Below are 57,671 nucleotides of genomic sequence, written 5' to 3' on the forward strand. Positions count from 1 at the left end.
CTTTAACGAAAGGTTTAACATATTGAGGTGGGATTAATCGAACGTCATGACCGTGCTCCATACAGAGGCGGCCTAACCAATGCGCACCACCACAGGCTTCAAATGCAATCAGACACGGCGGTAGTTGAGCGATAAAAGTTATGAGTTTTTGACGAGAAAGTTTCTTTTTACAGACTTGTTGATCGTGGGAGTCACAACCGATTAAATGAAAAGAAGACTTGCCTAAATCGATTCCAAGGACTTTGATATACATGAGATGGTTCTCCTTGTTGGTTTCGTCACCTTTCCAGCATAGCTGGTTAAAAGCGAGGGGAACCATCTCATTAAACCGCTGGATTAGCAGCGGTTTTTTAGTGTATCGATCGACCATATAAAGCGCTTAGCCAAGAAATAGCTTATAAGCCGGGTTGTTGGTTTCTTCCCAGAAGTTATAGCCGATCTCATGCAAAAACTCTTTTACCTGATCTCGTTCTGCTTCCGGCACTTGCATGCCGACCAGTACGCGTCCATAGGCAGCGCCGTGGTTGCGGTAGTGGAACATGGAGATGTTCCAGCGGCCACCTAATGTACTAAGAAACTTCATCAGGGCGCCGGGGCGCTCAGGAAATTCAAAGCGGTACACGACTTCATTAGAAACGCTCTCAGGCGCATGCCCACCTACCATATAGCGCACATGCAGTTTTGCGGTTTCGTCATCCGTGAGATCAACTACCTCTTCCAGATGTTCACGCAGCTCTTCGAGCAGCTCTTCTTTGCCGTCATTGTTCGGCTTAATTTGAATACCGGCAAAAACGACCGCTAATGTGTCATCACTGTAACGGTAGTTGAATTCCGTGATATTGCGCTTACCCAGTGCCGTAATAAACTTCTTAAAGCTACCGGGTTTTTCAGGAATTTTCGCAGCAATGATGGCTTCACGTTTTTCACCCAGTTCTGAGCGTTCTGCGATATGACGTAAACGATCAAAGTTAACGTTCGCGCCTGAATCAATCGCGATCAGTGTTTTTGCTTCACACTTTTCACGCTCAACATATTTTTTTAGTCCGGCAACCCCTAGCGCACCCGCAGGTTCGCAGATAGAACGGGTATCATCGTATATATCTTTGATTGCAGCGCAGATCTCATCAGTGGTAACAGTGATGACTTCATCAACATAATCACGACAAATTTCGAACGTGTTTTTTCCAATTTGAGCGACAGCAACGCCGTCTGCGAAAATACCGACCTGCGATAAAGTAACGCGTTTATTCGCTTTGATTGCCGCGGCTAAGCAGGCAGAGTCTTCAGACTCTACGCCAATAATTTTAGTTTCTGGTCGAAGGTACTTCACGTACGCTGCGATACCTGCAATTAATCCGCCGCCGCCTACCGGAACAAAGATGGCATCAATCGGGCCGGATTCCTGGCGCAGGATCTCCATCGCGACGGTGCCTTGGCCGGCAATGACATCAGGATCGTCAAAGGGGTGTACATAAGTCATCCCTTTTTCGGCAACCAATTTCTGCGCATGAGCAGACGCTTCGTCAAAAGTATCACCATGCAAAACAACTTTACCCCCTAGCCGGCGTACATTACTCACCTTCAGCTCGGGTGTTGTCTTGGGCATGACAATGGTCGCTTTCACACCGAGGTGTCTCGCTGCCATCGCCAGCCCTTGGGCGTGGTTACCCGCCGACGCTGCAATCACACCGTTGGCACGCTCTTTTGCTGTGAGTTGACGCATTTTGTTATAAGCGCCACGGATTTTGAATGAAAATACCGGTTGCAGATCTTCACGTTTCAGTAAAACCCGGTTATTCAGGCGTTCCGTTAGTCCTCTGGCTTCATCCAGCGGGGTTTCGACCGCGACGTCATAGACACGCGCTTCGAGAATTCTTTTGATGTATCGGTGAGCCATAATGAAAGTACAATCAATAGAGTAGAGGCGAATGGCTTGTTTATCAGTCAATCCTGAATGATTTCACAAGAAGAGCGGGAAATCCTACAAGTTGTAGCCCTTTTCGTCTACAAGCGAAGGCCAATGCTGCGTATAATTTACACAAATTCTTCATAAATGAGATGTGAAACAGCATGACACAAGATGAAATGAAGTTAGCCGTAGCCCAGGCGGCTGTTGAATATATTCGCCCACGCTTAGGACGTGAAACAATTGTCGGCGTAGGCACGGGCTCTACAGCAAACTTTTTCATCGATGAATTGGCAAAAGTGAAGCACATGTTTGATGGTGCCGTTGCCAGTTCGCAAGCCACAGCGGATCGCTTAAAAGGGCATGGTATTACCGTGTTTGATCTGAATGCAATTAATGAACTGGAAGTCTATGTGGATGGCGCCGACGAATTTGATGCACGCTTAAATGTTGTCAAAGGGGGTGGTGGTGCATTAACCCGTGAAAAGATTGTTGCCGCCGTTGCTAAAGAGTTCGTCTGTATTGTTGACTCGACTAAACAGGTCGATGTGCTCGGTGACTTCCCGTTACCGGTAGAAGTGATTCCAATGGCGCGTTCCTATGTGGCGCGTGAGTTGGTGAAGCTGGATGGTATGCCGGTGTATCGTCAGGGTTTTGTGACGGACAATGGTAACGAAATTCTGGATGTTCATGATCTGTCGATTGTTGACCCTAAAGGACTGGAAGGTATCCTGAATAATATCGTTGGCGTGGTAACTAATGGATTATTTGCGCAGCGCGGTGCTGATGTGATTTTGATGGGTACACCTGACGGCGTACAAAACATCAAATAAGCATAAGGTGCTATTAGTTAAGGTTAGGTAGTTAAGGTTAGATAGTTAAGTGTAGATAGTTCAATAGTTGGTAAAAGCATAGTAAAAAAAATGCCGCTAAATGAAAGCGGCATTTTTATACGTTTAATAAACGCCTCATAGAGAACAGTTTATTAATAATTAGCGGTTTACCACTGTACGACTTTTGTCAGGGCAATGCTGACAGGCATTGTGACCCATGCTAACGCAATCAGATTAATTACAATCCAGCTATAACCGGAAGCGTCACGAAACTTCTCATCATGATGAGCCATTATATTTACCCTAATAAATTAAAAATTGGCATAACACTGTATGTTTTAGTGGCCGAATAATAGCAGGAAACGTTACTTTTTTATAGCTTTTTAGAATAACCATGGTGTTTGTAATGACATCATGAAAAAGTCTGCCAACCTTGTTTTTTTAAGTTCTGTATTTATCATTCGGCTTTGAAAGCTCTATTCGTTTTCTTTTCGTCAGCTTCCTCTTGCTATTAACTTTGCCCGCACTGCTTATGAATTCTTCTATGAATAAAAGGATTGATAGTTAATGACGAATTCAGCTCAACATCAGGGAAAACAGTGTAAGCTTTTTTGTATGTCATCCAGCCCACCTGTCGTCTATCCTTGTTGATAGTGTGAGTGAGTGATCCAGATGCTTTTTTGATCTAATGAGGGACGTTATGCGAGTCATTTTATCGATGTTGGTGGTAATCGCTTTAGGGCTATACTCCCTACCTTACCTGATTCGGGATCAGGTAGTGATCTGGCTTAAAGGGCAGGGCGCTGAACATGTTTCTTTTGAAAAAGTCGACATACACTGGCTTAGCGGAAGCGTGGAGCTGATAGAACTCAAAGCAGACTCTGAGGGTGTGCCGCCGATGCGGGTGGGGCACTTGAAAGTGACGCTCGATTACCCTTCGTTATTCGAGAAGCGAATTCTGATCAATGAGGTTATTCTTTCTGATGTGGCCAGTGGCCTCTATCAACAAGGGGATGATCTGTGGCTTGGACCGGTTAACCTATCTCAATTCAATACGACAGAGCCGTCTGTTAAAGAGCCTGAGAGCCCCCCTTCAGAATGGCGGGTCGGTATAGCCAATGTGCGTTTACATCACATTAACTGGGCATTGAATCTTCCGCAGCATCAGCAGCAGATCGTCATTGATAATGCGGGTTTGAATTCGCTTTACCAATGGGATGAAACAGCATCAACTCAAGTCACGCTCAATGGATTACTCAACGGCTCAAAAATAGAGCTGAATTCAGCCGCGGTTCCTTTGCCTGAACAGAAAACATCGACGATTAAGTTAGTGCTGGATCGGTTTCCATTAGAGAGTGTCGCTAAAGCCTGGGTGCCGCAGTTGAAAGGGTTTCTGACCACCAATCTTGAACTGAAGCTCGATCTTACCGGTGGCAGTGGGCAGTTGTTACATTCGGGCAGCTTCAGTCTTGATGAGTTTTCATGGAAGGATAAGCAAATCAATGTCTCGGATAAGCACCTTGAGTGGTCCGGCAAAGGCGCTGTTAAGCTGGCCGAAAGTTCGTTGCAGAATGTTTCTCTAGAGGGGGCGATTCAGAGCAGTGGGTTAAAGCTGGAGCAAGGTAAACAGCTTGCTTTGTTGATGTCGCAATTTAGCTGGCAAGGAGGTGTTGATCTTGGCTTTGATGGGTCGGCGTTGAGTAGCATTAAAGGGCCGCAAAAGCTCAGCATTAAAAATCTGGACTTTAGTCAAGCGGATCAACGCATCAGCGCTGCCAGCGTGTCGCAGCAAGGTCCGTTAAATTTATCCTTTACAGAAAACTTGCCGAAACAGCTGAATAGTCAGTTGATGCTTAATATCGATACGCTGGGGCTGAAAAACCCTCAGATCGATCTGGCAGCCGCGCAACTCTCTTTAGTATCACCATTGAAAATTTCCTGGAAGGGCGCAGAGTTGGCAGGCATTACGGCAGCTCCGGCTATTACTTTACAAAAGCTGCAGCTATCACAAGACGGACGCCTTGCAGTGGCATTGGACTCCGCCGATATGGCGGCTGTGCTGGCTAATATGTCAGTGAGCCAGCCTGTCATTGAAAAAGTCCGTCTGAAGACCTCCGCGCTGAGTGTGTCGACCTTAAAAGAGCCGCTGCAGTTGCTTGAACTAGGTTCGATCGGACTGGTTAACGGGCTTTACTCAACGAAAAAGATCAGTGCAGCACAGTTAACCTTCACGGGGCTTAAAGCGAATTATAAACAAGGCCAGCAGCCGATGAGTACGATCGGTGAATTGCAGCTTAAAGGGCTGTTATTAACGGATCTAAATCGTTTAGTGGTCGATGATGTCCGTATAAAAGATACACAAACCTACGTATCGGTTACGAATAAGCAGGGTATTAAAGAGATTGAGCGGCTGACGCTTGCGCTGGCAACACTGGGAGAAGGTACGCCGGGGCAGGGAAAAGAAAATAACGCAAAAACTACGACTACAACTACAACTACGACAAAGGCAGAAAACCAGGAAGCAGCCTTTAGCGTACGTGTGGGGCAGTTGTTGATGACGAGTAAAAACATCATCAATATCGAAGATTATAGCGTTAAGCCGGCCTTTAAATCGGTTCTGGATATTCAGGAACTGACCGTTGAAAAAGTGGATAGCGCTAAAGCAGAATTAAGTCCGTTCAAGCTGCAGGCCACAATTAACACTCATGCAAAATTAACGGCTTCCGGAAAAATGAATTTGCTGGGCGGCACCAGGAATGGTAACTGGAAGCTGGATATTAAAAATGCAGAACTGCCGGTGGTGAGTCCTTACGCCGGAAAATATGTTGGTTATTTTTTACAAAGTGGACAGATGGATTTCAGTAGCAGCGGGACGCTTAAGGAGGGTGTGCTGGCCGGAAAAAACCGTATTAAACTGAATCGTCTTGAAGTGCAGCCTGCACAGACACAGGCCACGGATGAGTTTAACAGTAAGCTCAGTATGCCATTAGGCACCGCTATCTCGGTACTGCAGGATAGTGACGATAATATCAAGTTGGATCTGCCGGTTGAAGGCTCGCTGGATGACCCTCAGTTTGGCTATCAGGATATTGTTAATCGTTTGGCCACTAAAGGGCTGAAGAAAGCCGCTTTTAGTTTCCTGACGAAAGCGCTGCAACCCTATGGCGCATTGATTTCGATCGCTAGCACCGCGATTGATGCGAATAAATCGGGTGCGTTTATTACATTAGCGCCGGTAAATTTCACGGCGGGTACGAGTACTGTTGCAGCGGATATGAGTGGCTATCTGGGCAAAATTGCTGAGATGATGAGCTCGCGTAAAGCCTTGCGTCTGAATATCTGCGGCAATGCAGTGAAGGATGATCGCATTGCCTTATCAGCGCTGCTTGAAAAAGAGAATAAGGCAAAAGCCAAGCCCCTGCCGCCAGCAGAGCTGGAAGTGCTTATGTTGGAGCGCTTACAAGGACTGGCCGTTGCCCGTGGCGCGCAGGTGACCAGTTTGCTGTTAGAAAAGGGAGTGGCGAAAGACCGTCTATTCTCCTGTTTCCCGGTTCCGAACCTTAAGAGTGACGAGTTGAAACCGGGTGTGGTGTTGGCACTGTAAGCCGCGTGTCCCCCTGTGTATGCTGTGCAGGCTTTACAGCAGGGGGGATGGTAACTATTCTCCGCCTTTGAGTAATCGGTAGCTGCTGGGCAGAGACAGTGCCCGGCGTGTCAGCAACCCTGTTAGTGTAAATAGCAGGGTTGCCAGCAGCGGCAGCGTCAGCCAGAGGAACAGATGGAATTGAGGCTCAAGCTTTAGCAGGCTTTGATAGACCAGATAAAGCAGCGTTTCACTCATCATGCTGGCCAGCAAGCCGCAGCTTAACCCCATCAAAAGATATTCAAGTAGGTCGAGTTGGCGTGTTTGCTTCCCGGAAGCACCCAGTGTACGTAGCAGCGCGACTTCAAAGCGGCGTTGCAGCAAGTCTTGCTGCAAGGTTGTAATCACCAGAATTAAGCCGCTTAACAGCGTTAATAATAAAATCAGCGAAGCACTGTCGCTGAGCTTGTTAATCAGATCCTGTGCTTGCAGTATCAGCTGTTCTACATCGATGAGTGTCAATGAAGGAAACTCATTCAGCAGCGCTGAAGTCGCCCCTTTATGTTCAGCATCAATTTTAAAGCTGGTGATGTAGGTTGTCGGTAGATGGTCAATAGCGCCGGGTGAAAAAATCACATAAAAGTTCGGTCGTAAGGAGCCCCACTCGACGCCTCTGATACTGGTAATTTCTCCGCTGAACAGGTCGCTACCGACGCGAAATCCCAGCTCATCACCCAGCTTAAGTGATAACTCGTCTGCCATCGATTGTTCAATAGAGATGGCGTTATCGGCGCTGCTCCATGCTCCCTGATTTAAGGTGTTGTGTGGCGGGATTTGGTTGCCCCATGTCAGATTCAGCTCGCGATTGAGTGTATTGTGACGGCGTTGCTGGGGTGTAAAAGCTTGTGCCGGCTTTTCTCCGTTCAGGGATTCAATACGCCCTCTGATGATCGGATACAGCGTAGAAGGGATTTTCTGCTCATCCAGCCATTGAGTAACCGAGGCTTTCTGCCACGGTTGGATGTTGATAATAAATTGGTTTGGCGTGTCGTCTGGTAGTTGTCCTTGCCATTCGCTGAGCATGTCCTGGCGGGCAAAGAACAGCACCGTCATCAAGGTCAGCAGCAGCGACAATACACCCCCTTGCAGGCGGTGCCAGTGGCGTTGTTGTCTAATGCGCAGTGTCAGTAAAGGAAATAAGCGGATTCTGCCTTTTAGGCCGAGGTTGATTCGATAGATCAGGAACTGTACGCCCCAGCCTGCGATCATTCCTGCCACTAACAGACCGATAGTCAGTAGTGCTGCAAATAGGACAGATTCAACAAACAAGGCAATTAATAAAAACAGCACGATAGGGGTTAGCCAGTAAAGTAATTTATGCGTGCTGGCTTGTTCATTGCCTTGGCGTATCAGGGCCAAAACGGATGTCTGTCCCAGCGGTAATAAGGTGGCCAGCCCTGCGACCATCAAAATCGCACCTGCCAATAATGGACTGCTGACTAAAGACAGCATACTCAGAGCAGGCAGTGGCTGAGGTAGCAGCGAGCCGAGCTTCCATAGGATAATCTGGTGTAACCCTAAGCCTGCCAGAGTGCCGGGAATAGCGGCCAGCAGCCAACCAAGGAAGAGTTGAATGCTGAATAATTGAAATAGCTGCTTGCGCGATAAGCCCAGACTCATTAACAGGGCTGTGCGACTCTGCTGATCTGCACTGAAGCGCCTCAGGCTTAGATAGATAGCGAAAGAACCCAGTAGCAGAGCGAACAAGGCGCTGAGTTTAAGATACTGTCCGGCGTTGCCTACCGCGTTGCGTCTCACTGGCTGGTCGCCTTTTGCGGTATAGAGGCGCTGGCCCTTCTCCAGTGTAGATGTAAAGGTTCGTTCTGCAGTCTTTATCTGCTCGGGTGTGCCCGCAAACAGCTGGCGAAACTCAGCCTGGCTGCCAGGAGCTAATACGCGGGTTGCTGCCAGATCAGCGTCACGCATCAGAATGTGAGGATTAAAACTGCGAAACCCTCTGCCTCTGTCCGGGCTGCTAATCAGTACGCTTTCTACGCGGAATTTACTGTAACCAATATTAACAAAATCGCCGATCTTAATGTTCAGGCGGGTCAGTACTGATGCTTCGACCCAGACTGAATTACGACTGGGTAGTGAGGCATTTTGCGGCGGTTCGGTGATCACTTTACCGCGTAACGGGTACGGATCACGGACGGCTCGAATGGAGCTGAGCAGCATTGCGTTTTCTGTTTCGACCATGCTGGTAAATTGCGTTACCGAGGTGGAAGTAAGGCCGAGTGCGTTTGCCTGGCTTAATCTTTCAATAGGCAGTGCGCGCTGGCTACTGATGATCAGGTCTGCTCCCAGAATCTCGGCGCTGCGGTTAACCAGGCTTTTTTGTAAGCGATCGCCGGTCAGGCTCAATAAGGTGATTAGGCTGGTCATCAAAAATACAGAGATCAGCAGCGCTCTGCCGTCGGGTCGGCGCCCTTGAGTTTTTAATTGGCGTAACGCCAGCATTGAGATCATTAGCGAACGCCCTCGATCAGGAGTCCCTGCTCCAACCGGAACTGCCGGTCACAGCGTGAAGCCAGTGCCGCATCGTGTGTAATCAGTACCAGTGTGGTGTCTTGTTGCGCATTAAGTTCGAATAGCTGCGTGATAATGTTTTCACCGGTTTCAGTGTCCAGGTTGCCGGTCGGTTCATCGGCAAATAAAATTGTCGGATGCGTCACAAAGGCGCGGGCAATAGCAACGCGTTGTTGTTCACCGCCAGACAACTGGGCGGGATAATGCCCTTGGCGATCAGACAAGCCAACCTGGTCCAGTAAGCTTGCCGCTTTTTCGGTCGCCTGCTTATCACCCCGAATGTCCAGTGGCAGTTGTGTATTCTCCAGCGCCGTTAACTCCGGTAATAGGTGGAATGACTGGAAAATAAAGCTCAGATTTTTTGCGCGCCATGCGGAACCGTCAGTGTCAGATAATGTGCTTATATCAGTTCCCAGTAGTTTTACCGATCCCGTGGACGGGGCGTCGAGTCCGGCCAGTAAGCTTAACAGGGTTGATTTACCGGCACCCGATTGGCCTATAATTGCAACACTCTCTCCGCGTTGGATGGCGAGCGATAAATCGTTAAATAAACGGATCACACCGGCTTGAGTTACGAAGGTTTTTGCGAGATGGTGTGCTTCAATGGCAAAAGAGGTGTTTAAGGAGATGTTATCAGGCATGGCGATCATCCGTTTATTAGTACTAGTGTCCGTTATTGTCAGTAGCAGTGTCTCTGCCAGAACCCTGTTGGTTCTGGGAGATAGTTTGTCTGCTGCTTATGGTATTAGCCCTGAGCAGGGCTGGGTTGCACTACTCGAGACAAGGCTGCAACAAGAGTATGCCGATATTCGTGTGGTTAATGCCAGTATCAGTGGTGAAACAACACAGGGAGGCATAACCCGATTGCCCGCTCTCATAAAGAGACATCAGCCTGACTGGATAGTTCTGGCATTAGCCGCTAATGATGGTTTACGCGGTATGCCATTGGGGATAATTGAACGTAATATCACCACCTTGATAGAGCTTTCGGAAGACGCTGAAGCGAAACCTTTACTCGTAGGGATTCGCTTACCGCCCAACTATGGTGTTTCTTATACTGAGCGCTTTTATACGCTTTTTGAAACGCTGGCACAGCAGTATCAGATCAGTCGGGTACCTTTTTTGCTGGACGGCGTAGCTTTACAGGAAACCCTGATGCAGTCGGATGGTTTACACCCCAATGCCAAGGCGCAGCCGTTGTTGTTAGAGAATGTATGGCCCTTTTTACAGCCACTGCTGGGTGACTAGCGGGTGGGCAGTTGTTAGGATGAAACTTGTTGTGAAATGATAAAGGTGAGCTATGGATTGGTATCTTAATGTTATCCGAAAATACACAGTATTCTCAGGACGTGCATCACGGGAAGAGTATTGGTATTTCATGCTGATAAATATTCTGTTCACCATTGTTGTGGGGTTTATCGATCGTTCGATGGGCTGGGGGCATGCTTCCGGCGCAGGAATGTTGAGTGGGCTTTACTCTCTGTTTATTTTCTTACCGAGTCTGGCGGTGAGTATACGGCGTTTGCATGACACCAGCCGCTCTGGCTGGTGGGCGCTGATTGTACTGGTGCCATTGTTGGGTTGGATAGTGCTGTTGGTGATGATGGCATTGCCCAGTCATACCGATAATGAATACGGCCCTCGTAGCACGCATGTATAATCCATCAAGGTTCAAGTGCTTTACGCTGTTGGCTGCTGTTGCTGTGCTTCAGGGGTGCAGCACGATGAATCAATCTGAGTGTCTTCATGCTGATTGGCATTTAATCGGCCAGGCCGATGCATCAAAAGGTGTGCACTCCTCTGTTCTGGATGAGTATCGCAATGATTGTGCAGAATATGCGGTGGTGCCGTCGCGACAAGATTATCATCTGGGTTATCAGCAAGGGTTGAAGCAGTTTTGTACTCGCACCAGCGGCTTCTTTTATGGGAAAAAAGGCAGTAAGTATCGGGGGATTTGTCCGGCAGCGCTCGAAGCTGAATTTCTCGAAGGATATGTCCCGGGTTACGAGTTATTTATGATTAGCGATGTGATGACACGGTTAAGGATCAGCGTGACTGATGCTGAACGGGATATTCGCAAAATCAGAAAGCTTATTAGTGCCAAAGAGCAGTTGTTGATCAGTGATAAAAGCACCCCGGCTGATCGTCAGCGCTTATTGGGCGAAATAAAAAGGCATCATCGGGATATCTTCTGGTTACGCCAGGATGCCGATGATTCGCGTTTCAGGCTGATGCGGCAAAAATCAGAATACGATCATAAGTTACGCACGCTACCCTATTAACTGCAATCTTAGCGGCAATCGTAATGGATGAGTGATCCAGTCCGGTAAACAGGAAAACTAACAGGAAACCCGGGATGAAATTAGCATCATTTATAGTAAAAAAACGTTCTTGTTTCGGCTTAGTTGAAGAGGATCGTGTTTATGATTTATCCACTCAGTATCCTGATAAGCCTGACCTGAAAGCTTTATTGGCAGATTTGCCGGATATCCGCGCTATAACAAGCAAACTGTCAGATGCGGCTTCTTATCAGCTTGATGAGGTGCAGCTGTTGCCGGTGATACCGAATCCTGAAAAGATCATCTGTGTTGGGCTTAACTACGAAAGCCATCGCATCGAAACCGGCATGCCAGAAATGCAGCATCCCGTATTGTTTACCCGCTTTGCATCTACACAGGTAGCGCATGGTAAACCGATTGTGCGCCCCCATGTTTCTGAAAAGCTTGATTTTGAAGGCGAACTGGCGGTAATTATTGGGCGGGGTGGTCGTCATATCAGCCGTGAGAATTCATTCCAGCATGTCGCTGGCTATGCATGCTATAACGATGCGAGTATTCGTGATTGGCAGATGCATACCGGGCAATTCACTCCGGGTAAAAATTTCGATAATACAGGTGCTTTTGGACCCTGGATGGTCACGTCCGATGAGATTGCCGACTTAGCATCACAAACAGTCACAACGCGTTTAAACGGCGAGCAGGTTCAGCACGCAGCTTTCTCTGATTTGATTTTTGATATACCTGCATTGATCGAATATATATCTACTTTTTGCACGCTGGTGGCGGGTGATGTCATCGTCACAGGCACCCCCGGTGGTGTCGGCGTGAAACGTAAACCACGCCTTTATATGAAGCAGGGAGATGTGATTGAAGTCGAGATCAGTGGGGTTGGGGTGTTGAGAAACCCGATAATTAAAGAATCGTAGGATGATATTTATATGAAACGGGCTTGGATAGATAGGGTTTTTATGGGGTGTATGATCAATGTCTGGTGAAACGAATCTGGAAAAACTATTAGCGTCGATGGCTCCAAGCTTATCTGCTACCGAGTATGTTTTTGCTTTAGTGGCTGAAGCGGATTACCAACAGATAGCACTATTGCAGCCCATCGGTACTTTTCATGAAAAAGAAGGTATGACGGTTATTCTGACAAAAGAAAAGGCAGATGAATGCAATATTGTTTATTCGGCTGTATTCAAGTGCATCACGTTAGATGTTCATTCAAGCCTTGAAGCTGTTGGATTAACCGCGGCCGTTGCTACTCAATTAACCGCGTCTAATATTAGCGCAAATGTCATCGCTGCCTATTACCATGATCATATTTTTATTAAGTCACAAGATGCTGATAAGGCATTGTCAGCACTTAATGCGTTGGTAAAGAATGGTCTTTAGAGGTGTGCAATTGTAAGTCGATATTTACATCGCTGATTCGGACGGTGCAGATCAATAAAAAAGGCCATTGAATGTGAATTCAATGGCCTTTTTTGCATCTGTTTAATCGATGCTTTTATCTGGCTAAAACTTACGCACCAAAGTTCTGGTTTGCGAAGTCCCAGTTTACCAGCGCCCAGTAACCTTTCAGGTAGTCAGGACGAACGTTGCGGTAATCGATGTAGTAAGCGTGTTCCCACAGGTCGCATGTCAGGATAGCGCGCTGACGGTTAGTCATTGGCGTACCCGCGTTACTGGTGTTAACGATCTCCAGAGAGAAATCGTCGTTTTTAACCAACCACGTCCAGCTTGAACCGAAGTTGTTAACGGCTTTATCGTTAAATTCTGCCTGGAATTCTGCGAAAGAACCCCATTTAGACTTGATCGCATCAGCGATTGGGCCACTAGGTTCGCCGCCGCCGTTTGGAGAAAGGCTGTTCCAGTAGAACGTGTGGTTCCATATTTGAGCAGCATTATTGAAAACACCGCCTGCTGGTGCAGAGAGGATAATCTCTTCCAGAGATTTGCCTTCAAACTCAGTACCAGGAACCAAACCGTTCAGTTTAGTAACATAGGTGTTGTGGTGCTTACCGTGGTGGAAATCCAGCGTTTCAGCAGAGATGTGTGGTTCCAGGGCATCTTTAGCAAAAGGCAGTGCAGGTAGTTCAAAGCTCATTCTATTCACCTTCTTGTCGACACGTTCAGCATATCACTGTAGTTATGGACATCTATTGTTATGGACATAGGCCGGATGGCCCACGACGTATTTGTAGCTAGATGATATCACCCTTGGATTGTCTTTTCATGACACAATTTGTGTGTGATTAGGTGGGTTTGCGACTAAAGTTGGCTGCAATTTGCCGAGTCGCACCATAGAATAGCCAGCCTTCAGGTAAACTGAAGTCCCAGTCACTAAAATAAGAACAGAATTTATCATGTCTAAAGCACTACTTTGGATCTCAGCAGTATTGTTGGCGGTCTACGTGATTAAAACAGAGTATCTGGCTTCAAAAACCTATGAGCCATTTGTAGCAGGGTGTGTTGCTGCAGGTACAGCTACACAGGCTCAGTGTGAGTGTTTATCTGATTACATTCATAAACGTTATAGCGACTTGGATGTACAGGCTATTATGGATGGCCGATTGGGCGGTGAGCTACCGCGTAGCAAGGTTGAACAGGATATCCGTCAAGGATCACAGCTGTGTGCGAATCCTTAACGTTTTTCTGAGAGGAAAAACCCGCTATTGGCCTTCAACAGCAAGGAAGTGGCGGGTCATATACAGAGCCGCAATCGCCCGCCCTTCTGTAAATTCATCTTGCAGAACCAGCTCGTCAAGCCGGGCTAGCGGCCAGCGAATAACCTCCATGGGTTCCGGCTCGTCTCCCTCAAGCTTACAGGGATAAAGGTCGCGGGCAATGATGACGGTAATACGGTGGCCCATGTAGTTGGGCGCCGCCGTCATCTTTTTTAATGTATGTAAGCGATTAGCACCAAATCCCGCTTCCTCTTTTAATTCGCGGTCTGCCGCAATATGAGGTGTTTCACCCGGATCGATCAATCCTTTGGGCAGGGTTAGGGTGTAATCTTCGATGCCTCCTGCATATTCTCTGATTAGAATCACATGCTCTTGTGCATCCACTGCAACGATCATGACAGCACCGTTACCGCGCGATGCTAGTCGCTCATATGTTCTTTCAACACCGTTACTGAAGCGCAGTTTCAGCTCTTCTACCTGAAAAAGACGGCTGCGTGCGGTGGGAGTGACCTTCAAAACCTCGGGTTTCACGGGCATACTGGTGTCCATTCTGATGGATTGATATAAAAGGCATTAACGTGATTGTACCTGCTACGCTGGATTGGTCCAATATTGATACTGTGTTGTTAGATATGGATGGCACATTACTGGATCTGCATTTTGATTCTTACTTTTGGCTGGAGCATCTGCCAACCCGTTACGCGGATATTCATCAAATGGACGCGCAGGCCGCACGAGACTGGTTGCACACGCGTATTATGCAGGAGCAGGGCACACTGAATTGGTACTGTTTGGATTACTGGTCGCGTGAATTGAACGTTGACATTGTCGCTTTAAAAAAAGAAGTGGCAGACCGTATCGCTTTCAGACCGCATGTGCAGGATTTTCTACAAAAAGTCCGGGAGGCATCATTGCGGGCTGTGATTGTGACAAACGCACATCGGGGCAGTCTTGCGTTGAAACTGGATAAAACTGATTTGGCAGATAGAGTCGATGCCATCGTTTGCTCCCACGATTTTGGTTTGCCTAAAGAAGATCCGGCATTCTGGGCGAAACTGCAGAAAGTTGAACCTTTTAACCCGCGAAGGACTCTGTTGATAGATGATAGTTTGTCGGTACTGGCATCGGCGCAAGCCTACGGTATCCGTTACCTGCTAGCGATATCTCAGCCTGACAGTCAGCACCCGGCACGTGAGATTGATGAATTTGCTGCAGTTGAACACTTTAATGAACTTGAGCCCGGAGGTTTAAAGGATGACTGATCAAGCGAAAATTCGTCTGGATAAGTGGTTGTGGGCGGCTCGTTTTTATAAAACCAGAGCGATTGCAAAGCAGATGGTTGAAGGTGGCAAGGTGCACTATGAAGGGCAGCGGGCAAAGTGCAGCAAAATAGTGGAATTAGGTGCCTCGTTGCAGATCCGCCAGGGCTTTGATCAGCGGGTTGTGATTGTTAAAGCTTTGTCCGAACAGCGTCGCGGTGCGGTTGAAGCGCAGCTGTTGTATGAAGAAACAGCGGAGAGTATCGAGCGACGGGAAAAAGAGACGTTACAACGTAAAGCGATGAAGGGCGCTGAATTGAGCCCCGGGCATAAACCTGATAAGCGCAGCCGTCGCCAGCTATTGGAAGTGAAAGAGTTGCAAAGAGGCTGACTGTCAGGAATCTTAAAAGGTTTGTGATAAAATAGCGGGTAATAATTTCTGTTTATAAGTGAGAAGCTGGCGATATGAGTAACCCTGATCAAATTCAGCGTATTTTATTCGATGATCTCGATATTCGAGGTGTGTTGGTTGGGTTGGATAAAACCTATCAGGATATTTTGGCGCTGCATGAGTACCCACCTGCCATTCGCAATGCGTTGGGTGAAATGCTGGCGGCGGTTGCTCTGCTGAGTACGACGCTGAAGTTTGAAGGGCGTCTGTTGTTACAAGCACAGGGCAGCGGAAATGTCAGTGCCTTGATGGCGGAAGTGAATAACAAACGTCAGTGCAGAGGCATCGCACGATATGAAGGCGAGATCGATGATAATGCCAGCATTATTGATCTGATTGGCGATGGCCATCTGGTGATTACGATCGAGCCGGAAGCCGGGCAGCGTTATCAAGGGATTGTGCCTTTGGAGAAAACAACCCTGGGTGATTGTTTAACCGATTATTTCATCCGGTCTGAGCAGTTGCCAACTCAAATTCATCTGGTGGCGGATGAAAACCGGGCGGCGGGATTTTTGTTGCAGGTCATGCCTGCAGCCGGTACGGCAGAAAATGATTGGGGCCACATCGAGCAGATCGGAGCAACGCTGAAAGCGGAGGAGTTGCTGACATTAGATAATGAGACATTACTCTTTCGTCTATTTCATCAAGAGCAGTGTCGCCTTTATGAACCCGATTCTGTTGAGTTCAAATGTGATTGCTCGCGAGAGCGCAGTGCCAATACCTTGCTGTTTATGACTCAGGATGAGCTTCTTGAAATCATTGAAAAACAAGGTCTTATTGATGTAGGTTGTCAGTTTTGTCATGCGCATTATACGTTTGACGAGACAGATATACGTGCCATGTTTTCAGATTCGGCGCATGTGCCTAAATCAGATCAGATTCATTGAAAAGGCAGGGATGGATGTCGAACGGCGTAACTGATGTTTTGCGCATGGCATAAATCACTGCTTTTTGTAATAATACGCATCCCCAAATAATTACTCACTGTCGATTACACGCAGAATAAAGGGGTTTTTTGCTTTTTAGGTAACGTTTTTTGGCGCTGAGCCAAGGGAATCCAGTAATGACCAAAGAAACTCAGAATACCGTACACTTTAATCTGACCCGTGCTGAGCTCGTGGAACAGGCAATCAGCCGTGGCGAAGGTACGTTGGCAGATACCGGCGCTCTGGTTGTCACTACCGGTAAGCGCACAGGGCGTTCTCCAATGGATCGCTTTATCGTAGAAGAGCCAAGCACCGCAGACGCGATTGACTGGGGTAATATCAATCGTCCATTCGATGCTGAAAAATTTGACGCTTTATGGAATCGCGTTGAAGAATATATGGCCGACAAAGAACATTTCGTTTCACATGTTCATGTAGGGTCTGATCCAAGCCAGTACCTGGCTGTGAAAATGTCGACAGAAACAGCGTGGCAGAACCTTTTTGGTCAGAACCTGTTTATTCGTCCAAACGAATACAATCCTAAATCCAAAGAAGAATGGCAGATCATCAATGCTGCTAACTTTGAATGTGTACCTGAGCGTGATGGCACCAACAGCGAAGGCTGTGTCATTCTTAACTTTGCTAAGCGTAAAGTTTTGCTGGCGGGTATGCGCTATGCGGGTGAAATGAAGAAAGCAATGTTCTCTGTACAGAACTTCCTGCTTCCTGAAAAAGATGTTCTGCCGATGCATTGTTCAGCGAACATTGGCGAAGATGGCAATACAACGTTGTTTTTCGGTCTATCCGGTACGGGTAAAACTACCTTGTCTGCAGATCCGACATGTTACCTGATTGGTGATGATGAGCACGGCTGGGGCAAGGGTGTTGTATTCAACCTGGAAGGTGGTTGCTATGCGAAAACAATTAACCTAAGTCAGAAAAACGAACCGATCATCTGGGATGCTATCCGTTTTGGTGCGATCGTTGAAAACGTAACCCTGGATGCGAACCGCAAAGCTGATTACGATGATACGACGCTGACTGAAAATGGTCGTTGTGCTTACCCGTTAGAGCATGTTGAAAAACGCTCTGCGACTAATATGGGTGGCGAGCCTAAAGCAGTTGTCTTCCTGACATGTGACCTGACGGGTGTATTGCCTCCCGTGTCTATTTTGACAAAAGAAGCCGCGGCTTATCACTTCTTGTCTGGATATACAGCATTAGTAGGATCTACTGAAATGGGTTCTGGTGGGGGTATTAAATCAACTTTCTCTACCTGTTTTGGTGCACCTTTCTTCCCGCGTCCTGCGCGTGAATATGCTGAATTGTTGATGAAGCGTGTTGAAGAGTTCGGCTCGCAGGTTTATCTGGTTAATACTGGTTGGACAGGCGGTTCTTACGGTACCGGTCAGCGTTTCAGCATTCCTACGACACGTGGTGTTATTGCTGCAATCCAGAACGGATCTTTGAAAGGTATCGAGACTCAGCAACTGCCGGGGATCAACCTGACTGTTCCTACGTCAGTGCCGGGTGTTGATTCAGGATTGTTGAATCCTCGTGATACCTGGGCAGATAAATCAGCTTATGATGCAGCGGCACGTGATTTGATTGGTCAGTTTGTTAACAACTTCACTAAGTTTGAAGGTGTTTCTGCTGATATTATTGCGGCAGGTCCGACAGCGTAACGGATAACTGATACAAAAAAGCCTCTGCTTACTGTGTAAGCAGAGGCTTTTTGGTTTTTGCGTGATGTGAATACGAAAGGCGGGTCTGCCTTCAGCGAATGCTGAGCTTGATATCGGCGTTCTTCAGATAGTCGATTTCCTGCTCAAGATCTGATTGCGTCAATGGATGGTTAGCTAAAGCGCCGTCAGCAAAAGAGAGAGAAAGTTTTTTACCATCTGCTTTTAATGTGACGAGCGGAATGCTTACGCCGCTGCGGCTACGGTGCAGAATAGCAGATAGTCTGAGTAGTATGCATAAGCGTTTATAAGCTTGTTTGCGGTTATCTGGCAGTTGTTTAAAGTCATCTTTAGGAAACTTGCGTCGGCTTCCGCGTACTAAAAATGAGAGCAGTTGCTGTTCGGGGTTAGTGAAGCCGGCAAGGTCGGAGTGGCGTAACAGATAGGCGCTATGCTTATGAAACTGATTGTGCGCGATGGTTAAACCGATTTCATGTGTACGAGCGGCCCAGCTAAGCATCTCCTGATAAGAGTGAGCATTCAGCTCCCAGCTGCTTTTTACTTGTGACAGAGCATTAAGGGCGGTGTGTTCAATGCGCTGCGCGTGGGATTCGTCAACGTGATAGCGCTTCATAAGTGCCGATATGGAGCGCTCTCTGATATCTTCATGGCGTAAGCGCCCCGCCATGTCATAGAGCAACCCTTCACGAAGAGCGCCATCAGAAAAAGTCATCTCTTCTATTTCAAGTGAATGGAAAAGCGCGATAAGAATGGCTAAACCTGCCGGTAAAATGGCGGTTCTTTCTGCTTTTACGCCGTCAATCTCAAGTTCTGAAAGTTTCTCGAATGACAGAATTTTCTGTTTCAGTTGTTCCAGCGCCGGGCGGGTGATGCTCTCCTCGCTAAAACCGCTGGCGATACAGGCATTTTTGATTGCCTTTATAGTGCCTGAGGAGCCTACACTGCTGGTCCATCCCAGTTTTTTAAAACGCTCGCGGATAGACAGTAGCTCACGCATAGCCGCGTGCTCTGCATGTTTGAAGTTCTTTTCAGTGATGCAGCCATCGCTGAAAAAACGGTGTGTATAACTGACGCAGCCCATGTGCAGGCTTTCCATCTCGAGGGGTTCAAAATGCTCGCCAATAATACACTCTGTACTGCCACCGCCAATATCGATTACCAGCCGTGAGCCAGTCGTATTCGCCAGAGTGTGGGATACGCCTAAATAAATCAGACGCGCTTCTTCACGGCCCGCAATTATTTCGATGGGTACGCCGAGTATCTTTTCGGCTTGCTGGGTAAAAATGTAGCTATTTGAGGATTCACGCAAAGCGCTGGTGGCTACAACTTTTACAGCATCACGTGGCAGATCACTCAGCAGCTGGGAGAAACGACTTAAGCAGGCCAAGCCGCGCTCCATGGCTTCGAAAGAAAGTCGCTTATGGGAGTCTATATCTGCTGCCAGCTGGACTTTTTCTGACATGATATCGACAGTCGATAACTCTCCTTGAGAGAGGCGAGCGACAACAACGTGAAAACTATTGGAGCCCAGGTCAATGGCGGCGAGTAGTGAATCGTCAGATACCTGATCTGCAGGGTGCTCTGTGTTCGACATTTAAGCGATCTTCTCTATTATCAATAGCAGCGTGAAAAATCACAAGAGTAGCAGAAGAGGGCGGTTTATACAGTGAATTGCGACAATGAATGGATGAAGAGAGTTCACATTTAATTCTTTCTGGTGGTATCATCAGGCTTTGTTTTGCAAGCACTCAGCGTTTCTGGTGCGTTTGGAGAGGTTAAATGAGCGAAAATATCGTTAATGTTAGTGATGCATCATTTGAAGAAGATGTCCTGAAAGCAGACAGTCCGGTTTTGGTCGACTATTGGGCAGAATGGTGTGGTCCATGTAAAATGATCGCGCCTGTGTTGGAAGAGATCGCTAAGGAGTACGACGGTCGTCTCAAAATTTGTAAATTGAATATTGATGAGAACAGCGAAACTCCACCTAAATTTGGTATCCGTGGTATTCCCACATTGATGCTTTTTAAAGGCGGTAACGTTGAAGCGACTAAAGTAGGGGCGCTGTCTAAATCCCAGTTATCTGCTTTTATCGACGCAAACCTGTAAGTTTGAGAAAAACGGAGAAGAAATAGCGGTTTTAATCATTATCTTCTCCGTTTTACTAGACACCCGCGATACAACCTTCTATATTTGTCCTGTCTGGCGCTCCTGATCAATCTTTGAGCGTTTCAGTTTTTGCATTTACTCTTTCGTATCTATCCCCTTTTTTTAATTTTCTTCCTACTCAGTTACTCACCTCAAAATATATGAATCTTACCGAATTAAAAACTAAAAGCGTTCCTGACCTTCTTGATATCGCAAAGGAAATGGGCCTCGACAACCTAGCCCGCTCTCGTAAACAAGATGTAATCTTTGCCATCCTGAAAAAACACTCTAAAAGCGGTGAAGATATTCACGGTGATGGCGTGCTGGAAATTCTCCAGGACGGCTTCGGTTTCTTGCGCTCTGCCGACTGCTCATATCTGGCCGGACCCGACGATATTTATGTTTCGCCGAGTCAGATCAGACGTTTTAATCTACGTACCGGTGATACGATTTCCGGTAAAATTCGCCCACCAAAAGACAGTGAGCGCTATTTTGCGCTGCTCAAAGTTAATGAAATTAACTTCGACCGTCCGGAAAATGCGAAAAACAAAATTCTATTTGAAAACCTTACGCCTTTATTTGCGCAAAAGCGTTTGCGCATGGAGCTGGGCAACGGCAGTACAGAAGATATTACTGCACGTATACTCGACCTGGTTAGCCCGATGGGTAAGGGCCAGCGTGCCCTGGTTGTTTCTCCGCCAAAAGCGGGTAAAACTTTGATGCTGCAGAATATTGCTAACAGCATCACTCGTAACAACCCCGAATGTCATTTGATCGTACTCTTGATCGATGAGCGTCCTGAGGAAGTAACTGAAATGCAGCGTACTGTGCGCGGCGAAGTCGTTGCTTCTACCTTTGATGAGCCGCCAGCACGCCACGTACAGGTAGCTGAGATGGTGATCGAGAAAGCGAAGCGTCTGACTGAGCACAAGAAGGATGTGGTCATTCTGCTTGATTCGATTACGCGTTTAGCGCGCGCTTACAATACGGTGATTCCTTCTTCCGGTAAAGTGTTAACCGGTGGTGTGGATGCACATGCACTGGAACGTCCTAAGCGCTTCTTTGGTGCTGCGCGTAACATCGAAGAGGGTGGTAGTTTAACGATTATAGCAACGGCGCTGGTCGATACCGGTTCGAAGATGGATGAAGTTATCTTTGAAGAGTTTAAAGGTACCGGTAACTCTGAAGTGCACCTTGACCGGAAAACAGCAGAGAAGCGTATCTATCCTGCTATTAACATCCGTCGTTCAGGTACACGTCGCGAAGACTTGCTAACGACTGAAGATGAATTGCAACGTATGTGGATTCTTCGTAAGTTGCTGGATTCTATGGATGACTCTGCGGCAACTGAGTTTGTTATCGATAAGCTGAAAGACTTCAAGACAAATGATGAGTTCTTCCAGTCGATGCGTCGAAAGTAGATTGATATATAAAGAAAAGGGTGAGCTTGTGCTTGCCCTTTTTTATGAGCAGCGTTGTAGGTTATGCTGTAAATAACCTTGTCACTGCTTGTATAACAAGAGCGCTAACTGATGTCGAATCTTAAATATAAAGACCTGCGAGATTTTATTGCTGTTCTGGAATCCAGAGGCGAACTTAAGCGAATCAGGCAAGAGATAGATCCGAATCTTGAAATGACCGAAATTTGCGACCGTACATTAAGAGCAGGTGGTCCGGCGCTGTTGTTTGAGAACCCCAAAGGTTACCACTACCCGGTATTAGCTAATTTGTTTGGTACGCCCGAGCGAGTGGCGTTGGGTATGGGCGAGGAGAGCGTTACTGCACTGCGTGAAGTGGGTAAGGTGCTTGCTATGCTCAAAGAACCCGAGCCACCTAAAGGGATGAAGGATGCCTGGGATAAGCTGCCGATTTTCAAACAAGTTCTGAATATGGGGCCTAAAGTTGTTAAAAAAGCAGCTTGTCAGACCCATGTCATCGAAGGTGATAAGGTTGACTTAAGCACCTTGCCTATTCAAACATGCTGGCCCGGTGATGCGGGGCCATTGATTACCTGGCCATTAGTTATTACCCGTGGCCCGAATAAAGAGCGGCAGAATCTGGGCATTTATCGCCAACAGGTGATAGGAAAAAATAAGCTTATCATGCGTTGGTTGGCGCATCGTGGCGGCGCACTTGATTTTCGTGAATGGCAGGAGAAGCATCCGGGTAAAAATTTCCCTGTGGCTGTTGCGCTAGGTGCTGATCCTGCGACAATTTTAGGTGCGGTTACGCCGGTCCCTGATACCCTATCTGAATATGCTTTTGCGGGCCTGTTGCGTGGTGGTAAAACAGAGGTGACCTCCTGTATTGGTAGTGATCTTCAAGTGCCTGCCAGTGCCGAATTTATTCTTGAAGGTTATATCGCGCCGGATGAGATGGCTCAGGAAGGGCCTTTTGGCGACCATACCGGCTATTACAATGAAGTAGATAGTTTTCCGGTCTTCACGGTGGAGCGTATCACCCATCGGGATACGCCTATTTACCACAGTACTTACACCGGCCGTCCACCAGATGAGCCTGCCATCTTAGGTGTCGCACTTAACGAAGTGTTTGTGCCTATTTTGCAGAAGCAGTTTCCTGAAATAGTTGATTTTTACCTGCCACCGGAAGGGTGTTCTTACCGCATGGCGGTGGTGACGATGAAAAAACAGTATCCCGGGCATGCAAAGCGGGTAATGTTGGGCGTCTGGTCGTTTTTGCGTCAGTTTATGTATACAAAGTTTGTTATTGTTTGCGATGATGATGTTAACGCGAGAGACTGGAATGACGTGATCTGGGCGATCACCACCCGCATGGATCCATCCCGCGATACTCTGTTGATCGACAATACGCCGATAGATTATCTGGACTTTGCCTCTCCGGTCTCAGGCTTGGGTTCTAAAATGGGTATGGATGCGACGAATAAATGGCCCGGTGAAACTACCCGGGAATGGGGCGAGCCTATCCAGATGTCTGATGATGTCAAACAGCGTGTTGATCAGCTCTGGGATGAGTTGGGGATTTTCAGTAATGACAGTACGTCCGGTTAATATCAGCAAGTGTTATCAGATATGTTTGAATGATCGGCTACAGCTATTAGAATGTAACCCCGACGAAACGCTACTTCAGGTTATCGAGCGTTATGGTTATCGTATGCCTAGAAGTTGTCAGAACGGTGTTTGCCAAATATGTGAATACCAGCTGCTATCGGGTGAAGTGTGGCAGCGATATCCGGAAAAACATTTGTTGGCCGGGCCTGACTCGTCAGAAAATAATACACAAACCCCAGTGCTTGGCCTGGCATGTACGTCAGTAGTCATGAAGGATTGTAGGGTTAATATTAAAGGGCTAAAGGGTCCTGGAGAACAAGATTTGAAACGTCTGAAGTGTGATATTGCGAAGGTAGAGAAGATCAGCAAGGATGTCTATCGTGTATCGTTGGTACTACCGGCGACAGCGTCTCAGTCGGTGACCTATTTTGCGGGTCAGTATCTTGACATTGTTATGCCGGATGGCGAGCAAGCCTCGTTTTCGATTGGCAGTGCACCTGAAGCGGCGCGCAACCTTGAGTTGCATGTCAGGCATGCGCCTGGAAGTAAACTATCCAGCGCTATTTTAGCCTTCTTGCAAACCAGCAAAAGTGTTGAGGTTGAGCTGCCAAAGGGAGACTGTTATCTGCAAGCCGAGAAGCTGCAGGCTGATCAGCCCATTATATTGGCCGCCGCGAGTACGGGTTTCTCTCAGGTCAAAAGCATCATGGAGCATCTGCTCGCCAGTGGTGTGAAAAATCCGATACACCTTTATTGGGGGGCGCGCGTCGCTGCTGATCTATATCTGCCGGAGTTGCCTAAGCAGTGGGCGGCAGAAAACGATAATGTTACTTATCATCCGGTTGTCAGTGAGCCGGGCGACAGCTGTGGTTGGACAGGTCGGGTAGATTTATTGCCAGATGCGATTGGACAGGATTTTGATTCGTTGGAAAATGTGAGTGTTTATACCAGTGGATCGCCTGCGATGGTGTATGCCCTTTTGGATGCGCTTGAAGCTAAGGGGCTGAAAGAGGCACAGATGCATTCCGATGTATTTTCTTATGCGCCTCGTCCGGTAAAGTAGCTACTGATTTATGTTTTGTGCTTCCCAAAAGCCGGTCATCTGACCGGCTTTTATGTATCTATAGTATTGTAAAAGTGTTTGTAGAAGGTCTTCGCTACGATGAACTTTTGCATCTAAGTGTCTGTCAAAGGTTATGCTTCTGACTTATTGATCTTATTTATTATCAGAAGGCTTTTTTCAGTAAAAGCCGCCAGATGATTTCCGTTCCCTCGAAAAAATAAAAAAGGACTTAATATGCGTATTTTCTTAATAGCTATTCTCTCAATTCTTGCGCTTTCTGCACCGGTATTTGCTGATAATGGCCTTGTCAGTGTGAAGAGCGCCCATGATGTAAAAGAAACAGCCGACCGTCTTGAAGCGGTGTTGGCAAAAAAGGGTATGACAATTTTCGCGCGTATTGACCATGCTGCGGGGGCTGAAAAAGCTGAGATGCAGCTACGCCCAACCGAGTTAGTTATTTTTGGTAATCCTAAGGTGGGTACGCCACTGATGTTATGTGATCAATATGCCGCGATTGACCTTCCACAAAAAGCCTTGATTCATGAAGATGCACAAGGGCAAGTCTGGTTTAGCTATAACAGCCCTGCATACCTGGCTGAGCGCCATCAATTAGAAGAATGCTCAACTGTGCTTATGAAAGCAGAGAATGCGCTGAGCAACTTTGCGGCCGCTGCAACACAGCCCTAGGCAGCATGCCGTCGGACTTAACGACCGCCCGCCTGCAAGATAAGAAGGGAAGTCTGTTTTGCAGGCAAAAAAACCGGAACAGTGTTCCGGTTTTTTTGGGTCTAAGAGGTGTCTAAAGAGCGTTTAGGTAGAAGGAAAGAGGGCAGTTAGCTTAGCTGTTGCTGCTTTCTTTCTCTTTTTCTTTGTTCGGCTCTTCAGGAGCTAGCATTGGCAGAGGCGTTAAGTCATTCCCCATCAATGCTAGTCCGTCCTGCATAACGCTGAGTGAGCGCTTGTTGTCACCTAAATGTTGCAGCAAGCGCGTTAGCTCGTTGTATGTTTCCGGACGTTTCTCAAGGGCTAAACTTTCTTCCATATAGTCGACTGCTTTGCCCCATTGCTCATTGCGCATGGCTAATCGGCCCAGTGTGAGCTTGAGTGCCGCGCTATCGGGGTTCTTTTTCAGCCAGCCTTTAGCAACTTCCAGCTGTTTATGCGCATCTTCACCCTTAACGCGACCATACAGATTAACCAGATCTTCATCCCATTCGCGCTTAATCTGATCGCGTAGGAAGCTTTCGGCTTTCTCTTCTGATCCGGCAGTAATCAGCTGTTCAATATAGCGCTGAATCATCGCTTTATCATGGGCCAGAGATGAAGGCAGGCTTTTCCATTCTTTAGTGAGCGCTTGCAGACGGGTATCGTTATCCGCTTCTGCCGGTAGCTTGGCGAGTGTGCTGCCGAGCAGTTCGGAGTAACAGGTTTGTTCCAGTGCCGCAATCTCCTCTTCTTTCAGTACTTTATGTTTGCGAAGTTCTGGGATTAGATTGGTGAGACCGTGCCAGTCTTGCAATTTTACGTAGACGTCTTTAAGTAAGCGCATCACATACGTGTGTTTTGGTGCGAGCCGGCGCAGGCGGAGCAGCGCAGTCAGGCAGGGCTCCAGTTGTCCGCGTTCAAGCTGGATCTGTACCTGTGTAATACTGATAGCGACTTCTGCCTGAGGGACGCTGTTACGCGCCTTTTGCAGCAGTTCGTCGGCGGCCGCATCTTCACGTTGTTCATGTGCCGCACGAGCGGCCGCAAGATAGTTGATCAAAGGTTGATCTGAGCTATCCGCTGCTTGGGTGAGCAGGCGTTGAGCTTGCCACCATTTGCCTTCGGAGAGTGCCAGTAGGCCTTTCAGGGTTTTCCCATGCGCTTGGCGGGCTCCACGGCGCTCACGCCATTCGCGGAACTTCTCGGTTGGCAGGCGAGCTTTAAAGAAAATATTAACGGCTATATGTAATGCTATAAACCCGATAGAGAGAATCACCAGCAGAACCCATAAGCTGGTTTCCATGGTGCTTTCATCATAGGAGATTAATACATAACCGGGATCTTTGACCATTTTTTCGCCGATCCAGGCTCCCGACGCCAGTATAACCAGAAGCAGCAGAAATAATCTTTTCATCAGGCTGCTCCTTCTTCCTTAAGTTTGGTAACTTGTTTCAAATAGGTTTTCAGTGCATTCAGTGAGCCACTGATATTTGGCATCTCAGGTGATATTTTCAGCGCTTTCAGTTCAGTGATGCCGCGCAGTAAAGCTTGGGTTGTGGCGTCTTTTTCTTCAAAGTAAGTGCTTGTCCAATCTTCAGCTTTAGCAAGACTGCGGTCAAATGCGATCTGATTTTTCTGTAGTAATGCCAATTGAGCCTGCTCCAGCATCAGATGCAAATTCTGCTGTAAATAGTAGTTCTGCTCTGGTGATAGTAGTGGTTCAATGGGTTCGTCACGGTGCTGCACAACCACCAGTTTTTCGACTTTATCAACCGCTTTAGCCCAGGATTCTTTTAACCCGCTGCTCCAGGTTTCGCTCATGGTTTCTGGCGTTATTTCTTCGATCAGAGAGGGTAGCTTGTTTTTGTCTGTCAGTGGGACTAAACGTAAGTTGCTGATCTGTTCAGTCAATGCCGCCAGTTTGAGATAGGAACCTTCAAGATCATAAGTCGGTACAGACTCAAGGGCGGCAATATCTGATGCGAGGGTTTTACGCACCGCATAGATGGAAACATCTTCAGTTTCTTTAAGAATTTTGTCAGCCGATTTCAGCAATGACAAAGCACCGGAAGACGTGTTCTCCATCAGAATACGTTGGTTGGCCAGTCTGAGTAGGTACTCGACCTCTGCTAATAGCCAGTCTTTGCGTGTGTTAGTCTGTTTGGCTGTCACTTGTTGAATGCTTTCTGTCAGCCGTGTTTGTAACTCTTCAATCCCCTGCTGTTCTTTTGAAGATTGGGACTGTAGTAACGTCAGGTTCTGATTAACAGAAGAAACCTGAGAAGTGACCAGTGATTTTGTATCGGTTAGCTGAGAGTTGACATCGGCAACGGCCTTACTGACCTCCTGTTTCAGGTTGTCAATGCTAGCGCTGTCGTTTTGCTGGTTCTGTATTGAGTACCAATATTGGTAGCCCGTGCCGCCTAACGCAATAATAGAGATTATCAGTGCTAGTTTTCCAGGCCAGGTAGCGCCTTGTTTTTCTTCGGCGGGCGGGGCAGGAGGAGCCGGTTCTTCTTTTGCAGGCTCGGGTGTCAATTCGGGCGTTTCGCGTTGCTCGTTGACAGCATTACTTTTGCCGATATTTGAGTTTTTTTCGATATTTGATTGATCGATCGTATCTGCACTGCTATCAACAGTCTTAGCGTTCTTTTGCTTTTCTGTCTCTTGCTCCATCGGGGCGGTTTTCGACTCAATGACTGCGTCTACGGTTGTTTGTGTTTTTTTCTCGGTGTGTTTCATGCGTTGGTTTCCGAGTCGTGAGCTGAATTTAGCGCTGCTACCATGGATAGATCATCCGGTCCTTGCGCAACCTTTATTCGCGTAAATCCTAAGTATCTGGCCTGATCAGCTATTCGTTCACTGGGCACTACAAGGTTAAGCTGATGTAGTGAATCGCTGCTGAACTGTTTTTGGCCACCTGCTGCAACTGTAACAAAATTTCTAAGAGCCTCGCCACTGGTAATCAGGATAGATGATAAAGCAGAGTTATAAATAGTACTTTTGATAAGGATATCATCATATTCGGGGCATTTTCGTTCGTAGAGAGTGGCGTATTCTACGTCTGCGCCGCGCTCCGATAAGGTTTCAGCGAGCGTGTTACGTCCGCTGGACCCTCTGAGAATAAGAATTTTTTTACCTTTTACATCATGCAGATCGGGTAGCGTCAGCATGGCTTCTGAATTAAAACCACTGGTTGAGTGGCATGCAGGGATATCTTGCTGATTAAGTATGTGGGCTGTTTTCTGGCCAATGGCATACCACTGGATGCCGTCAGGCACTTGTGGCCAAAACTGATCGATCCAGTCTAATGCGAGATGAGCGGCATTAGGGCTGATGCAGACGATGATGGCGTATTGATCCAGATTCATCATCTGATTTCTCAGCAGCGCATAGCCGGGATCTGCTTCCGTTATCGGGCATATTTCAAGTGCCGGCAGATGAACGGCTACCGCTCCGCATTCACCCAGCAGGCTGATTTGTTGTGCGGCCTGATGTGCGGGGCGTGTAACGAGAACGCACTGGCCCTGTAAGTTCGGTAGATCAGCCTTTGTTGGTTGCATAGACTTCGCTCAGAATTTCATCCGCACCGGCCGCTAACAGACGTTCAGCTACCGCTATGCCGATTTGCTCAGCTTGATCCGGATGTCCGCGCATCTCATCGCGCAGCACCGTCGTGCCATCAGGTCGAGCGACTAAGCCGCGTAGATATACTTCATCTTGGGCTTCGTTAAGGATTGCGTGACAGGCTATGGGGACCTGGCAGCCGCCTTCAAGGCGTTTGTTCAACGCGCGCTCAGCCAGAACGCACCATGCCGTTGCCTGGTGGTGCAATGGGGCAAGCAAGGCAATCGTTTCCGCATCATCGAGACGACACTCTATACCTACGGCGCCTTGTCCGCCCGCGGGTAGGCAGATGTCGTCGGGTAACTCGCTACGGATACGCTCTGGCAACCCGAGGCGGATCAGGCCCGCAGTTGCCAGAATAATGGCATCATATTGGCCATCATCCAGTTTGCTAAGACGCGTTTGTACATTGCCGCGCAGGTCCTGAATTTCAAGATCCGGGCGTTGTTCTTTCAGTAGGGATTGGCGTCGTAGAGATGAGGTTCCCACGATGGCCCCTTGCGGAAGATCAGAAAGGGAGTTGAATTTGTTAGAAACAAACGCATCGGTTGGCTTTTCGCGAGGGCAGATAACCGCCAGCCCAAGCCCCTGAGGAAACTCCATCGGTACGTCTTTCATGGAGTGGACCGCGATATCGGCACGGTTTTCCAGCATGGCGACTTCAAGTTCTTTAACAAAGAGTCCTTTCCCACCTACTTTTGCCAGAGGTGTGTCGAGAATTTTGTCGCCACGTGTTGTCATGCCCAACAGTTCTACCTGAATGCCCGGGTGGTGTTTCTCTAACTCAGCTTTTACGTATTCAGCTTGCCAAAGTGCGAGGAGGCTTTTTCGGGTCGCGATGCGCACAACTTTTTTATGCATAGTCCTGTCCTGAGGTGAAAACGACAATGGGCCTTATTCAGGCGAATGCAGCGATTGTAACAGATCATTTAGATTCTGGGTCTTGCATATATCAACAGAACACGCATCGGGAGTCAAAACTGCTATAATCCCCCGCAAATTATGACCAGAACGGTCTGTAAAGTTTCAATAGTGAGGTCCTGAATATGAGCAGCAAAACCAACCAGCAGTGGGGTGGTCGTTTCAATGAGCCAACGGATGCGTTTGTCGCGCGTTTCACAGCGTCAGTTGAGTTTGATCAACGTATGTATCGACAGGACATTCAAGGTTCGGTTGCTCATGCCACCATGTTGACCGAAGCCGGTGTATTGACGGTTGCAGAGCGTGACATGATTATTCAGGGCCTGGCAGACATCCGGGCTGATATTGAAGCAGGTCGTTTTGAGTGGTCTATCGCTTTGGAAGATGTTCATATGAACATCGAAGCAGCGCTGACTGAAAAAATCGGCATTACCGGTAAAAAATTACATACCGGACGCTCTCGTAATGACCAGGTGGCCACTGATATTCGTTTGTATCTGCGTGATGAAATTGACCTGATTCTGCTTGAGATTACTCGTTTGCAGCAAGGATTGCTGGGCTTGGCGGAGCAGGAAGCCGATACCATCATGCCAGGTTTTACCCATTTGCAAACAGCGCAGCCGGTAACGTTTGGCCATCATTTAATGGCGTGGTTCGAAATGCTTAGTCGTGATTATGATCGTTTTCTCGATACCCGAAAACGCGTCAATATTATGCCTCTGGGTGCTGCCGCCCTGGCAGGTACCACCTATCCGATTCAGCGTGATATTACCTGTAAATTACTGGGCTTTGATACGCCGGCTGAAAACTCGTTGGATGCTGTATCTGATCGTGATTTTGCTATTGAATTTTGTGCAGCGTCGAGCATTTTATTAATGCATATGACACGTATGTCTGAGGAGTTGGTGCTGTGGACTTCAGCGCAGTTTAATTTTATTAATCTGCCAGACCGTTTCTGCACCGGTTCCTCTATTATGCCGCAGAAGAAAAATCCGGATGTGCCTGAGCTGGTGCGAGGTAAAAGCGGACGAGTTTATGGGCACCTGTTCAGCCTGCTTACTTTGATGAAGTCTCAGCCGTTGGCTTACAACAAGGATAATCAGGAAGACAAAGAGCCATTGTTCGATACCATCGATACCGTGAAAGGTTGCCTGCGTGCTTATGCCGATATGGTACCAGCATTAGAGTCACGCAAAGAGTATATGCGTGAAGCCGCGTTACGTGGTTTTTCTACGGCAACAGACCTGGCTGATTACTTGGTTAGAAAAGGCATGCCTTTCCGTGATGCCCATGAAGTGGTCGGCAAGTCAGTTGCCTATGGTATTGAAACCGGCAAAGACCTGGGTGAGATGTCATTGGCAGAGCTGCAGAAATTCTCAGATACCATTGGCGATGATATTTTTGACGTACTAACGCTGGAAGGCTCGGTTGCAGCGCGTAACCATATTGGTGGCACTGCGCCTGATCAGGTAAGAGCCGCTGTTAAACGTGGTCAGGAAAAACTGACGCAGAGAGGGTAGTCGCTTCCTTTAGCGACAACCGGGTGGTTATAAGCAGATAGTCATAAGCGGATAGTTGTCGCGGAGCAGGTGTTGCTTTTCTCTTCGCTACTTGTGTAAAGCCTGAATTCACGTTGCCAGCATTTTGTTATGCTAACAATTCCGGATTCAGGCTTTATTGTATGGATCGTGACAATGTTGCAATCGCGCTTATAGGTTTTTGAACGGGTCGCGGCGCTGGCAGTAGGCGGTGTTAGTCGCCTGGCTTTATGCCAATGGCTGTTGTTCTGCTCCCTGTCCTTCAATGATACGGGAAGATGAATTTAGCGCTTTTACTGCAGGCTTCTAATTTAGAGTAATGTCGACCATCAGGTCACTGGCAATGGCTTCAATTGCGCTTTGTAAGTCATCAAGGTCTATGTTATCCGGCGCTAGCAAGTGAGCTTCGGCTTTAAAGAGTAATTCGGCTGACATCGAGCCAGAAACCAGTTCTGTCGTCAGGTTTTCGACGTTAATATGGCGTTTGGCCAAGGCTTGAGATATTTCGCGCACTATGCCTGGTTTGTCGTGGCCAATCAGTTCGAGTGTAAAGGCCTGCAGGGTGCTCGGGCGCTCTTGTTCATCGGCCGTCTCGGCAATGATTTTGAGTCCGGACTTTTGCAGTGCCTGTAAAGCGTCTGTTAAATCGGATGCTTTTTCCTCCGGTACGCTGATAACCAGGATCCCGGCAAACTTGCCACCCAAACGCGACAGAGCAGATTCCAGCCAGTTACCATCATGTTCTGCAATGGTGTTAGACAAGTGTTCTACGAGTCCGGGTTTGTCTGGTCCGATGATGGTTAAAATTAGCGATGTCATATAGTGAGTTCCTTCTTATAAGGTATTATCGAGAAGCTACGACTAAAAATAATGAAAGTAAAGGGTAGTAGACAAATATGCTCTCAGTACTCAGTGCATTATGGCCTGTGTTTGCGCTCGTTCTTCTGGGTTTTGCTGGTCGTAAGATGGCGTTTCCAGGAGATGGGTTTTGGCAGCCAGCAGAAAAACTAACTTACTTCGTGTTATTTCCGGTGTTGCTGGTTAATAAACTGGGTTCATCCGATATGACAGGGGTTTCGGTTTTTAAAATAGCCATTGCTGTTGGTATGTTATTGTTGATCGGTACGCTGTCGTGCTTTTTGTTACGCCATTGGCTGGTATTTTCCGCTGCAGGCTTTACCTCGTTTTATCAGGGCTCAGTCCGGTTTAATACGTATGTCGCTTTGGCCGCTGCTGCCGCACTCTTTGGAGGGCAGGCTGTTGCGATATCGGCGGTTATTATCGCGATTATGATTCCGCTGATAAATCTGCTGTGCGTTATTGTTTTTTCTACTCAGTTATCCCGTTCACAAGGTGTTCGGGCGCTGTTATCCACTTTGCTGAAAAATCCGTTAATCCTCAGTTGTCTGTTAGGCATCGCTTTAAATATTAGCGGCTTAGGTGTGCCTCAGATGGTTTCCTCTGTTGCCGGGCTGTTGGGGAGCATGGCATTACCTTTGGGATTATTAGCCGTAGGGGCAGGCCTGAATGTTCACGCTTTAAGGGCAGTTCAGTCTGCTGTATGGGTTTCTTCGTTGATCAAGTTGCTGATATTTCCATTTATTATGTATGTTATCTGCACCGTGATGGAACTTTCTCCATTGATGACAGGTCTGTTGTTGGTCTTCTCGGCTGTGCCAACGGCTCCGTCAGCTTATATTCTGGCAAGGCAGTTGGGAGGAGATGCCGAGATGATGGCGGCCATCATCACCGGGCAGGTATTACTATCAATGATCACGTTACCTTTTATGCTCGGCATACTCATTTAATATGATGATAACGTTAAAAAGTTGCCAAATTCCGTAAAAATCCGATAATTCAGGCAAATAATTGAGTATTTTTTGAGTTTTTCCGGAACATATGTGTATTTGTCGCTATAATACTAATTAAGCATTTGGTTATTTATGCATCTAAGGAATAGTGTGCGTTGTATTTGCCGAACCTATGAAATTAAACGCAATTATAAACAGAAGATACAGTGAGATATGAAGAAAGGTCCTGATTTAGTCATGGTTATTGTTACTGCTTTTGTTGTTGGTTCAGTTCTGACGGGTATGTTTTCTCATACTGATTTTCAGTTCGCATCGATGGTGGAGCAGGTTTTTAGTCGCCAGGGTTGATCTGTTTTGCTCAACCCTGTCTCAGGCTTGGGCATTACAGTTTGCATAGACATCATAGTTTGCATAGAGAAGGTTAATAACACCTGGCATCAGTGATAATACAGGAAAGCGGCACATCCCAGCTTTCTATCGGTAGTTCTTTTACTTTTTGAAGATCATGCGCGAGCCCGATTAATCGTGGCCGCTGTGCATTGTATTGTCTGATAAAGCTAAACGTCCTGTCATAATAGCCTCCTCCCATGCCGAGTCTTCCTCCTTGCTCATCAAATGCGACCAATGGCAATAGCACAACATCCAGCATTTTTGCCGGTCGAATGAAGCGGTAAGGTGATTTAGGCTCCAGAATACCGTAAATATTACGAGTCATCGGGGTTCGGCGGGTGTATCGGACAAACCATAGTCGGTTATGTGACAGCGGATGAAGTACCGGCAAGTAGACATTTTTTTTCATTTTCCAGCACCACTGCACGATGGGCGTCGGATCGAGCTCTCCATCATTAGGCAGATAAATCGCCAGATGTTTGGATTTATGAATACCAGGGAGCTTTTTAATGACTGTCAGAAGCTTGTGAGCAGCAGTCGCTTGTTGCTGCAGGGATAAAGCGCGTCGCTTTTGACGCATAGATTGCCGAAGTGTACTGCGAGCGTCCATGTAAGCGATTAAGACTCCTTATTTAAGGCTCCTAATTATGAGACTCCCCAAGATGCCGTTACTGGTTGTGGCCCTGAACCCGAAGGTTCAAGGAGGAGATCTCCGAAGTGTATAAGGCTTTCCGAAGACGGACATGCACACAACACTTGCTAGAAAAATCCATACTGGTAATTATCGGCTCGAGGGACGTAACCAATTGACGAACACCTCAGGGAGCCAGATCATTATAACGCGTTTGGCGCTAAAGTCAGCTCTTGTATTTTATTTAAAACATGCTAAGAGCGTTCGTTAACTAATTGAAATATATTAATTTAATCTAATATTTCTATTCGTTAAGGCCTGTTTTTTCAGTGATTGCTAACGAGCTATCAATTTTTTTGTTGAGTTTTTGAATGCGCTCGTCAAACTTTCCCTGATGTTCGGCCTTGCTCTTAAGCAGTTCGTGAGACAGGTTCAATGCGGTCATTACGGCGACGCGCTCCAGCCCTAAGACTTTGCCGGCATCACGTATCTCGCGCATTTTTTTGTCAAGATACTCAGCTGAAGTAAAAAGTTCATTCTCGGCTCCTTCGGGGCAGCCGACCAGATATTCTTTATCCATTATTCTAATGGCGACTTTGTGGCCTGGATCATTACTCATGAGCTTTGCTCCAGTGTTTTCATGCGCTGAATCATTTTTTCAACCTGTACACGTGTTTGATCATTTACCTGGAGAAGGCGCGCTTTTTCTTGCCGGGCCTGTAGTCCGGTTGCCAGTAGGTGCTGGTTTTCCAGCTCGAGCTGTGTGCAACGGGCGAGTAGTTGGTCAATTTTTTGTTCAAGTGCGATAAAGTATTGGTTTGTCATTCGGGAATCCAACATAAAGTCTAGAGTGGACTATAAACAGGCTGCACTAGAGGGTCAATCGGGTCTGCATAGCTCTGTATAGATTACAATGCTAGGATATTCAAATATATTGAATTGTGTGTCTGTAAAAACGTTAAAAAGAGAAGAGTAAACAATGCTGGAAGTGAATGAAGAGTTGATAGGTTTTGATGCGATTGCGAATCTGCTCGTAACAGAAAATGTTTTTATTGTTTCTCCCTCTGAGTTACATGGTTTATTAGCGGGGCAGCTGGCATCCGGTGCGAGGATGACACCCGATATCTGGTTGAGCACAGTGTCTGAATTGCTTGAAATTGACAGTTTAACTCAGGAAGGCAGCAAGGTCGGGCTTATCGGACTTTATCAGCAAACGCTAGGGCAACTGGAAAGCTTTGGTCTTGAGCTGGCGATGTTGCTACCAGAGGACGACGCAACGTTAGAACAGCGTGTCGAATCATTAGGGCGCTGGTGCCAGGGCTTTATGACGGGATTTGGTTATCAGGGCAAGCAAACTGACCGGTCATTGTCTGATGAGGCGAAAGATGTACTACGTGATTTATCAGAAATTTCGCAAGTCGCGAATGAAGTGGACGACGGTGAAGACAGTGAAGCCGATTTCATGCAGCTGGAAGAGTATGTTCGTATGGCGGTATTGATGTTGTTTGCCGAATGCAATCAGTCGAGTGAAACCGTCAGCGCTGCTGATGCTCCCAAAATGCACTAATGGACAGTACTAACATGAAACAGCCATGTATCAGTCAGCGTGAATTTGCTGAGCGGCGCGAACGTCTCGCTGCCCAGTTACCTGTAAATAGTATGGTTGTTGTGCCGTCAGCTGGATTGCAGCATCGCAATAGTGATGTTGAGTCCCCCTTTAGGCAGGACAGTGATTTCTATTACCTGAGCGGATTTGATGAGCCTGATGCACTGATTCTTATATCCAAAGGTAAGTCAGTCGTTGCCTATACGCTATTTTGTCAGCCACGAGATCCGCAGATGGAGATCTGGAATGGATATCGTGCCGGGCCTGAGGGTGTGCTGGTGGACTATCTTGCTGATCAGTCGTTTTCTATTGAGGAGGCTGATGAGCGTCTGCCAGAATTATTAGACGGCGTCGAATCGGTTTATTTCTGCATGGGCACTCATTACCAGACCGAAGTCCGGGTTGAGGGCTGGCTGAAATCGATGCGTAAGAAGCGCCGTCAGGGTTTAAGTGTGCCGTCGCGATTGATCGAGCTGAGTCCGCTGTTGCATGAAATGCGCTTGTTTAAATCGGCGCAAGAGATTGAGGTGATGCGCACAGCGGGTGAAATATCAGCGCAAGGGCATGTGCGTGCCATGCAGATGTGCCGTCCTGGCTTGATGGAGTATCAGCTGGAAGCGGAAATCATGTATCACTTTATGCAGCATGGATGTCGTTTGCCGGCTTATTCCAGCATCGTTGGGGGGGGTAAAAATGCCTGTGTGCTGCATTATATTTCGAATAACGAGGTGCTTCGTGACGGTGATTTAGTGCTCATTGATGCCGGTTGTGAAATGGACTACTACGCCGGGGATATTACGCGTACTTTTCCGGTCAACGGACATTTTTCAGATGCGCAGCGAGCCTTGTATGAGTTAGTGTTAAAGGCTCAGTTAGCCTGTTTGGCTGAGATAAAACCCGGTATTCCCTGGGAGCAGACGCATGATATTTCGGTGAGTGTTATCACTGAAGGTTTAGTCGATCTGGGCATTCTTAAAGGAAAACCGCAGGATTTAATCGATTGCGGCGCTTACAAAGCCTTCTATATGCATCGTCTGGGTCATTGGTTGGGTATGGATGTGCATGATGTCGGTGATTACAAGATTGAGGGTGAATGGCGGTTGCTACAGCCGGGCATGGTGATGACGGTTGAACCGGGTATCTATATTGCACCTGATAATGAAAGCGTTGATGCATGCTGGCGGGGTATCGGTATTCGTATTGAAGATGATGTTTTGATTACCGCACAGGGGTGTGAGGTGTTGACGGCGTCAGTACCTAAGACAGTGGCAGAGATTGAGGCGTTGATGGCTGTGGCGAGACACCCATGAAGACACACTACGATATCGTTATTATTGGTGGAGGCATGGTCGGAGCAAGTCTGGCCGCTGCGTTATTGCCGATTGCCAAAGAGCTTGATCTTCAGGTTGCTGTGGTTGAATCGATGCCTATGCCGACAGATGATCTGAGTCACTATCAGCCTAGTTATGATGCTCGCGCGACGGCGTTGTCTTATGGCTCTCGCAAACTTTACGAACAGATTGATGTCTGGCAGGCGATTGCCGCACATGTCTCTCCTATTCAACGTATCCATGTGTCCGACAAAGGTCATTTTGGGGCGACACGCCTGAATGCTGAAGAGGAGCATGTGCCTGCACTTGGCTATGTGGTAGAAAACCATTGGCTGGGACGGGCGTTATTACATCATATACAAACACACCCGGATGCTGATCAGATACGGTATTGCTGCCCGGCGGAGGTTGTCAGTGTTACTCCTGTAGAAAAAGGGATGCAGTTATCTATTCGATTGGGAAGTGAAACCATACAGGTGTCAGCTGACTTGGTCGTAATGGCGGATGGTGGCCGATCAGATCTGCGAGAAAAGCTGGGTATTAGTTATCAGCAAGTGGTTTATCAGCAGCATGCGGTGGTCGCTAATATCAGCCCTGATCGTCCCCATCAGGAGATTGCTTATGAACGCTTTACCGATACCGGGCCGTTAGCGTTACTTCCTTTACAGGATCAGCAGGATATGGCGCGCTGTGGTTTGGTCTGGACAGTCCCTGATGCTGAGCTGGATAGCGTTATGGCGCTGGATGACGCCACGTTTATTGCTCGCGTTCAGGAGCGTTTCGGCTATCGTGCCGGGCTGTTTATTCATGTCGGTGAGCGCTTTAGTTATCCGCTGAAATTGGTACTTGCGGATGAGCAGGTGCGTCCTGGGTTGGCCGTGCTGGGTAATGCCGCACATGCGCTGCATCCCATTGCCGGGCAGGGGTATAACCTTGCGTTACGCGGTGTGGTTGAACTGGCTCAGTTCATTATCGATGCACGGCGTGGCGGAGTGTCTGTTGGTGATGCTGAAATGTTGCAGGCTTATCATCAGTCGCGTGTGGCCGATCAGCAGAGAACCATCGGCTTAAGTGATAAAACGATGAAGCTTTTCTCTAATCGTAATCCTATGCTGGCATTAGGACGTGATCTGGGTTTGCAGCTAATGGATATCTGTCCGCCTGCTAAAACACTGTTTGCGCGTGGAGCGATGGGGCTGGATGTGCCAGCGCCACGCCTGAAATAAGGTAAAAGAATGACATTACACACAGCGGATATCGTTATTGTCGGTGCAGGCATGGTCGGTTTAACGGCGGCGTTGGCGTTGTCTGAATCAGGGCTGAAAATAGTGCTGCTGGAAAATCGTGATGTTAATCCGGCGACGGCGGCTGATGAGGTTGCTGCACAACAACCGAAGGGTTATGACCCTCGAGTCAGTGCGCTAACCTGTGCTTCTCAGCAATTACTCACGCATGTCGGCGCTTGGCCTTACATGCAGCAACTGAGGATTAGCCCTTATACGGATATGGATGTTTGGGATGGCGAAGGGAGTGGCCATATTCACTTTTCGTCGCGTGATCTGCATGAGCTGGCGTTGGGGCATATTGTTGAAAACCGTGTCAGCGTTGCCTCCTTATATCAGGCAGCGAGTCATGTGGATAACCTGACATTGCTAGGCGGAGCCGCTGTCACTCAATTGTCGGAGCCTGAAAGTACCGGCGATACTTCTTACCGTCTTCTCAGCTGTGCAGACGGAACACAATGGCGCGCCAAACTGGTGGTTGCAGCCGATGGTGCCCTGTCAAAAATTCGCCAGCTGGCGGCTATTCCTATGTGGGAATGGGATTATGGGCACCATGCGATCGTCACCACGGTTCGTACCGAGCAACGCCATGAGTCGACAGCATGGCAGCGATTTACAGAAGATGGTCCTTTGGCGTTTTTACCACTGGATGATCCGCATTGCTGCTCGATTGTCTGGTCGACTTCGCCGGACCATGCGGCATCATTAATGGAGTTAGATGACGACGCGTTTTGTGCCGCTTTAACACGTGAGTTTGAAAGTCGTTTGGGTGATGTTCTGTGGGCTGATCAGCGCTATGTTTTCCCGCTACGCCAGCGTCATGCTCAGTATTATGTGCAGCCAGGCCTGGCGGTCATTGGTGATGCGGCGCATACCATACATCCACTGGCCGGGCAGGGCGTTAATCTGGGGTTGATGGATGCCGCTGCCTTAGCTGAGCAGGTTCTGATCGCGGTTGAGCGCGGCGAGGATATCAGTAGTGAAGCTGTGCTGAAGCGTTTTCAACGCCAACGTCAAGGTGCTAATCTGCAGATGTCAGCCGGCATGGAGGCTTTCAAGCAGCTGTTTGGTCATCAACAACCGGTGCTTAAGTTGATCCGCAATATCGGTATGAATACGTTAGATAAGCTTTCACCGTTGAAGCAGCACATCGTTATGCAGGCGATGGGCTTAAGTGGTGATGTCCCATTGATGGCGAAAAGGCCGCTGGATCACAGTGAACCTCTGTAAGCAGGGCATATGTCACAAGGTGATCTATAAGGCATAAGTAGTAGGGCTGGCATTTGAGTGCGATCAGAGATTGATCTGTCTTTAAAATCACTATAAATTGACAACCCCTTTTTTCAGCATCCGGCTATTGGGTAGTACTGTGTGTATTAGCTGAGATGCGATAACAATAAGAGTTTTTATAACGATGGCTAGTAAAACCGCTTTATACGATCAGCATTTGGCCATGGGTGCAAAAGTCGTCGACTTTGGTGGCTGGGATATGCCTTTAAATTATGGTTCTCAGATCGAAGAGCATAATAAAGTACGCACATCCGCTGGTATGTTTGATGTGTCGCATATGACGATTGTGGATGTTACCGGTGCAGATGCCGCTGAGTATCTGCGTTATTTGCTGGCGAATGATGTCGCGCGCCTTGAAGTTAAAGGGAAAGCGCTTTACAGCGGCATGCTTAATGAAGACGGTAAGGTGATTGATGACCTTATTGTCTATCGTATGACAGACCCGGGTGTTTCGGGCGAATGGTTTCGTGTTGTTGTTAATTGCGCTACCCGGGAAAAAGACTTGCGCTGGATGGCTGAACAGGCGGCGCGTTTTGATGTTGCTTTGACAGAGCAGCCTGAGCTGTCGATGGTCGCCATTCAGGGGCCGGAAGCCATTGTAAAAGTAAAATCTGTTCTTAATGAATCACGCGGTCGCCTGATCGATAGTCTGAGTGTCTTCCAGGGGCAGGAGTCCGAAGGTTGGTTTATCGCCAAAACCGGCTATACCGGTGAAGATGGCTTAGAAATCATAGTTCCTGAAGATGAAGTGGCTGATTTCTGGCGGGCGCTGGCTGAAGCAGGCGTTGCGCCGTGTGGTTTGGGTGCGCGGGATACCTTGAGGCTCGAAGCAGGTATGAATTTATACGGTGCGGATATGGATGAAAGCGTTTCGCCTTTGGTATCTGCCATGGGCTGGACGATTGCCTGGGAGCCGGAAAGCCGTAAATTCTGTGGACGTGCAGCACTGGAAGCAGAGAAGGCCGCGGGTGTCACTCAGAAACTGGTAGGCCTGGTGATGGATACGCGCGGGGTATTGCGCGGTCAGCAGAAAGTGATCGTAGAAGGTGTTGGTGAAGGAGAGATAACCAGTGGTACATTCTCGCCTACACTGAATGTCTCCATCGCTCTGGCTCGTGTTCCAGCAGGAACAGGCGATCAGGCAGTGGTTGATCTGCGTGGGAAACAGGTACCCGTTGCAGTCGTACGCCCGCCGTTTGTGCGCAATGGCAAAAAAGTTTTTTCTTAACCCCTAGCATTAGGAATCGGCAACATGAGTGATATTCGTAATGAACTTAAATATGTAGCTAGTCATGAATGGATTCGTGATGAAGGTGATGGAACTGTCACTATCGGCATCACGGATCATGCACAAGAGCTTTTAGGTGATGTTGTTTTCGTAGAACTACCTGAGGTGGGTTCTGACGTTGCAACAGGAGATGATGCAGGTGTTGTTGAGTCTGTTAAAGCCGCATCTGATGTTTATGTGCCTGTTTCTGGGGAAATAGTTGAGGTCAATAATCAGCTGGAAGACTCCCCTGAGCTAGTGAACAGTGACCCATATGGCGATGGCTGGTTTTTTCGCATCAAGTTGTCAGATGCCAGTGAGCTGGATGATTTGCTGGATGCCGAAGCATACGGTGAGTTATGTGAGGATGAATCCTGATCGATTCATCGCCAGCATGCGTGTAAACTACACTGCTTGATAATTCACTGTCCCGGCACTTGGCCGGGACAGTCATTTTTACTGTTTACAGAGAGTGCCATGTCTTTAAATACGCTTATTCTCAATCAAGGTGCAGAGCGCCGTTTACGTGCCGGCCATGTATGGATTTATAGCAACGAGGTCGATAATAAGCGCACGCCTATCAAGTCCTTCCAGTTAGGTGAGCAAGTGCTGGTTGAGGCGAGTAATGGTAAATCGCTAGGGGTCGCTTATGTGAACCCTAACACCTTGATTTGTGGACGTCTGTTGTGCCGTGATACCAAACTTAGATTGGATCGCTCTTTACTGGTGCATCGTATCAATATTGCATTGTCATTGCGTGAGGCGTGCTTTGATAAGCCTTGCTATCGTTTAGTCTTCGGTGACAGTGATGGTTTGCCCGGATTGGTGATTGACCGTTATTTTGATATTTTTGTGGTACAAATTTCTACGGCAGGCATGGAAGCTGTTGTTGATGAGATTATGTCAGCGCTGAATAAAATATTCACGCCGCAGGCTATCGTGCTGCGTTGCGATGGTAAAATGCGCACTACCGAAGGTTTAGAGAGTTATATCGAAGTGGCGCAGGGTGAAGTGCCTGAGTTGTGCCCGTTTGAGGAAAACGGTGTGCCGCTGTTGGCTCCTGTTTTAACGGGGCAAAAAACCGGCTGGTTTTATGATCATCGTAACAACCGTGCAGCGATGCAAAAGCATGTTAAAGGTAAGCGTGTCCTGGATCTGTTCAGTTATGTCGGCGGTTGGGGTGTACAAGCATTAGCCGCAGGAGCGACAGAAGTGATGTGTGTAGATGCTTCAGAAACGGCGTTGGATGTCGCATTAGAAAATGCCCGCCTGAATAATGCGGAAGATCGCTTTGTCGCGCTTCAGGGAGATGCTTTTGATGCGTGTAAGGAGTTGATTCAAGAGCAGGAAAAATTTGATGTGGTGATTGTCGACCCTCCGGCGTTTATTCAGCGTCGTAAAGATATCAAAAATGGCGAGCGTGCTTACGCGCGTATCAATAATCTGGCGATGCGTTTGCTTGACCGTAATGGTGTGTTAGTGAGTGCTTCATGTTCCATGCATCTGGAGCGTGCGAGACTGATCGATATTATTCGTGCCAATGCACGTGAGCTGGATCGTACGGCGCAAATTTTTGATCAGGGGCATCAAGGGGCGGATCACCCTGTGCATCCGGCTATACCTGAAACTGATTATCTGAAATCATTCTGTGTCAGGGTGTTGCCTAGCAGCTAGCCTACTTAGCGGGTAAATATAGAGGAACAGGAAATGCATTATCGCACACTGGGAAATAGTGATCTTAAGGTTAGCCGGATCTGTCTGGGCAGCATGACCTTCGGGAATCAGAACAGCGAGTCAGAGGCGCATCAGCAGCTTGATTATGCGCTTTCTCAGGGTGTGAATTTTCTTGATCTGGCTGAAATATATCCAGTGCCAACGTCGGCTGACACGCAAGGCCGGACAGAGGAATTTGTTGGCCATTGGATGAAACAGCGAAATAATCGTCATCAGATGGTTATCGCGACGAAGGTATCCGGGCCGGCTGAGATGGTGAAGTACCTGCGTCCGGATATCTGTTTTGATCGTCATAATATCCGCACCGCCGTTGAAGCAAGTTTGCAGCGTTTGCAGACCGATTATATCGATCTTTATCAGTTACACTGGCCTGACCGGAAAACTAATTTTTTTGGGCAGTTAGGTTATCAGCACGATGCATCCAAAGATGGCACACCCATTCTGGAAACCCTGCAAGTACTGAAGGAGCTGGTGGACGAAGGGAAAATTCGTCATATCGGGTTGTCCAATGAATCGCCTTGGGGCGTCATGACCTTTCTTAAATATGCTGAAATGTATCAGCTACCGCGTGTCATCAGTGTACAGAACCCATATAGTTTACTGAATCGCAGCGATGAAATCGGTTTAACAGAAGTGTTGCAGCGAGAACGGCTGGACCTGTTGGCATATTCGCCGTTGGGTTTTGGTGTGTTGTCCGGTAAGTACCTGAATGATCAACGCCCTCCCGGAGCACGCTTAACGCTGTTCCCAAGTTATGCCCGCTACATTACGCCTAATGGTATCAGGGCAACGCAAGCATATGTGGATCTGGCCAGAGAGTATGCTCTGGATCCTGCTCAGATGGCGTTGGCTTATGTCAACAGCCGTGCATTTGTAGGTGCTACGATTATTGGCGCGACAACGCTGTTTCAACTGCAGGTGAATATTGCTTCTGAAGATCTTATGCTTTGTGATGAAGTGCTTCTTGCGATTGAGGCTATCCATGAAAATAATCCGAATCCTAGTCCGTAATCCTGAAAAGGATTGTGTACGTTTTAAACTAGTAAAGCAGGATTTTAAATAATAAGTGCAACATTTATAGCGAAAACTTGGCTATAGTTAAACAAGACTGTCTATATTCTATTAAGCATTGTGTTGCGGCTCGACTCGGTTACTATCTACTATGCTCGGTACCAAATAATAAGAAAAGGACTTTAAAATGCATAATCTACTTCAGCGGGCAGTCATTTGGCTTATGTTTGCTTTTTCGGTGCCGGTGCTCGCTGCGGATTGGGTGTATGTGGTACATCCCGGAGACACTCTCTGGGATTTTAGTATTAAAAACCTGAAGAACAGCGAGCACTGGAAAGATCTTCAGAAAATCAATTCGATTGAAAACCCTCAAAAACTGCAGCCGGGAACACGTATTCGTGTGCCGTTGGCATGGGTAAAACAAACAGCTGTTGATGCTGAGGTTGTGGCTTTGCATGGCGAGGCGTTGTTAACGCGAGCCGATAAAAGTGTGCATAAAGTTAAGATAGGTGACCATATTCGTTTAGGCGATCAGTTAGATGTAGAGCTCGCCAGTACACTGTCCGTGAAGTTCGCAGATGGTAGTGTCGCCACTGTGCATGAAAGTAGCCGGGTACAATTTAATCATTTGAGTCAATATAGTGATTCAGGGATGGTGGATACGCGCTTTCGTTTAGAGAAGGGGAGGGTAGATACGCATGCTATACCTGCGAAAGGTGCCGGATCGAGGTTCGAAATTCAAACGCCTTCAGCTATCACTGCCGTCAGAGGAACAGAGTTCAGAACCAGTGTGGTTGATTCCGACCAGATATCCAGAGTGGAAGTGCTCAAGGGTAAAGTCGCGGTAAAAGGGCAGTCAACCTCACGTGCCATACCCGCCGGTTACGGTACGCGAGTTGAACCTCGTAAAGCACCCATAGCACCCGTAAAACTGCTGCCAGCTCCGGTGTTAGAAGATATTCCTGCTGTTGTCCGGGAGGTGGGCTGGTCACTTCGTTGGAAACATAACCTAAAGGCAAAGTCCTACAGAATTGAATTGTCTGAAAATGCTGCTTTTGATCAATTGCTGTGGAGCCGGGTGACCGAAAATCGACAGTCGATTTTACCTGATGTAGTGGATGGGACTTATTATGTGCGTGTTCGGGGTATCGACCCGCTGGGCATTGAAGGACTCTCTAGCGTCGCTAAACTTGTACTTGATCTTCATCCCAGCCCTCCTTTTTTGATGGAGCCGGCTAATGAAGAAGTGTTCCGGAGTAAGGTACCCGTGCTTCGCTGGACTAAATCGATGGAAGCTGATGCCTATCGCCTTCAGGTATCAGGCGCGGAGGATTTTTCCGGGACGTTATTAATAGATAAAAATACTGGTTCGCAAGTATCTTATTCAGCAGAAGAGATTGTTGATATTGGTACATATTATTGGCGGGTTGCCAGTATCTCTGCTTCGCAAGAGCAGGGGCCTTTTAGTACAGTGCTTCAATTGAAGAAAGCTCCCGTACCCCAGGCACCGGAATTATCAGTATCGTCTGAGGAAAAACAAATAACTGTGTTGTTAGCGGGTGAATCAGGGCAACAGTATCAGGTACAGGTGTCTGAGTTCGCTCGGTTTAATCCGCTGTTGCTTGATCGCATAGTGGGGCCATCAGAGTTTTCTTTCGATAAATCGAACGATGTGCAATATTTTCGGGTGCGAACGATTGAGTCTGATGGCTTTGCAGGCCCGTGGAGCGCGACTCAGCAGATTTACCCAGCGCAGAATAATCGCTGGCTACACATAATAGGAATAGGCATTTTGGGAATATTGTTTTTCTGATGGACAGCTTCAAGGTGCGGGGCATTACGATCAATGCACTCTTGTGTATGGTCTGTTTGCTGGTGCCTTTATTACTCTTAAATAATACCTATATTGCCCGTTGGAATTGGATTATTTACGATTCCATGCATACGTTGTTAGTACATGACGCTTCTGAACAAGTAGTCATTGTGGCTGTTGACGATAATAGTTTGCAGCAGCTCGGGCGTTGGCCCTGGTCAAGAGAGGTGCACACGCGTTTTTTGCAACAGGTGCACGCATTGGGCGTAAAAGCGGTCGGCTTTGATATACTTTTCCCTGAGCATGAAACGGATCAGGTAGACCAGGCGTTTGCCGATGAAATCAGGAAAGTGGGCAGCGTGGTTTTGGCGGTGGCGCCAGAGGTGAATACTCAGGGTGAGATAACATCTGAATCCTTACCTATTCCTATATTAGCCGCCGCCGCTGACAGGCTGGGTCATGTTGATTATGAACTGGAAATTGATGGTATTTGCCGCGCTGTTTATCTGTATGCGGGTCTTGGAAGTGCGCATTGGCCCGCTTTTTCTTATGCGGTTTATCTGACTGCTTTTCAAAAACAGCCCGAGGCCAAAAAGCTATCGGCGTTGGGTGCAGGGTGGGTGAGGGAGCAGCCGTTATATATCCCGTTTCAGTCGAAGCCTGATGCCATTAGCCAAGTATCATTTGAAGATGTGTTGCATGGGCGGGTAGATTCTATTATCAAGAACAAAATATTGCTGGTGGGCGCGACGGCGGCGGGGCTCGGTGACCAGTTATCTACTCCGGTATCCGGTGAGCATCGGCGCATGCCGGGTGTGGAAGTGAATGCGCACCTGCTTGAGTCTCTGATACAGCAGCGCTCGCTGGAGTATGCATCTGTTGCTGTTCAGGTCATCTATACCCTGTCGGTGACAATACTGTTTGCTTTCAGCTTGTATTTCTTTGGACTTTCGCGGGCGCCGGTGTTGTTTTTTGCCAGTATAGTGCTGACGCTTGTCATAACCTTTATCAGCTTACAGTTTCTTCGCCTGTGGATGCCGCCCTTTACTGCCTTGCTGGGTGCGGTGGTGACTTATTTTGCATGGGGATGGCGCTCACAAACGATTGTTCAGGGTGAGTTGCTTCATTTAAATCGAACCTTGCTCCATCAGGGGGGGCATGATCCAATCTCTTCCTTGCCAAATCGTACTATCCTTGAAAAGACCCTCAATCAAAGCATGATTAATGCAAAGCTGACCGGTTGTCTGGTGAGTGTTTATATTATCAATACGGGGTCGTTGCGTGCGATCAATGATCAATTGGGCTTTAAGGCAGGCGATGAGTTATTGGATAAGGTTGCCCAGCGAATACAGCATGTGCTGGGAGATGGCGCGGTTGTTGCAAAAATTAATGGTGAGTTTGCGGTCGTACAAGACGCCGCCCATGAGTTAAGAATTCAACATGTTGGCGGGCGGCTGTTACAGGTGCTGCAGCAACCTTTCGAGTGGGGTAATAAAGATTATTATCTGCCGCCTAGTATTGGTGTTAGTGTGTTTCCTGCAGATGGATTAACCAGTGATACGCTTATTAATCATGCATTTACGGCGATGCATCGGGCTAAAGCTGATCGAAAGCGTGGTTTATTATTTTTCTCCCAGCAAATGAAACAGGATCAGGTGCAGCGCTCAGAGTTGGAAAGCGACCTGCGCAATGCACTGGTGAATGCAGAGTTTGAAGTTTACTACCAGCCGAAAGTATCTGCGACAGATCGAACCATCATTGGAGCAGAAGCCTTGTTGCGTTGGCATCATCCTGTGCGGGGTATGATAGCGCCGACGGAATTTATTCCGCTGGCAGAAAAGCAAGGCATCATCGTTGAAATTGGGGCATGGGTGCTGCGTCAGGCCTGTCAACAAGCTCAAATCTGGCATGATGCGGGATACCCCTTCTTTCAGATCGCGGTGAATGTGTCTGCCGTTCAGCTGACCGAAAGTGACTTCTCTGCTGTGCTCTCTAAGACACTTGATGAAACAGGGTTGAATGCACAGTCCCTGGAAATTGAGGTGACAGAGACATCGTTGATGACGGATGTTGAGTTAACTATTAGTATACTGGAGCAGATTAAAATGATTGGAGTGGGGATTGCCGTGGATGATTTTGGTACCGGTTACTCCTCACTCAATTACTTGAACATGTTTCCGGTTGATTATCTGAAGATAGACCGTACATTCGTTAAAGATTTAGGTACCAGCAGTGATAGTAAAGACATCACATTGAGCATTATTAATATGGCACATCGTTTACATCTGCAGGTTGTTGCTGAGGGGGTTGAAACCGAGGTCCAGGCGACGTTTATGCAAGAAAATGCCTGTGAATACCTGCAGGGGTATCTCTTTGGCAAGCCAGTACCCGCAGATGAGTTTACTGTTCTGCTATCTCACAAGTGAGTTTTCCGGACTTTGCTGCACGCTCATATCACGGCACACTTATTTCGCTGTACTATCATTTTACTATCACTCAAATAGAAAGATCTTATTAGGTATCCTGGCGTGTCTCGGGTAATACTGGTGACTCTTCTCCTCCAGAGGACGCCGTCATGTTAAAAATTGAAGATGTAATGCTGAACAACCCGCCGCTACTCTTTTGTGAGCAGGGGCTTTCCGTTGCCGTCGATATGATCCTTAATAGTGGTTATATTGGCTTGCCAGTGGTTGATGCAGAAAAACACTTAATTGGTTTTTTGTCAGAGCAGGACTGCATTAAAGTGCTGGTTAGTGACAGTTACCATTGTGATTCTCATACGCTGGTTAAGGATATTATGCGGGAGAACCCGCTCTGGGTATCACCTCACCTGTCAGTATTAGAATTTGCCCAGAGTCTGGGAAAAGGTAAGCCGAAAATTTTCCCGGTAGTTGAAGACAACCACGTTGTCGGGTTGGTCACGCGAGCGCAGGTAATGAAATCACTCAGCCAGTCATTACAATCGTGTCGGGTGACCTGATATTTTGAGCCTTTGTTAAATAGTTTGAGCTTGTGTTAAATAGTTTGCACTGGCTGAGAGAATAGTTTTGTTAGCGTAGGCTAATAATCGGCCAGCCTTTCTGCTTGGCGGTGAGTGTCAGAGTGTCATCGGCATCGACGGCCACAGGATTGTCGACCAGTTCAAGTAAGGGCAAGTCATTGCAGGAATCGCTGTAAAAAGAGCTGCCCTGTAAGCTGTGATTGGTTTCTTTAAGCCAGTGATGTAAGCGTGTTACCTTGCCTGATTGGAAGCAGGGCGTACCGGCCACTTTACCGGTATAGCGGCCATTAATGATCTCGGGGTCGGTAGCGAGAATGGCATCGACACCTAACCTGGCCGCGATAGGACCTGTGACGAAATGGTTGGTTGCAGTAATGATCAACAAGAAGTCACCCTGATCCCGGTGTTTCTGAAGCAGTGCCAGTGATTTAGTTAAGATCATAGGTTCAACCTTAACGTGCATGAATTGCGCATGTAATTCCGAGAGCCGGTCTACGGATAGTTCTGCTAAAGGGCGAAGGGCAAATTCCAGAAACTCGTGGATATCCAATGTGCCTTGCTGATATTGCACAAAAAAATAGTCGTTTTTCTGGCTATATTCTGTTGCGTCTACAATGCCCTGTTCGCATAGAAACTCTCCCCACGCGTGATCACTGTCGCCATTCAGTAATGTGTTATCAAGATCAAAGATTGCCAGACTCATATATCGTTCTCCCTATCATTATGGCGGCAAGCATAGAGTGATATCTGTCTGCTTTCAAATTTTCTGCTTTTCTGTTCTGCCCGACAAGCTATTTGCGGATTGCAGGAAGTATGGAACAATAGGGTAAAAAGTATTGATAGGATTTTAAAAAGTGATTGATTCAGACGGGTTTAGACCGAATGTAGGTATCATTCTGGCAAACCCACTGGGTCAGGTGCTTTGGGCGCGTCGTATCGGACAGGATGCCTGGCAGTTTCCACAAGGGGGGATTAACCCTGATGAAACGCCTGAACAGGCCATGTACCGTGAATTAAGAGAGGAGATAGGCCTCGGCGCGAATGATGTAGAAGTGGTCGCGGTTACCCGTGGCTGGCTTCGCTATCGATTACCCAGGCGCATGATCCGCAGGCACTCGCACCCCATTTGTGTGGGTCAGAAGCAGAAGTGGTTTTTGCTCAGAATGCTGAGCCATGATGATGCTGTAGTGATTGATCGTACCGACTCTCCGGAATTTGACGGATGGCAGTGGGTCAGTTATTGGTATCCCTTGGGTCAGGTTATTTCTTTTAAACGAGAGGTATATAGAAAAGCGATGAAGGAGTTATCGCCCAAGCTGTCACGAGTTGTAATGCAACGACAACGTTAAGCTCATTAAGGAAAAGAGATATGCTGGAATTACTGCGTAAGATTGTTCAAGAGGTTAGCAGAGCGCCTGATGTGGATGCTGTGCTGGGTCTTATCGTGCGCGGAATTCAGCGAGGCATGACGACGGATGTCTGCTCCGTCTTTTTGTTTGATACACCCACGCAACGTTTCGTTTTGCGTGCATCGCAGGGCCTCAATCGTAAATCGATTGGACGGGTATCCCTCTCCTCTTCCGAGGGTATTGTGGGTCTGGTTGCTCAGCGTGCTGAGCCGATCAATCTTGAAGATGCAGAAGTGCACCCGGCATTTTGTTTTTTGAAAGAGACAGGTGAAGAGCGTTTTCATGCGTTTTTGGGTGTGCCCATTATGCATCAAAAGCAAGTGCTGGGTGTGCTCGTTGTGCAGCAGCAGGAGTGTCGGCGATACGATGAAAGTGAAGAGGCCTTTATGGTCACGATCTCCGCACAACTGGCCGGTGTCATTGCGCATGCGCAAGCGACCGGCACCATCAATAAAATTGCCTGGCAAAGTAAGAAGCGGATAGATCATCGCTTTGAAGGTATTCCCGGAGCCCCTGGTGTTGCCATTGGCAGAGTGGTGGTGGTAGCACCGCTCTCGGATATTGATGCCGTGCCTGATAAAGTGGCTGACGATATAGCGCTGGAAATTGCTAACTTTGAAACAGCGCTGGAGCGGGTGCGGGCTGATATACGCAAAGTCAGTGCAAAGCTTGCTAAACGTTTACGTCATGATGAGCAGGCATTGTTCGATGTCTATCTGAAAATGCTGGATGATAATGCGTTGGCCGGTGAAGTTGTAGAACGGATCAAGCTCGGAAACTGGGCTCAAGGTGCATTGAGCTGGGTTATTACAACGAATGCACAGCAGTTTGCCATGATGAATGATGCCTACCTGAGGGAAAGGGCAACGGATATCCGGGACTTAGGGCGGCGTGTGCTTGCTTATCTGCAGGAGGATAGTGGTGCGCAGAGTATTGAGCTGCCAGAAAACGGGATTCTGGTTGCCGATGAGCTTTCACCGGCTATTTTAGGCGAAGTTTCAGCGGAAAAGCTTGCCGGTCTGGTATCGGTGAAGGGTTCAGGAAACTCACATGCGGCTATTCTGGCACGCTCGATGGGCATTCCAACGGTTATGGGTATGCTTGATCTCCCTTATCGTCAGTTGGACGGACGCGAAGTGATTCTGGATGGTTATTCCGGGCGTTTGTATATTGACCCTTCAGATGACTTGTTAGCCGCGTATCGGGAGATATTACGCGAGCAGGAGGAGGTGGCAGCTGAACTGGCGACTCTACGAGACCTGCCTGCTAAAACGGTTGATGGCAGCCGGATACCGCTTTGGGTTAATACCGGATTGCTTGCAGATGTGACCCGTTCTTTGGAGCGGGGAGCAGAGGGGATTGGCCTGTACCGTACCGAAATTCCTTTTATGGTGCGTGAATTTTTCCCCAGTGAGCATGAGCAGATGCAGATTTATCGTCGCCAGTTGGAGGCGTTTGCTCCCTTGCCTGTGACGATGCGCACGCTGGATATCGGCGGAGATAAGTCGCTTCCTTATTTTCCGATAAAAGAAGAAAACCCATTTCTTGGCTGGCGCGGGATTCGGGTAACACTGGATCATCCTGAGATTTTCATGGTTCAGCTCAGAGCGATGCTGCGGGCTAATGAAGGCTTGGGTAATCTGCGTATTATGCTGCCGATGGTGACGAGTGTTAATGAAGTTGATGAAGCCAATAACCTGCTGGATCGTGCGTTGCATGAATTGCAGGAAGAGGGCTATGTCGTCGAGCGGCCTTTAGTCGGCGTTATGATTGAGGTGCCCGCGGCTGTTTATCAGTTACGACGCTTTGCCAAACGCGTTGATTTTATATCAGTTGGGTCTAATGATTTGACCCAGTATCTGCTGGCGGTGGATAGGAATAACCCACGAGTCGCCGGTCTGTACGTGCCCTATCATCCGGCCGTACTGAAAGTGTTGGACTTGATCGCACGTGAGGCGCGTAAAGAAAAGCTGCCGGTGTCGATTTGTGGCGAAATGGCGGCGGAGCCAGGTGGCGCTTTGTTATTGATGGCGATGGGCTACGATGCGCTTTCAATGAATGCAACAAACTTACCCAGAGTGAAGTCTACTATCCGACGCGTCTCGATGGTTCAGGCAAAAGTACTGCTGGATAAAGTGATGCGCATGGATGATGCGGATAAAATTCAGGCTTTAATGATAGAAACTATGGATTCTATGGGGTTGGGCCAACTGGGTGCTCCGGTCGTACCGGAGTAACCAGTTTTGCAGTCACGGCCTGAACGATAGTTATAAATTAAGGCTCTAAACTACATTTCTAAATTAAGGTTCTAAACTACGGCTCAGCTTGCTTACCCTATTAAGGGCGTTGTGAGTGTGAAATGCTGCTGCCCACTTTTGCCTGATTGGTCAAACCTGAACTCCACCAACTGAATAACACCTTCTGTGTCCTGTAATAAAACAGTGGTAGCGCGTGTGCCATAGCCCTCGATGTTGATAAAGCAGGAAGAGAGTTGCTTCTCCCGTTCGTAGCTGATGCCGGTATCAGGCAGGTCTCTATCTTCTGCAGCTTGCGTCGAACTTAATACTCTGGCAAGCGTGTCAATACTGAGACCGCTGCGCAGCAGTGCCTGTAAATGCTGTTTTGCCTGTAACACTTTGGGCCAGCGGGTATCCAGATGAGCGTTGCTTAACGCATAAACGCCGGGTTGGAGACGGCGTGACTCTGCTCCTTTGTTGGAGCCGTAATATAAGCCGCTGTCGTCTCCAAGTAATAAGTTGTACCCACCAAACTGTGAGCCACTCGTTTGTAATTCCTCCAAATAAGCTTCTGCGCTGATCTCTTGGGTTAAAAAATGGCGTGTCAGGTGACCTCTCGATTTTAGCCCCGTATCTTTGTTGCCGCCTTCTCTGAAATTAGTAACAGCGGTGAATTTTCCTGCTTTATTAATACCTAGCCAGGTGCCGTGCTGTTCAAGATCGATACCGGCAAGTATATCGTTATGGTCTTTCCAGTAGTCCATATTCAGTGTCGGGCGGGCATAAAATTCGTCACGGTTAGCGACCATGATGAACGGGTATTCAGGATGTTGGTTGTAAGCAAAGGTGATCAGGCACACAGCTATCTCTTTCTCTTGTATTTCGGGTGCTTAGATAGAACGAATTCGATAAACTAGCACATTATCATGAAATACAGACGGATTAGAACCGATGTTGCTGACTCTCTTGCTATATCTGGTACTTGGCGCTGCGGCGGGCATTGTGGCGGGCTTATTTGGTATTGGTGGTGGTTTATTGATTGTGCCGGTGCTTATTTTTAGTTTCGGTTTGCAGGGAATGTCCGCAGAAGTGCTGACACATGCGGCCGTAGCGACCTCGTTGGCAACGATTGTTGTCACGTCAATCAGTTCAGTGCGGGCCCATAACAAGCGGGGTGCCGTACGCTGGAAGATGCTCAGGCCTTTGGCTATCGGCATTGTTGTCGGGGCGTTTTTGGGTGTTTTTACAGCAGATATGATGAAAGGCGAGCATCTGCAGATCGCTATCGGTATTTTTGCTCTGGTGGTTGCTATTCAGATGGCTTTCGGTTTGAAGCCCAAAGCCGGGCAAGAGGCGCCGTCAGATAAAGGCTTAGCAGGGGCCGGGAGTGTGATTGGTTGGGCGTCGGCGATCTTTGGAATCGGCGGTGGCACATTGACCGTACCTTATCTGACCTGGAAGCAGGTTAGCATGCAGGAAGCTGTCGCCACGTCGGCTGCATGTGGGTTGCCGATTGCCTGTATGGGGGCGTTAACCAATATTTATACGGGCTGGGGTGAAGCCGGGTTGGCCGAGTGGAGTCTGGGTTATATTTATCTTCCCGCCTTTATTGGGATAGTCGTCAGTAGTTCGCTGTGTGCAAAAATAGGCGTGAAATGGGCACATAGTCTATCTGGTGATCTACTGAGAAAGATTTTTGCAGGCTTCCTGACGTTGGTGGCAGCGCGATTTTTGTTAGCTAATTTATTCTAAGGAAGTCTATGTGGGTTCATGATATTGATCCGATTGCGCTGGATCTGGGTTTTATTCAGGTTCATTGGTATGGTCTGATGTATTTAGTTGGTTTTGGCGCTGCATTTTGGCTGGGGGGCTATAGAGCCAGACAAGCCGGATCCGGATGGACAGAGGAGCAGGTTTCCGATTTGATTTTCTGGGGAGCCATGGGGGTGGTGTTGGGCGGCCGCATGGGCTATGTGCTTTTCTATAATTTTGATCAGTTTTTAGCAGATCCGCTCTGGTTATTTGCTGTGTGGGAAGGCGGAATGTCTTTTCATGGTGGCTTGCTGGGTGTGTTGGTGATGATCTGGTTGTTTGGCAAAAAACACGCTAAAAGCTTTATGCAGATGGGTGACTTTGTCGCGCCATTAGTGCCGATTGGTCTGGGGGCCGGGCGCATTGGGAATTTTATCGGAGGAGAGTTATGGGGGCGCGCCGCTGATGTGCCTTGGGCGGTGGTTTTTCCGCGGACGGCTGATGGCGTTGCTCGTCACCCTTCGCAGCTCTATGAGGCCTTTTTGGAAGGCGTAGTGATGTTTGTGGTTCTATGGTGGTTTTCGTCTAAACCGCGTCCCCGAATGGCTGTATCAGCATTGTTTTTGATTATGTACGGCGTATTCCGTTCCTTTGTAGAGTTCTTTCGTGAGCCGGATGCGCATATCGGCTATATCGCATTTGGTTGGCTGACAAAGGGACAGCTATTATCCTTGCCTATGGTTGTCGTCGGTGTATTGATGTTGTTATGGGCTTATAAAACAACAAAAGTTCGTTAATCACACTGCTGCTTCAGATAGAAACGTCAACGTCCTGATCTGAAATGTGACCTAAACGGGTTGTTAGGTTATCGGCTATTAGTCAAAAAACGACTGGAAGGACCACCAAAGACCACCTTAGGTGGTCTTTGGCTCGGATTCAGGACAGGTGATGAACCGGTTCCATACCATATACGGGTGTTGCTATCTTTTCCATACGCGCCTTGATTTGCAGCGATAAATATTGTGAGTAGTGACGTGATTGATGCAGGTTTCCACCGTGAAACCATAAGGCATCCTGGTGTGTCGGTTTCCACATGTTTCTCAACTCTCCTTCCCACGGTCCAGGATCTTTTGTGGTGTCAGATCCCATTCCCCAGCATTTGCCGACTTTATCGGCGACCTCTTGGGAGATAATTTTGGCTGCCCAGCCATTCATTGAGCCATATCCGGTGGCGTACACAATGAGATCGGCTGGTAGCTCAGAACCATCGGTCAGGGTAACGGAATGAGGATTAATGTGTTTAATAGACACGCCCGCTTTGAGTTTGATTTCCCCTTCAGCGACTAAGTCTGACGCGCCAACATCAATATAGTATCCAGAACCACGACGTAAGTACTTCATGAAAAGTCCTGAGCCGTCTTCACCAAAATCGAGTAAGAATCCAGCATCGCGTAATCGTTGATAAAACTCTGCGTCGTGTTCTGCAACCTGTTGATAAGCAGGAATATGAAATTGTGGCATGATTTGGAAAGGCACAGAAGCAAACGTTAAATCGGCGTTATAGGTCGTCATGCCATTTTCTACAGCTTCTTCTGAGTATAGGCCGCCTAAAACGAGCTCCATTAACGTATCAGATTTGATGATGTGGGTAGATGAGCGCTGAATCATAGTGACATCGGCGTCGTTTTCCCAGAGTGCGCAGCAAATGTCATGAGCAGAATTATTGCCTCCTAAAACAACACACTTTTTATTCTTGTAGGCTTCGCCGCCGGGGTGTTTGCTGGAGTGATGCTGTTCACCTTTAAATGTATCCATACCCGGAATGTCGGGAATATTGGGGATGCCTGACATACCGGTTGCGATAACCAGTTGCTTAGGTTTAAGCGTCAGTTGTTCGCCATTGCGGTTAACCTGGACGGTCCATTCTTGTTTTTCGTCATCATATTGAGCATGAGTACATTGAGTTGAACCCCAATAGTTGAGCTCCATCACTTTGGTGTACATTTCTAACCAGTCGCCGACTTTGTCTTTAGGTGTGAATACAGGCCAGTTTTCCGGGAAGGGAATGTAGGGCATGTGGTCATACCAGATAGGGTCATGTAACGACAGCGACTTGTAGCGATTGCGCCAGGTATCTCCAGGTTTTGGTAATGCGTCAATGATGATCGTCGGGACGTCTAACTGACGTAAACGAGCACCCAAACCTATTCCTCCCTGACCACCGCCGATAATCAGACAATAGGGCTGCACGCTATTGCCGAGTTCGGCTTCTTCTTGCTGACGCTTTTCCAGCCATGTTTTACGGTTTTTATTAGCACCGTGCTCCGCACCTTTAGGGCGAAGCTTGTTCCGTTTTTCAGGGTAATCTTTTAGTTCGAGCATGGTTGTAAGAAAAGTCCATGCTTTGCCTTCGCGCAGGCGAACGTGGCCGCGTCCTCTTGCTACTGCTGTTTCAAAGGTAACCCAGGCTTCTATGACACCATCGTCATTCTCTGTGGCGTCTTGCTCAAGTTTCCAGTTATGTGGGCGGGCATTACCCATTGTTGCATCAATCATATTTTTGATTGCACTGCGGCCTTCGAGAGTTTTGATATTCCATGTGAATGCGATCAAATCTCGCCAGAAGCCTTGCTCTTCAAAAAGGTTTGCTGCATTGCCGGGATTATCTGAGCTTAATGTCGCGCCCAGCTGTTCGATCCAGGATGAAGCTTTAACGGTTGGCTCATGGGTGGCTGTTAATGTATGGGTTGTCATAGAGGTCTCCAATGCAGATTTTTGTTTTTGTAACTGCGTTAATACCAACATTCTCATCAATGTGATCAGGTTGATTACAGGGAGTAGAGCAGCAAGCATGCCAAGAGTGTTTTTTTTGGGAAAGATGGTGTTTAACTAATTGATTTTTATGTTTATCTTGTTTTATTGGTTATATGTTTTTTTTTGGCTGCGGTGTGACACTTGTAATGTGACTGTAAACCTTGTGTAACGCTGTCGTTCTCGTTGCATTACACCTGTAACGCATGTAGATAAAACCAAATGTCATGGTCATCTGATCGCTATATTAAGCACTATGGAAAACTCAGGTTTTCGCGGGTACACTCAAAAGAACGTGAAATAACAATAAAAGTCACGCAGCAAGGGGTTGTCATGAATAGCGCAAGTGCACAGCGCAGACATATCGATACGATTCTGAACTTTGGCGATCAGTCGTTAGCCATCAAGCGATACTCGCCTACCCATGAGCTGATAGGTCGTTCATGGCAACGTTGTTTAAATGAATATGGCTTAGACCCTAGCCAGCCAAGACCCGCCCGTATCGTGACACAGCAAACTTTACGTGAGCATCAGGATTCGGTTGATGAGTTTTTAAATGTTGCACGTGCAGGTGTAGAGCAACTGTATACGCAGGTTGCCAGCTTAGGTTATGTCTTGCTGTTGAGTGACTATCGCGGTATTACCGTTCAATTTTTGGGTGATAAGCGTCATGATGAGCGTTTACATAAAGCAGGACTTTACCTGGGTGCCGATTGGAGTGAGCAATATGCGGGTACCTGTGCCGTGGGTACTTGTATTCAGGAACAAAAAGCGCTGACATGCCATCGAGTCGATCATTTTGATAGTTCTCATATAAGTCTGACTTGCACTGCAGCGCCGATTAAAGATCCGTCAGGGCAGCTATTGGCAGTACTTGATATTTCAGCGCTGGATTCATCCCGTACCCCAGAAAGCCAGAATTTTGCGTTACATCTCACCCAGTTGTATGCCCGCCTGATTGAAGATGCATACTTCCTGAGGCGCTACCGGAAAAAGGTTGTTTTTAAATGCGATTATTCGCGTGAGCTGGTTCAGGTAAACGGCCAGCTA

At 47.7% G+C, this 57,671-nt stretch carries 54 protein-coding genes, 1 other RNA gene and 1 pseudogene (1 of these 56 running past the window's edge); 36 read left to right on the forward strand and 20 right to left on the reverse strand.

Translation table 11 applies throughout. The features are described from left to right. Both BM099_RS18240 and ilvA read right to left on the reverse strand, forming a co-directional pair. Positions 1–253, reverse strand: a pseudogene (locus tag BM099_RS18240) (hypothetical protein); the annotation flags it as partial. Between the two features lie 126 nt (positions 254–379). Further along, positions 380–1,897, reverse strand: coding sequence for a threonine ammonia-lyase, biosynthetic (gene ilvA / locus BM099_RS18245; protein ID WP_090730477.1), 1,518 nt, complete (start codon positions 1,895–1,897; stop codon positions 380–382). Between the two features lie 173 nt (positions 1,898–2,070). Here ilvA and rpiA point away from each other — a divergent pair, with 173 nt between their 5' ends. Continuing rightward, complete coding sequence (gene rpiA / locus BM099_RS18250) at positions 2,071–2,739, forward strand: ribose-5-phosphate isomerase RpiA (RefSeq protein WP_090730363.1); 669 nt, start codon at positions 2,071–2,073, stop codon at positions 2,737–2,739. 167 nt (positions 2,740–2,906) lie between these two features. Here the strand turns inward: rpiA and BM099_RS20855 are convergent, their stop codons facing one another. Further along, on the reverse strand, positions 2,907–3,032 hold the full coding sequence (locus BM099_RS20855) for a hypothetical protein (RefSeq protein WP_269750488.1): 126 nt from the start codon (positions 3,030–3,032) through the stop codon (positions 2,907–2,909). A 407-nt stretch (positions 3,033–3,439) separates the two neighbouring features. Between BM099_RS20855 and BM099_RS18255 the strand changes: the two genes are divergently transcribed. Beyond that, positions 3,440–6,343, forward strand: a complete 2,904-nt coding sequence (locus BM099_RS18255; protein WP_177201228.1) for a DUF748 domain-containing protein — start codon at positions 3,440–3,442, stop codon at positions 6,341–6,343. 54 nt (positions 6,344–6,397) lie between these two features. Here BM099_RS18255 and BM099_RS18260 read toward each other — a convergent pair whose 3' ends face one another. Continuing rightward, positions 6,398–8,851: an ABC transporter permease gene (locus tag BM099_RS18260; protein WP_090730368.1), complete on the reverse strand. Its 2,454-nt coding sequence runs from the start codon at positions 8,849–8,851 to the stop codon at positions 6,398–6,400. Next, on the reverse strand, positions 8,851–9,552 hold the full coding sequence (locus BM099_RS18265) for an ABC transporter ATP-binding protein (protein ID WP_090730371.1): 702 nt from the start codon (positions 9,550–9,552) through the stop codon (positions 8,851–8,853). Before BM099_RS18265 ends, BM099_RS18260 begins: the two co-directional genes overlap by 1 nt. Here BM099_RS18265 and BM099_RS18270 point away from each other — a divergent pair. From BM099_RS18270 to BM099_RS18290, 5 genes are all read left to right on the forward strand, one after another. Next, positions 9,551–10,159, forward strand: a complete 609-nt coding sequence (locus BM099_RS18270) for an arylesterase (protein ID WP_090730373.1) — start codon at positions 9,551–9,553, stop codon at positions 10,157–10,159. The genes BM099_RS18265 and BM099_RS18270 overlap by 2 nt on opposite strands. A gap of 52 nt (positions 10,160–10,211) precedes the next feature. Then, on the forward strand, positions 10,212–10,571 hold the full coding sequence (locus BM099_RS18275) for a DUF805 domain-containing protein (protein WP_090730376.1): 360 nt from the start codon (positions 10,212–10,214) through the stop codon (positions 10,569–10,571). A gap of 64 nt (positions 10,572–10,635) precedes the next feature. Next, positions 10,636–11,193: a DUF2799 domain-containing protein gene (locus tag BM099_RS18280; RefSeq protein ID WP_177201229.1), complete on the forward strand. Its 558-nt coding sequence runs from the start codon at positions 10,636–10,638 to the stop codon at positions 11,191–11,193. 74 nt (positions 11,194–11,267) lie between these two features. Beyond that, a complete protein-coding gene (locus BM099_RS18285; RefSeq protein WP_090730380.1) occupies positions 11,268–12,116 on the forward strand; it encodes a fumarylacetoacetate hydrolase family protein in 849 nt (282 codons plus the stop codon). Positions 12,117–12,174: 58 nt separating this feature from the next. Then, positions 12,175–12,582 (forward strand): ACT domain-containing protein, encoded by a 408-nt coding sequence (locus BM099_RS18290; RefSeq protein WP_090730382.1) that lies wholly within the window; start codon positions 12,175–12,177, stop codon positions 12,580–12,582. A gap of 130 nt (positions 12,583–12,712) precedes the next feature. Here the strand turns inward: BM099_RS18290 and BM099_RS18295 are convergent, their stop codons facing one another. Beyond that, entirely contained in the window at positions 12,713–13,297 is a 585-nt protein-coding gene (locus BM099_RS18295; protein ID WP_090730384.1) for a Fe-Mn family superoxide dismutase, read from the reverse strand. Positions 13,298–13,556: 259 nt separating this feature from the next. On the opposite strand from BM099_RS18295, the gene BM099_RS18300 reads away from it, so the two are divergent. Further along, positions 13,557–13,838: a hypothetical protein gene (locus BM099_RS18300; RefSeq protein ID WP_090730386.1), complete on the forward strand. Its 282-nt coding sequence runs from the start codon at positions 13,557–13,559 to the stop codon at positions 13,836–13,838. A 24-nt stretch (positions 13,839–13,862) separates the two neighbouring features. Here the strand turns inward: BM099_RS18300 and nudE are convergent, their stop codons facing one another. Continuing rightward, entirely contained in the window at positions 13,863–14,414 is a 552-nt protein-coding gene (gene nudE / locus BM099_RS18305) for an ADP compounds hydrolase NudE (RefSeq protein ID WP_090730388.1), read from the reverse strand. A gap of 41 nt (positions 14,415–14,455) precedes the next feature. Here nudE and yrfG point away from each other — a divergent pair, with 41 nt between their 5' ends. The 4 genes from yrfG (at position 14,456) to BM099_RS18325 (ending at position 18,198) form a co-directional block, all read left to right on the forward strand. Next, entirely contained in the window at positions 14,456–15,139 is a 684-nt protein-coding gene (gene yrfG, locus BM099_RS18310) for a GMP/IMP nucleotidase (RefSeq protein WP_280522158.1), read from the forward strand. Further along, positions 15,132–15,527, forward strand: a complete 396-nt coding sequence (gene hslR / locus BM099_RS18315; protein ID WP_090730390.1) for a ribosome-associated heat shock protein Hsp15 — start codon at positions 15,132–15,134, stop codon at positions 15,525–15,527. The genes yrfG and hslR overlap by 8 nt, the downstream gene beginning before the upstream one ends. A gap of 74 nt (positions 15,528–15,601) precedes the next feature. Further along, entirely contained in the window at positions 15,602–16,474 is an 873-nt protein-coding gene (gene hslO / locus BM099_RS18320) for an Hsp33 family molecular chaperone HslO (RefSeq protein ID WP_090730392.1), read from the forward strand. Between the two features lie 176 nt (positions 16,475–16,650). Further along, the gene (locus BM099_RS18325; protein ID WP_090730395.1) at positions 16,651–18,198 is read left to right on the forward strand and encodes a phosphoenolpyruvate carboxykinase; all 1,548 of its coding nucleotides are present in this window, start codon (positions 16,651–16,653) and stop codon (positions 18,196–18,198) included. Positions 18,199–18,289: 91 nt separating this feature from the next. Here BM099_RS18325 and ppx read toward each other — a convergent pair whose 3' ends face one another. Next, positions 18,290–19,810 carry an exopolyphosphatase gene (gene ppx, locus BM099_RS18330; RefSeq protein WP_090730397.1) on the reverse strand — a complete coding sequence of 507 codons (1,521 nt, stop codon included), beginning with the start codon at positions 19,808–19,810 and terminating at the stop codon, positions 18,290–18,292. Positions 19,811–19,995: 185 nt separating this feature from the next. Between ppx and trxA the strand changes: the two genes are divergently transcribed. From trxA to BM099_RS18355, 5 genes are all read left to right on the forward strand, one after another. Continuing rightward, positions 19,996–20,322, forward strand: coding sequence for a thioredoxin TrxA (gene trxA / locus BM099_RS18335; protein WP_090730399.1), 327 nt, complete (start codon positions 19,996–19,998; stop codon positions 20,320–20,322). Positions 20,323–20,522: 200 nt separating this feature from the next. After that, positions 20,523–21,782 (forward strand): transcription termination factor Rho, encoded by a 1,260-nt coding sequence (rho, locus tag BM099_RS18340; RefSeq protein ID WP_090730401.1) that lies wholly within the window; start codon positions 20,523–20,525, stop codon positions 21,780–21,782. A 111-nt stretch (positions 21,783–21,893) separates the two neighbouring features. Further along, the gene (gene ubiD, locus BM099_RS18345; protein ID WP_090730404.1) at positions 21,894–23,390 is read left to right on the forward strand and encodes a 4-hydroxy-3-polyprenylbenzoate decarboxylase; all 1,497 of its coding nucleotides are present in this window, start codon (positions 21,894–21,896) and stop codon (positions 23,388–23,390) included. Continuing rightward, positions 23,371–24,453: a 2Fe-2S iron-sulfur cluster-binding protein gene (locus BM099_RS18350; protein WP_090730406.1), complete on the forward strand. Its 1,083-nt coding sequence runs from the start codon at positions 23,371–23,373 to the stop codon at positions 24,451–24,453. The genes ubiD and BM099_RS18350 overlap by 20 nt, the downstream gene beginning before the upstream one ends. A gap of 234 nt (positions 24,454–24,687) precedes the next feature. Next, complete coding sequence (locus BM099_RS18355) at positions 24,688–25,140, forward strand: DUF302 domain-containing protein (RefSeq protein ID WP_090730408.1); 453 nt, start codon at positions 24,688–24,690, stop codon at positions 25,138–25,140. A gap of 151 nt (positions 25,141–25,291) precedes the next feature. Here the strand turns inward: BM099_RS18355 and BM099_RS18360 are convergent, their stop codons facing one another. From BM099_RS18360 to hemC, 4 genes are read right to left on the reverse strand one after another with little or no spacing between them, the layout of a single operon-like run. Then, on the reverse strand, positions 25,292–26,572 hold the full coding sequence (locus BM099_RS18360) for a heme biosynthesis HemY N-terminal domain-containing protein (RefSeq protein WP_090730410.1): 1,281 nt from the start codon (positions 26,570–26,572) through the stop codon (positions 25,292–25,294). After that, a complete protein-coding gene (locus BM099_RS18365) occupies positions 26,572–27,900 on the reverse strand; it encodes a uroporphyrinogen-III C-methyltransferase (RefSeq protein ID WP_232349037.1) in 1,329 nt (442 codons plus the stop codon). Before BM099_RS18365 ends, BM099_RS18360 begins: the two co-directional genes overlap by 1 nt. Then, entirely contained in the window at positions 27,897–28,721 is an 825-nt protein-coding gene (locus BM099_RS18370; protein WP_090730412.1) for a uroporphyrinogen-III synthase, read from the reverse strand. Before BM099_RS18370 ends, BM099_RS18365 begins: the two co-directional genes overlap by 4 nt. Continuing rightward, on the reverse strand, positions 28,702–29,646 hold the full coding sequence (gene hemC / locus BM099_RS18375) for a hydroxymethylbilane synthase (RefSeq protein ID WP_090730414.1): 945 nt from the start codon (positions 29,644–29,646) through the stop codon (positions 28,702–28,704). The genes BM099_RS18370 and hemC overlap by 20 nt, the downstream gene beginning before the upstream one ends. 185 nt (positions 29,647–29,831) lie before the next feature. Here hemC and argH point away from each other — a divergent pair, with 185 nt between their 5' ends. Next, on the forward strand, positions 29,832–31,226 hold the full coding sequence (argH, locus tag BM099_RS18380) for an argininosuccinate lyase (protein ID WP_090730416.1): 1,395 nt from the start codon (positions 29,832–29,834) through the stop codon (positions 31,224–31,226). Between the two features lie 324 nt (positions 31,227–31,550). On the opposite strand, the gene BM099_RS18385 is transcribed toward argH, so the two are convergent. Then, entirely contained in the window at positions 31,551–32,063 is a 513-nt protein-coding gene (locus BM099_RS18385; RefSeq protein WP_090730418.1) for a glycine cleavage system transcriptional repressor, read from the reverse strand. A 77-nt stretch (positions 32,064–32,140) separates the two neighbouring features. Here BM099_RS18385 and BM099_RS18390 point away from each other — a divergent pair, with 77 nt between their 5' ends. Both BM099_RS18390 and BM099_RS20860 read left to right on the forward strand, forming a co-directional pair. Further along, a complete protein-coding gene (locus tag BM099_RS18390; protein ID WP_090730420.1) occupies positions 32,141–33,052 on the forward strand; it encodes an AEC family transporter in 912 nt (303 codons plus the stop codon). Between the two features lie 216 nt (positions 33,053–33,268). After that, the gene (locus BM099_RS20860) at positions 33,269–33,403 is read left to right on the forward strand and encodes a hypothetical protein (RefSeq protein ID WP_269750487.1); all 135 of its coding nucleotides are present in this window, start codon (positions 33,269–33,271) and stop codon (positions 33,401–33,403) included. 73 nt (positions 33,404–33,476) lie between these two features. Here BM099_RS20860 and BM099_RS18395 read toward each other — a convergent pair whose 3' ends face one another. From BM099_RS18395 to BM099_RS18410, 4 genes are all read right to left on the reverse strand, one after another. After that, on the reverse strand, positions 33,477–34,055 hold the full coding sequence (locus BM099_RS18395) for a 5-formyltetrahydrofolate cyclo-ligase (RefSeq protein WP_090730423.1): 579 nt from the start codon (positions 34,053–34,055) through the stop codon (positions 33,477–33,479). A 40-nt stretch (positions 34,056–34,095) separates the two neighbouring features. Then, positions 34,096–34,273: non-coding RNA, 6S RNA (ssrS, locus tag BM099_RS18400), on the reverse strand. Between the two features lie 107 nt (positions 34,274–34,380). Further along, positions 34,381–34,695, reverse strand: a complete 315-nt coding sequence (locus BM099_RS18405; RefSeq protein ID WP_090730426.1) for a cell division protein ZapA — start codon at positions 34,693–34,695, stop codon at positions 34,381–34,383. Further along, a complete protein-coding gene (locus tag BM099_RS18410) occupies positions 34,692–34,901 on the reverse strand; it encodes a TIGR02449 family protein (RefSeq protein WP_090730428.1) in 210 nt (69 codons plus the stop codon). Before BM099_RS18410 ends, BM099_RS18405 begins: the two co-directional genes overlap by 4 nt. Positions 34,902–35,055: 154 nt before the next feature. Between BM099_RS18410 and BM099_RS18415 the strand changes: the two genes are divergently transcribed. From BM099_RS18415 to BM099_RS18465, 11 genes are all read left to right on the forward strand, one after another. Beyond that, positions 35,056–35,643 carry a UPF0149 family protein gene (locus BM099_RS18415; protein ID WP_090730429.1) on the forward strand — a complete coding sequence of 196 codons (588 nt, stop codon included), beginning with the start codon at positions 35,056–35,058 and terminating at the stop codon, positions 35,641–35,643. A 14-nt stretch (positions 35,644–35,657) separates the two neighbouring features. Next, positions 35,658–36,992, forward strand: coding sequence for a Xaa-Pro aminopeptidase (pepP, locus tag BM099_RS18420; protein ID WP_090730431.1), 1,335 nt, complete (start codon positions 35,658–35,660; stop codon positions 36,990–36,992). After that, the gene (gene ubiH, locus BM099_RS18425; RefSeq protein WP_090730432.1) at positions 36,989–38,239 is read left to right on the forward strand and encodes a 2-octaprenyl-6-methoxyphenyl hydroxylase; all 1,251 of its coding nucleotides are present in this window, start codon (positions 36,989–36,991) and stop codon (positions 38,237–38,239) included. The genes pepP and ubiH overlap by 4 nt, the downstream gene beginning before the upstream one ends. A gap of 9 nt (positions 38,240–38,248) precedes the next feature. Next, positions 38,249–39,526, forward strand: coding sequence for an FAD-dependent oxidoreductase (locus tag BM099_RS18430; RefSeq protein ID WP_090730434.1), 1,278 nt, complete (start codon positions 38,249–38,251; stop codon positions 39,524–39,526). 184 nt (positions 39,527–39,710) lie between these two features. Beyond that, a complete protein-coding gene (gene gcvT, locus BM099_RS18435; RefSeq protein WP_090730435.1) occupies positions 39,711–40,814 on the forward strand; it encodes a glycine cleavage system aminomethyltransferase GcvT in 1,104 nt (367 codons plus the stop codon). Positions 40,815–40,838: 24 nt separating this feature from the next. Next, positions 40,839–41,231: a glycine cleavage system protein GcvH gene (gcvH, locus tag BM099_RS18440; RefSeq protein WP_090730437.1), complete on the forward strand. Its 393-nt coding sequence runs from the start codon at positions 40,839–40,841 to the stop codon at positions 41,229–41,231. Positions 41,232–41,330: 99 nt separating this feature from the next. Beyond that, positions 41,331–42,527 (forward strand): class I SAM-dependent rRNA methyltransferase, encoded by a 1,197-nt coding sequence (locus tag BM099_RS18445; RefSeq protein ID WP_090730439.1) that lies wholly within the window; start codon positions 41,331–41,333, stop codon positions 42,525–42,527. Positions 42,528–42,560: 33 nt separating this feature from the next. Beyond that, complete coding sequence (locus BM099_RS18450) at positions 42,561–43,598, forward strand: NADP(H)-dependent aldo-keto reductase (protein WP_090730441.1); 1,038 nt, start codon at positions 42,561–42,563, stop codon at positions 43,596–43,598. Positions 43,599–43,785: 187 nt separating this feature from the next. After that, complete coding sequence (locus tag BM099_RS18455) at positions 43,786–45,411, forward strand: FecR domain-containing protein (protein WP_090730443.1); 1,626 nt, start codon at positions 43,786–43,788, stop codon at positions 45,409–45,411. Beyond that, positions 45,411–47,837 carry a putative bifunctional diguanylate cyclase/phosphodiesterase gene (locus BM099_RS18460; protein ID WP_090730445.1) on the forward strand — a complete coding sequence of 809 codons (2,427 nt, stop codon included), beginning with the start codon at positions 45,411–45,413 and terminating at the stop codon, positions 47,835–47,837. Before BM099_RS18455 ends, BM099_RS18460 begins: the two co-directional genes overlap by 1 nt. A gap of 149 nt (positions 47,838–47,986) precedes the next feature. Then, positions 47,987–48,391 (forward strand): CBS domain-containing protein, encoded by a 405-nt coding sequence (locus tag BM099_RS18465; protein WP_090730447.1) that lies wholly within the window; start codon positions 47,987–47,989, stop codon positions 48,389–48,391. 70 nt (positions 48,392–48,461) lie between these two features. Here BM099_RS18465 and BM099_RS18470 read toward each other — a convergent pair whose 3' ends face one another. Beyond that, positions 48,462–49,115, reverse strand: a complete 654-nt coding sequence (locus tag BM099_RS18470) for a histidinol-phosphatase (RefSeq protein ID WP_090730449.1) — start codon at positions 49,113–49,115, stop codon at positions 48,462–48,464. A 151-nt stretch (positions 49,116–49,266) separates the two neighbouring features. On the opposite strand from BM099_RS18470, the gene BM099_RS18475 reads away from it, so the two are divergent. Both BM099_RS18475 and ptsP read left to right on the forward strand, forming a co-directional pair. Next, a complete protein-coding gene (locus BM099_RS18475; RefSeq protein WP_090730451.1) occupies positions 49,267–49,761 on the forward strand; it encodes an RNA pyrophosphohydrolase in 495 nt (164 codons plus the stop codon). 20 nt (positions 49,762–49,781) lie between these two features. Beyond that, positions 49,782–52,058 (forward strand): phosphoenolpyruvate--protein phosphotransferase, encoded by a 2,277-nt coding sequence (ptsP, locus tag BM099_RS18480; protein ID WP_090730453.1) that lies wholly within the window; start codon positions 49,782–49,784, stop codon positions 52,056–52,058. 92 nt (positions 52,059–52,150) lie between these two features. On the opposite strand, the gene BM099_RS18485 is transcribed toward ptsP, so the two are convergent. Then, entirely contained in the window at positions 52,151–52,918 is a 768-nt protein-coding gene (locus tag BM099_RS18485) for an NRDE family protein (protein WP_177201230.1), read from the reverse strand. A gap of 91 nt (positions 52,919–53,009) precedes the next feature. Between BM099_RS18485 and BM099_RS18490 the strand changes: the two genes are divergently transcribed. Both BM099_RS18490 and lgt read left to right on the forward strand, forming a co-directional pair. Further along, positions 53,010–53,810 (forward strand): sulfite exporter TauE/SafE family protein, encoded by an 801-nt coding sequence (locus tag BM099_RS18490; protein ID WP_090730457.1) that lies wholly within the window; start codon positions 53,010–53,012, stop codon positions 53,808–53,810. An 8-nt stretch (positions 53,811–53,818) separates the two neighbouring features. Then, positions 53,819–54,607 carry a prolipoprotein diacylglyceryl transferase gene (gene lgt / locus BM099_RS18495; RefSeq protein WP_090730459.1) on the forward strand — a complete coding sequence of 263 codons (789 nt, stop codon included), beginning with the start codon at positions 53,819–53,821 and terminating at the stop codon, positions 54,605–54,607. Between the two features lie 139 nt (positions 54,608–54,746). Here the strand turns inward: lgt and BM099_RS18500 are convergent, their stop codons facing one another. Then, entirely contained in the window at positions 54,747–56,564 is a 1,818-nt protein-coding gene (locus tag BM099_RS18500) for an NAD(P)-binding domain-containing protein (protein WP_090730484.1), read from the reverse strand. 390 nt (positions 56,565–56,954) lie between these two features. On the opposite strand from BM099_RS18500, the gene BM099_RS18505 reads away from it, so the two are divergent. After that, positions 56,955–57,671, forward strand: the start of a protein-coding gene (locus tag BM099_RS18505; RefSeq protein WP_090730461.1) for a sigma-54-dependent Fis family transcriptional regulator. 1,272 nt of this gene lie beyond the right edge of the window; only the first 717 of its 1,989 coding nucleotides appear in the window; it begins with the start codon at positions 56,955–56,957; its stop codon lies off the right edge, out of view.

The organism is Neptunomonas qingdaonensis (assembly GCF_900113275.1).
GTDB lineage: Bacteria > Pseudomonadota > Gammaproteobacteria > Pseudomonadales > Balneatricaceae > Neptunomonas > Neptunomonas qingdaonensis.

Bases quoted from the DNA above. Each gene is read 5' to 3' on its own strand.
- BM099_RS18370 (WP_090730412.1), bottom strand. From the start codon at position 28,721: ATGCAACCAACAAAGGCTGATCTACCGAACTTACAGGGCCAGTGCGTT.
- BM099_RS18275 (WP_090730376.1), top strand. From the start codon at position 10,212: ATGGATTGGTATCTTAATGTTATCCGAAAATACACAGTATTCTCAGGA.
- BM099_RS20860 (WP_269750487.1), top strand. From the start codon at position 33,269: ATGAAGAAAGGTCCTGATTTAGTCATGGTTATTGTTACTGCTTTTGTT.
- rpiA (WP_090730363.1), top strand. From the start codon at position 2,071: ATGACACAAGATGAAATGAAGTTAGCCGTAGCCCAGGCGGCTGTTGAA.
- BM099_RS18470 (WP_090730449.1), bottom strand. From the start codon at position 49,115: ATGAGTCTGGCAATCTTTGATCTTGATAACACATTACTGAATGGCGAC.
- BM099_RS18295 (WP_090730384.1), bottom strand. From the start codon at position 13,297: ATGAGCTTTGAACTACCTGCACTGCCTTTTGCTAAAGATGCCCTGGAA.
- BM099_RS18395 (WP_090730423.1), bottom strand. From the start codon at position 34,055: ATGGACGCTCGCAGTACACTTCGGCAATCTATGCGTCAAAAGCGACGC.
- nudE (WP_090730388.1), bottom strand. From the start codon at position 14,414: ATGCCCGTGAAACCCGAGGTTTTGAAGGTCACTCCCACCGCACGCAGC.
- BM099_RS18490 (WP_090730457.1), top strand. From the start codon at position 53,010: ATGTTGCTGACTCTCTTGCTATATCTGGTACTTGGCGCTGCGGCGGGC.
- BM099_RS18255 (WP_177201228.1), top strand. From the start codon at position 3,440: ATGCGAGTCATTTTATCGATGTTGGTGGTAATCGCTTTAGGGCTATAC.
- ubiH (WP_090730432.1), top strand. From the start codon at position 36,989: ATGAAGACACACTACGATATCGTTATTATTGGTGGAGGCATGGTCGGA.
- BM099_RS18465 (WP_090730447.1), top strand. From the start codon at position 47,987: ATGTTAAAAATTGAAGATGTAATGCTGAACAACCCGCCGCTACTCTTT.
- BM099_RS18325 (WP_090730395.1), top strand. From the start codon at position 16,651: ATGACCAAAGAAACTCAGAATACCGTACACTTTAATCTGACCCGTGCT.
- ilvA (WP_090730477.1), bottom strand. From the start codon at position 1,897: ATGGCTCACCGATACATCAAAAGAATTCTCGAAGCGCGTGTCTATGAC.
- BM099_RS18365 (WP_232349037.1), bottom strand. From the start codon at position 27,900: ATGAAACACACCGAGAAAAAAACACAAACAACCGTAGACGCAGTCATT.
- BM099_RS18415 (WP_090730429.1), top strand. From the start codon at position 35,056: ATGCTGGAAGTGAATGAAGAGTTGATAGGTTTTGATGCGATTGCGAAT.
- ptsP (WP_090730453.1), top strand. From the start codon at position 49,782: ATGCTGGAATTACTGCGTAAGATTGTTCAAGAGGTTAGCAGAGCGCCT.
- hslR (WP_090730390.1), top strand. From the start codon at position 15,132: ATGACTGATCAAGCGAAAATTCGTCTGGATAAGTGGTTGTGGGCGGCT.
- BM099_RS18385 (WP_090730418.1), bottom strand. From the start codon at position 32,063: ATGACATCGCTAATTTTAACCATCATCGGACCAGACAAACCCGGACTC.
- BM099_RS18500 (WP_090730484.1), bottom strand. From the start codon at position 56,564: ATGACAACCCATACATTAACAGCCACCCATGAGCCAACCGTTAAAGCT.
- BM099_RS18445 (WP_090730439.1), top strand. From the start codon at position 41,331: ATGTCTTTAAATACGCTTATTCTCAATCAAGGTGCAGAGCGCCGTTTA.
- BM099_RS18450 (WP_090730441.1), top strand. From the start codon at position 42,561: ATGCATTATCGCACACTGGGAAATAGTGATCTTAAGGTTAGCCGGATC.
- trxA (WP_090730399.1), top strand. From the start codon at position 19,996: ATGAGCGAAAATATCGTTAATGTTAGTGATGCATCATTTGAAGAAGAT.
- BM099_RS18360 (WP_090730410.1), bottom strand. From the start codon at position 26,572: ATGAAAAGATTATTTCTGCTGCTTCTGGTTATACTGGCGTCGGGAGCC.
- BM099_RS20855 (WP_269750488.1), bottom strand. From the start codon at position 3,032: ATGGCTCATCATGATGAGAAGTTTCGTGACGCTTCCGGTTATAGCTGG.
- BM099_RS18410 (WP_090730428.1), bottom strand. From the start codon at position 34,901: ATGACAAACCAATACTTTATCGCACTTGAACAAAAAATTGACCAACTA.
- BM099_RS18460 (WP_090730445.1), top strand. From the start codon at position 45,411: ATGGACAGCTTCAAGGTGCGGGGCATTACGATCAATGCACTCTTGTGT.
- BM099_RS18300 (WP_090730386.1), top strand. From the start codon at position 13,557: ATGTCTAAAGCACTACTTTGGATCTCAGCAGTATTGTTGGCGGTCTAC.
- BM099_RS18290 (WP_090730382.1), top strand. From the start codon at position 12,175: ATGTCTGGTGAAACGAATCTGGAAAAACTATTAGCGTCGATGGCTCCA.
- BM099_RS18280 (WP_177201229.1), top strand. From the start codon at position 10,636: ATGAATCAATCTGAGTGTCTTCATGCTGATTGGCATTTAATCGGCCAG.
- BM099_RS18350 (WP_090730406.1), top strand. From the start codon at position 23,371: ATGACAGTACGTCCGGTTAATATCAGCAAGTGTTATCAGATATGTTTG.
- hslO (WP_090730392.1), top strand. From the start codon at position 15,602: ATGAGTAACCCTGATCAAATTCAGCGTATTTTATTCGATGATCTCGAT.
- BM099_RS18265 (WP_090730371.1), bottom strand. From the start codon at position 9,552: ATGCCTGATAACATCTCCTTAAACACCTCTTTTGCCATTGAAGCACAC.
- BM099_RS18270 (WP_090730373.1), top strand. From the start codon at position 9,551: ATGGCGATCATCCGTTTATTAGTACTAGTGTCCGTTATTGTCAGTAGC.
- BM099_RS18285 (WP_090730380.1), top strand. From the start codon at position 11,268: ATGAAATTAGCATCATTTATAGTAAAAAAACGTTCTTGTTTCGGCTTA.
- ubiD (WP_090730404.1), top strand. From the start codon at position 21,894: ATGTCGAATCTTAAATATAAAGACCTGCGAGATTTTATTGCTGTTCTG.
- hemC (WP_090730414.1), bottom strand. From the start codon at position 29,646: ATGCATAAAAAAGTTGTGCGCATCGCGACCCGAAAAAGCCTCCTCGCA.
- ppx (WP_090730397.1), bottom strand. From the start codon at position 19,810: ATGTCGAACACAGAGCACCCTGCAGATCAGGTATCTGACGATTCACTA.
- gcvH (WP_090730437.1), top strand. From the start codon at position 40,839: ATGAGTGATATTCGTAATGAACTTAAATATGTAGCTAGTCATGAATGG.
- BM099_RS18405 (WP_090730426.1), bottom strand. From the start codon at position 34,695: ATGAGTAATGATCCAGGCCACAAAGTCGCCATTAGAATAATGGATAAA.
- argH (WP_090730416.1), top strand. From the start codon at position 29,832: ATGAGCAGCAAAACCAACCAGCAGTGGGGTGGTCGTTTCAATGAGCCA.
- lgt (WP_090730459.1), top strand. From the start codon at position 53,819: ATGTGGGTTCATGATATTGATCCGATTGCGCTGGATCTGGGTTTTATT.
- rho (WP_090730401.1), top strand. From the start codon at position 20,523: ATGAATCTTACCGAATTAAAAACTAAAAGCGTTCCTGACCTTCTTGAT.
- pepP (WP_090730431.1), top strand. From the start codon at position 35,658: ATGAAACAGCCATGTATCAGTCAGCGTGAATTTGCTGAGCGGCGCGAA.
- gcvT (WP_090730435.1), top strand. From the start codon at position 39,711: ATGGCTAGTAAAACCGCTTTATACGATCAGCATTTGGCCATGGGTGCA.
- BM099_RS18455 (WP_090730443.1), top strand. From the start codon at position 43,786: ATGCATAATCTACTTCAGCGGGCAGTCATTTGGCTTATGTTTGCTTTT.
- BM099_RS18260 (WP_090730368.1), bottom strand. From the start codon at position 8,851: ATGATCTCAATGCTGGCGTTACGCCAATTAAAAACTCAAGGGCGCCGA.
- BM099_RS18390 (WP_090730420.1), top strand. From the start codon at position 32,141: ATGCTCTCAGTACTCAGTGCATTATGGCCTGTGTTTGCGCTCGTTCTT.
- BM099_RS18430 (WP_090730434.1), top strand. From the start codon at position 38,249: ATGACATTACACACAGCGGATATCGTTATTGTCGGTGCAGGCATGGTC.
- BM099_RS18355 (WP_090730408.1), top strand. From the start codon at position 24,688: ATGCGTATTTTCTTAATAGCTATTCTCTCAATTCTTGCGCTTTCTGCA.